The 56349-nt window shown below is 67.7% G+C and carries 57 protein-coding genes and 1 pseudogene (1 of these 58 only partly in view); 37 read left to right on the forward strand and 21 right to left on the reverse strand.

Annotation, left to right across the window (positions count from 1 at the left end; translation table 11 throughout):
- Positions 1-50: 50 nt before the first annotated feature.
- From LFM09_RS31125 to LFM09_RS31135, 3 genes and pseudogenes are all read left to right on the forward strand, one after another.
- Positions 51-701: pseudogene (locus tag LFM09_RS31125) on the forward strand (RNA ligase family protein); the annotation flags it as partial.
- A gap of 67 nt (positions 702-768) precedes the next feature.
- Positions 769-1827, forward strand: coding sequence for an AAA family ATPase (locus tag LFM09_RS31130; RefSeq protein ID WP_414100138.1), 1059 nt, complete (start codon positions 769-771; stop codon positions 1825-1827).
- 56 nt (positions 1828-1883) lie between these two features.
- Positions 1884-2237 carry a hypothetical protein gene (locus LFM09_RS31135; RefSeq protein WP_414100139.1) on the forward strand — a complete coding sequence of 118 codons (354 nt, stop codon included), beginning with the start codon at positions 1884-1886 and terminating at the stop codon, positions 2235-2237.
- Here the strand turns inward: LFM09_RS31135 and LFM09_RS31140 are convergent.
- Positions 2234-3220 carry a hypothetical protein gene (locus LFM09_RS31140; RefSeq protein ID WP_414100140.1) on the reverse strand — a complete coding sequence of 329 codons (987 nt, stop codon included), beginning with the start codon at positions 3218-3220 and terminating at the stop codon, positions 2234-2236. The genes LFM09_RS31135 and LFM09_RS31140 overlap by 4 nt on opposite strands.
- A gap of 258 nt (positions 3221-3478) precedes the next feature.
- Positions 3479-4783 carry a DUF4142 domain-containing protein gene (locus LFM09_RS31145; protein WP_414100141.1) on the reverse strand — a complete coding sequence of 435 codons (1305 nt, stop codon included), beginning with the start codon at positions 4781-4783 and terminating at the stop codon, positions 3479-3481.
- Positions 4784-4966: 183 nt separating this feature from the next.
- Between LFM09_RS31145 and LFM09_RS31150 the strand changes: the two genes are divergently transcribed.
- The 3 genes from LFM09_RS31150 (at position 4967) to LFM09_RS31160 (ending at position 8702) form a co-directional block, all read left to right on the forward strand.
- Positions 4967-5494, forward strand: a complete 528-nt coding sequence (locus LFM09_RS31150) for a sigma-70 family RNA polymerase sigma factor (protein WP_045309470.1) — start codon at positions 4967-4969, stop codon at positions 5492-5494.
- Between the two features lie 4 nt (positions 5495-5498).
- Positions 5499-5942, forward strand: coding sequence for a zf-HC2 domain-containing protein (locus LFM09_RS31155; RefSeq protein WP_414100295.1), 444 nt, complete (start codon positions 5499-5501; stop codon positions 5940-5942).
- A 222-nt stretch (positions 5943-6164) separates the two neighbouring features.
- Positions 6165-8702 carry a BREX system ATP-binding domain-containing protein gene (locus LFM09_RS31160; RefSeq protein WP_414100142.1) on the forward strand — a complete coding sequence of 846 codons (2538 nt, stop codon included), beginning with the start codon at positions 6165-6167 and terminating at the stop codon, positions 8700-8702.
- Here LFM09_RS31160 and LFM09_RS31165 read toward each other — a convergent pair.
- From LFM09_RS31165 to edd, 4 genes are all read right to left on the reverse strand, one after another.
- Positions 8662-9897, reverse strand: a complete 1236-nt coding sequence (locus tag LFM09_RS31165; protein WP_414100143.1) for an MFS transporter — start codon at positions 9895-9897, stop codon at positions 8662-8664. The genes LFM09_RS31160 and LFM09_RS31165 overlap by 41 nt on opposite strands.
- Positions 9897-11861, reverse strand: coding sequence for a PEP/pyruvate-binding domain-containing protein (locus LFM09_RS31170; RefSeq protein WP_414100144.1), 1965 nt, complete (start codon positions 11859-11861; stop codon positions 9897-9899). Before LFM09_RS31170 ends, LFM09_RS31165 begins: the two co-directional genes overlap by 1 nt.
- A 214-nt stretch (positions 11862-12075) precedes the next feature.
- A complete protein-coding gene (gene eda, locus LFM09_RS31175; RefSeq protein ID WP_414100145.1) occupies positions 12076-12699 on the reverse strand; it encodes a bifunctional 4-hydroxy-2-oxoglutarate aldolase/2-dehydro-3-deoxy-phosphogluconate aldolase in 624 nt (207 codons plus the stop codon).
- Between the two features lie 181 nt (positions 12700-12880).
- Complete coding sequence (edd, locus tag LFM09_RS31180; RefSeq protein ID WP_414100146.1) at positions 12881-14737, reverse strand: phosphogluconate dehydratase; 1857 nt, start codon at positions 14735-14737, stop codon at positions 12881-12883.
- Between the two features lie 227 nt (positions 14738-14964).
- Between edd and LFM09_RS31185 the strand changes: the two genes are divergently transcribed.
- The 6 genes from LFM09_RS31185 (at position 14965) to LFM09_RS31210 (ending at position 19711) form a co-directional block, all read left to right on the forward strand.
- Positions 14965-15255, forward strand: coding sequence for a hypothetical protein (locus LFM09_RS31185; RefSeq protein WP_414100147.1), 291 nt, complete (start codon positions 14965-14967; stop codon positions 15253-15255).
- A gap of 84 nt (positions 15256-15339) precedes the next feature.
- Positions 15340-16104, forward strand: coding sequence for a hypothetical protein (locus tag LFM09_RS31190; protein ID WP_414100148.1), 765 nt, complete (start codon positions 15340-15342; stop codon positions 16102-16104).
- A gap of 9 nt (positions 16105-16113) precedes the next feature.
- A complete protein-coding gene (locus LFM09_RS31195) occupies positions 16114-17982 on the forward strand; it encodes a fumarate reductase/succinate dehydrogenase flavoprotein subunit (RefSeq protein WP_414100149.1) in 1869 nt (622 codons plus the stop codon).
- Complete coding sequence (locus LFM09_RS31200; protein ID WP_414100150.1) at positions 17979-18728, forward strand: succinate dehydrogenase/fumarate reductase iron-sulfur subunit; 750 nt, start codon at positions 17979-17981, stop codon at positions 18726-18728. Before LFM09_RS31195 ends, LFM09_RS31200 begins: the two co-directional genes overlap by 4 nt.
- 179 nt (positions 18729-18907) lie before the next feature.
- The gene (locus tag LFM09_RS31205; protein WP_414100151.1) at positions 18908-19315 is read left to right on the forward strand and encodes a hypothetical protein; all 408 of its coding nucleotides are present in this window, start codon (positions 18908-18910) and stop codon (positions 19313-19315) included.
- Between the two features lie 18 nt (positions 19316-19333).
- Positions 19334-19711, forward strand: a complete 378-nt coding sequence (locus LFM09_RS31210; protein ID WP_414100152.1) for a hypothetical protein — start codon at positions 19334-19336, stop codon at positions 19709-19711.
- Here the strand turns inward: LFM09_RS31210 and LFM09_RS31215 are convergent, their stop codons facing one another.
- Positions 19712-20371 carry a response regulator gene (locus LFM09_RS31215; RefSeq protein WP_414100153.1) on the reverse strand — a complete coding sequence of 220 codons (660 nt, stop codon included), beginning with the start codon at positions 20369-20371 and terminating at the stop codon, positions 19712-19714.
- Between the two features lie 114 nt (positions 20372-20485).
- Here LFM09_RS31215 and LFM09_RS31220 point away from each other — a divergent pair, with 114 nt between their 5' ends.
- Genes LFM09_RS31220 through LFM09_RS31230 form a run of 3 tightly spaced genes read left to right on the forward strand, consistent with a single transcriptional unit; the run spans position 20486 to position 21601 of the window.
- The gene (locus tag LFM09_RS31220; protein WP_414100154.1) at positions 20486-20767 is read left to right on the forward strand and encodes a hypothetical protein; all 282 of its coding nucleotides are present in this window, start codon (positions 20486-20488) and stop codon (positions 20765-20767) included.
- A 13-nt stretch (positions 20768-20780) separates the two neighbouring features.
- Positions 20781-21146, forward strand: coding sequence for a hypothetical protein (locus LFM09_RS31225; RefSeq protein ID WP_414100155.1), 366 nt, complete (start codon positions 20781-20783; stop codon positions 21144-21146).
- Entirely contained in the window at positions 21131-21601 is a 471-nt protein-coding gene (locus LFM09_RS31230) for a hypothetical protein (RefSeq protein WP_414100156.1), read from the forward strand. Before LFM09_RS31225 ends, LFM09_RS31230 begins: the two co-directional genes overlap by 16 nt.
- A 51-nt stretch (positions 21602-21652) precedes the next feature.
- Here the strand turns inward: LFM09_RS31230 and LFM09_RS31235 are convergent, their stop codons facing one another.
- The 4 genes from LFM09_RS31235 to LFM09_RS31250 form a co-directional block, all read right to left on the reverse strand.
- Positions 21653-22540, reverse strand: coding sequence for an amino acid ABC transporter permease (locus LFM09_RS31235; protein ID WP_414100157.1), 888 nt, complete (start codon positions 22538-22540; stop codon positions 21653-21655).
- Positions 22537-23184, reverse strand: a complete 648-nt coding sequence (locus tag LFM09_RS31240; protein WP_414100158.1) for an amino acid ABC transporter permease — start codon at positions 23182-23184, stop codon at positions 22537-22539. Before LFM09_RS31240 ends, LFM09_RS31235 begins: the two co-directional genes overlap by 4 nt.
- A gap of 78 nt (positions 23185-23262) precedes the next feature.
- Positions 23263-24159 carry a glutamate ABC transporter substrate-binding protein gene (locus tag LFM09_RS31245; RefSeq protein WP_414100159.1) on the reverse strand — a complete coding sequence of 299 codons (897 nt, stop codon included), beginning with the start codon at positions 24157-24159 and terminating at the stop codon, positions 23263-23265.
- A 40-nt stretch (positions 24160-24199) separates the two neighbouring features.
- Positions 24200-24928 carry an amino acid ABC transporter ATP-binding protein gene (locus tag LFM09_RS31250; protein ID WP_414100296.1) on the reverse strand — a complete coding sequence of 243 codons (729 nt, stop codon included), beginning with the start codon at positions 24926-24928 and terminating at the stop codon, positions 24200-24202.
- A 159-nt stretch (positions 24929-25087) separates the two neighbouring features.
- On the opposite strand from LFM09_RS31250, the gene LFM09_RS31255 reads away from it, so the two are divergent.
- Positions 25088-25765 (forward strand): response regulator transcription factor, encoded by a 678-nt coding sequence (locus LFM09_RS31255; protein ID WP_363768898.1) that lies wholly within the window; start codon positions 25088-25090, stop codon positions 25763-25765.
- Between the two features lie 58 nt (positions 25766-25823).
- The gene (locus LFM09_RS31260; protein ID WP_414100160.1) at positions 25824-27209 is read left to right on the forward strand and encodes a sensor histidine kinase; all 1386 of its coding nucleotides are present in this window, start codon (positions 25824-25826) and stop codon (positions 27207-27209) included.
- A gap of 46 nt (positions 27210-27255) precedes the next feature.
- Here the strand turns inward: LFM09_RS31260 and LFM09_RS31265 are convergent, their stop codons facing one another.
- On the reverse strand, positions 27256-28170 hold the full coding sequence (locus tag LFM09_RS31265) for a TAXI family TRAP transporter solute-binding subunit (protein ID WP_414100161.1): 915 nt from the start codon (positions 28168-28170) through the stop codon (positions 27256-27258).
- A gap of 121 nt (positions 28171-28291) precedes the next feature.
- On the opposite strand from LFM09_RS31265, the gene miaB reads away from it, so the two are divergent.
- The 3 genes from miaB (at position 28292) to LFM09_RS31280 (ending at position 31116) form a co-directional block, all read left to right on the forward strand.
- On the forward strand, positions 28292-29773 hold the full coding sequence (gene miaB, locus LFM09_RS31270) for a tRNA (N6-isopentenyl adenosine(37)-C2)-methylthiotransferase MiaB (protein ID WP_414100162.1): 1482 nt from the start codon (positions 28292-28294) through the stop codon (positions 29771-29773).
- Positions 29770-30237 (forward strand): hypothetical protein, encoded by a 468-nt coding sequence (locus LFM09_RS31275; protein ID WP_414100163.1) that lies wholly within the window; start codon positions 29770-29772, stop codon positions 30235-30237. The genes miaB and LFM09_RS31275 overlap by 4 nt, the downstream gene beginning before the upstream one ends.
- A 66-nt stretch (positions 30238-30303) precedes the next feature.
- The gene (locus LFM09_RS31280; RefSeq protein ID WP_414100164.1) at positions 30304-31116 is read left to right on the forward strand and encodes an RICIN domain-containing protein; all 813 of its coding nucleotides are present in this window, start codon (positions 30304-30306) and stop codon (positions 31114-31116) included.
- A 54-nt stretch (positions 31117-31170) separates the two neighbouring features.
- Here the strand turns inward: LFM09_RS31280 and LFM09_RS31285 are convergent, their stop codons facing one another.
- Positions 31171-32508 (reverse strand): DUF349 domain-containing protein, encoded by a 1338-nt coding sequence (locus tag LFM09_RS31285; protein WP_414100165.1) that lies wholly within the window; start codon positions 32506-32508, stop codon positions 31171-31173.
- A 570-nt stretch (positions 32509-33078) separates the two neighbouring features.
- Here LFM09_RS31285 and LFM09_RS31290 point away from each other — a divergent pair.
- Genes LFM09_RS31290 through dapF form a run of 3 tightly spaced genes read left to right on the forward strand, consistent with a single transcriptional unit; the run spans position 33079 to position 35062 of the window.
- The gene (locus LFM09_RS31290; RefSeq protein ID WP_414100166.1) at positions 33079-33360 is read left to right on the forward strand and encodes a hypothetical protein; all 282 of its coding nucleotides are present in this window, start codon (positions 33079-33081) and stop codon (positions 33358-33360) included.
- The gene (gene miaA, locus LFM09_RS31295; protein WP_414100167.1) at positions 33357-34265 is read left to right on the forward strand and encodes a tRNA (adenosine(37)-N6)-dimethylallyltransferase MiaA; all 909 of its coding nucleotides are present in this window, start codon (positions 33357-33359) and stop codon (positions 34263-34265) included. Before LFM09_RS31290 ends, miaA begins: the two co-directional genes overlap by 4 nt.
- Positions 34253-35062, forward strand: coding sequence for a diaminopimelate epimerase (gene dapF / locus LFM09_RS31300; RefSeq protein ID WP_414100168.1), 810 nt, complete (start codon positions 34253-34255; stop codon positions 35060-35062). The genes miaA and dapF overlap by 13 nt, the downstream gene beginning before the upstream one ends.
- Positions 35063-35093: 31 nt before the next feature.
- Here dapF and LFM09_RS31305 read toward each other — a convergent pair whose 3' ends face one another.
- On the reverse strand, positions 35094-35975 hold the full coding sequence (locus LFM09_RS31305; RefSeq protein ID WP_414100169.1) for an SMP-30/gluconolactonase/LRE family protein: 882 nt from the start codon (positions 35973-35975) through the stop codon (positions 35094-35096).
- Positions 35968-37209 (reverse strand): MFS transporter, encoded by a 1242-nt coding sequence (locus tag LFM09_RS31310; RefSeq protein ID WP_414100170.1) that lies wholly within the window; start codon positions 37207-37209, stop codon positions 35968-35970. The genes LFM09_RS31305 and LFM09_RS31310 overlap by 8 nt, the downstream gene beginning before the upstream one ends.
- Positions 37210-37263: 54 nt before the next feature.
- Here LFM09_RS31310 and LFM09_RS31315 point away from each other — a divergent pair, with 54 nt between their 5' ends.
- Genes LFM09_RS31315 through LFM09_RS31325 form a run of 3 tightly spaced genes read left to right on the forward strand, consistent with a single transcriptional unit; the run spans position 37264 to position 40203 of the window.
- Positions 37264-37764, forward strand: a complete 501-nt coding sequence (locus LFM09_RS31315; protein ID WP_414100171.1) for an ArsR/SmtB family transcription factor — start codon at positions 37264-37266, stop codon at positions 37762-37764.
- Between the two features lie 25 nt (positions 37765-37789).
- Positions 37790-39250 (forward strand): GTPase HflX, encoded by a 1461-nt coding sequence (gene hflX, locus LFM09_RS31320; protein WP_414100172.1) that lies wholly within the window; start codon positions 37790-37792, stop codon positions 39248-39250.
- A complete protein-coding gene (locus LFM09_RS31325; protein ID WP_414100173.1) occupies positions 39247-40203 on the forward strand; it encodes a hypothetical protein in 957 nt (318 codons plus the stop codon). Before hflX ends, LFM09_RS31325 begins: the two co-directional genes overlap by 4 nt.
- Positions 40204-40360: 157 nt before the next feature.
- Here LFM09_RS31325 and LFM09_RS31330 read toward each other — a convergent pair whose 3' ends face one another.
- Both LFM09_RS31330 and LFM09_RS31335 read right to left on the reverse strand, forming a co-directional pair.
- Positions 40361-40834 carry a hypothetical protein gene (locus LFM09_RS31330; protein ID WP_414100174.1) on the reverse strand — a complete coding sequence of 158 codons (474 nt, stop codon included), beginning with the start codon at positions 40832-40834 and terminating at the stop codon, positions 40361-40363.
- Positions 40835-40877: 43 nt separating this feature from the next.
- Complete coding sequence (locus LFM09_RS31335; RefSeq protein WP_414100175.1) at positions 40878-41987, reverse strand: cytochrome P450; 1110 nt, start codon at positions 41985-41987, stop codon at positions 40878-40880.
- A gap of 109 nt (positions 41988-42096) precedes the next feature.
- On the opposite strand from LFM09_RS31335, the gene LFM09_RS31340 reads away from it, so the two are divergent.
- Positions 42097-42825 carry a helix-turn-helix domain-containing protein gene (locus LFM09_RS31340; protein ID WP_414100176.1) on the forward strand — a complete coding sequence of 243 codons (729 nt, stop codon included), beginning with the start codon at positions 42097-42099 and terminating at the stop codon, positions 42823-42825.
- On the opposite strand, the gene lexA is transcribed toward LFM09_RS31340, so the two are convergent.
- Positions 42809-43486 (reverse strand): transcriptional repressor LexA, encoded by a 678-nt coding sequence (lexA, locus tag LFM09_RS31345; RefSeq protein ID WP_414100297.1) that lies wholly within the window; start codon positions 43484-43486, stop codon positions 42809-42811. The two genes, LFM09_RS31340 and lexA, sit on opposite strands and share 17 nt — an antisense overlap.
- A 235-nt stretch (positions 43487-43721) precedes the next feature.
- Between lexA and LFM09_RS31350 the strand changes: the two genes are divergently transcribed.
- The 3 genes from LFM09_RS31350 to LFM09_RS31360 all read left to right on the forward strand — a co-directional run bounded on the left by LFM09_RS31350 (position 43722) and on the right by LFM09_RS31360 (position 47620).
- The gene (locus tag LFM09_RS31350; protein ID WP_414100177.1) at positions 43722-43994 is read left to right on the forward strand and encodes a hypothetical protein; all 273 of its coding nucleotides are present in this window, start codon (positions 43722-43724) and stop codon (positions 43992-43994) included.
- A gap of 271 nt (positions 43995-44265) precedes the next feature.
- Entirely contained in the window at positions 44266-44733 is a 468-nt protein-coding gene (gene nrdR / locus LFM09_RS31355; protein ID WP_053738461.1) for a transcriptional regulator NrdR, read from the forward strand.
- A gap of 64 nt (positions 44734-44797) precedes the next feature.
- A complete protein-coding gene (locus LFM09_RS31360; RefSeq protein ID WP_414100178.1) occupies positions 44798-47620 on the forward strand; it encodes a vitamin B12-dependent ribonucleotide reductase in 2823 nt (940 codons plus the stop codon).
- A 17-nt stretch (positions 47621-47637) separates the two neighbouring features.
- Here LFM09_RS31360 and LFM09_RS31365 read toward each other — a convergent pair whose 3' ends face one another.
- Entirely contained in the window at positions 47638-48111 is a 474-nt protein-coding gene (locus LFM09_RS31365; RefSeq protein WP_414100179.1) for an HNH endonuclease, read from the reverse strand.
- Positions 48112-48197: 86 nt separating this feature from the next.
- Between LFM09_RS31365 and LFM09_RS31370 the strand changes: the two genes are divergently transcribed.
- Entirely contained in the window at positions 48198-48749 is a 552-nt protein-coding gene (locus LFM09_RS31370; RefSeq protein WP_414100180.1) for a hypothetical protein, read from the forward strand.
- Here LFM09_RS31370 and LFM09_RS31375 read toward each other — a convergent pair.
- Positions 48724-49512: a LysR family transcriptional regulator gene (locus LFM09_RS31375; RefSeq protein WP_414100181.1), complete on the reverse strand. Its 789-nt coding sequence runs from the start codon at positions 49510-49512 to the stop codon at positions 48724-48726. The two genes, LFM09_RS31370 and LFM09_RS31375, sit on opposite strands and share 26 nt — an antisense overlap.
- Positions 49513-49582: 70 nt before the next feature.
- Between LFM09_RS31375 and LFM09_RS31380 the strand changes: the two genes are divergently transcribed.
- Entirely contained in the window at positions 49583-50254 is a 672-nt protein-coding gene (locus LFM09_RS31380) for an SDR family oxidoreductase (protein ID WP_414100182.1), read from the forward strand.
- A 33-nt stretch (positions 50255-50287) separates the two neighbouring features.
- On the forward strand, positions 50288-51169 hold the full coding sequence (locus tag LFM09_RS31385; RefSeq protein ID WP_414100183.1) for an ADP-ribosylglycohydrolase family protein: 882 nt from the start codon (positions 50288-50290) through the stop codon (positions 51167-51169).
- Here LFM09_RS31385 and LFM09_RS31390 read toward each other — a convergent pair.
- On the reverse strand, positions 51166-51624 hold the full coding sequence (locus tag LFM09_RS31390) for a CGNR zinc finger domain-containing protein (RefSeq protein ID WP_414100184.1): 459 nt from the start codon (positions 51622-51624) through the stop codon (positions 51166-51168). The genes LFM09_RS31385 and LFM09_RS31390 overlap by 4 nt on opposite strands.
- Positions 51625-51669: 45 nt before the next feature.
- Here LFM09_RS31390 and LFM09_RS31395 point away from each other — a divergent pair, with 45 nt between their 5' ends.
- The 4 genes in view from LFM09_RS31395 to LFM09_RS31410 are tightly spaced (at most 51 nt apart) and all read left to right on the forward strand, a layout consistent with a single transcriptional unit that may run on beyond the window.
- Positions 51670-52506 carry an alpha/beta fold hydrolase gene (locus tag LFM09_RS31395; protein WP_414100185.1) on the forward strand — a complete coding sequence of 279 codons (837 nt, stop codon included), beginning with the start codon at positions 51670-51672 and terminating at the stop codon, positions 52504-52506.
- 51 nt (positions 52507-52557) lie between these two features.
- On the forward strand, positions 52558-55041 hold the full coding sequence (locus LFM09_RS31400; RefSeq protein ID WP_414100186.1) for a PEP/pyruvate-binding domain-containing protein: 2484 nt from the start codon (positions 52558-52560) through the stop codon (positions 55039-55041).
- Positions 55041-55880 (forward strand): bifunctional 5,10-methylenetetrahydrofolate dehydrogenase/5,10-methenyltetrahydrofolate cyclohydrolase, encoded by an 840-nt coding sequence (locus LFM09_RS31405; protein WP_414100187.1) that lies wholly within the window; start codon positions 55041-55043, stop codon positions 55878-55880. The genes LFM09_RS31400 and LFM09_RS31405 overlap by 1 nt, the downstream gene beginning before the upstream one ends.
- 10 nt (positions 55881-55890) lie before the next feature.
- Positions 55891-56349 carry the 5' portion of an EcsC family protein gene (locus LFM09_RS31410; protein ID WP_414100188.1) on the forward strand. The gene runs 198 nt beyond the window's last position, so 459 of the gene's 657 nt are visible here — the first part of the coding sequence; the start codon lies at positions 55891-55893; the stop codon falls past the right edge of the window.

Here is a 56349-nt window from a genome sequence, read left to right on the forward strand (position 1 = left end):
ACGCCACAACAACCACCGACTAACCTAACAAAGCACTACTAGTCGTCGAGGAGAAACTCGACGGTGCCAACGCGGGCATCAGCTTCGACTCCACTGGAACGCTGAAGTTGCAGTCACGCGGCCATTTCCTGACGGGTGGGCCGCGGGAACGGCAGTTCGCGCCGTTGAAGGCGTGGGCGGCGACGCATCAGGCCGTGCTGTGGGAACGGCTCGGCACGCGGTACGTCCTGTACGGGGAATGGTTGTACGCCAAGCACACCGTGTTCTACGACGCGCTGCCGCACCACTTCTGCGAGTTCGACCTGCTGGACCGCGAAACCGGGGAGTTCCTGTCCACACCGGAACGCCGCGCGGTGCTCCACGGCACGCCGGTGGTGTCGGTACCGGTGCTGCACGAGGGGCCGTTGCGGACGGTGAAGGAGCTGACCGCGCTGGTCGGGCCGTCCACCTGCCGCACGCCGCGGTGGCGTGACGTGCTGGCCGAGGCCGCGCGTGCGGCCGGTCAGGACCCGGATGTCGTTGCCGCGGAAACGGATTCGGACGACCACATGGAAGGCCTCTACATCAAGGTGGAGGAGGGCGGGCGCACGGTCGAGCGGTACAAGTGGGTGCGGCCGACGTTCGTGACGGCCGTGCTGGACTCGGGCAGCCACTGGCAGGACCGCCCGATCCTGCCGAACCGGGTGGTGGCGCGTGTTTGAGTCGCTCTGCCCTTCTGGTCCACAGTGGACTTTGGATTGGAGCGCCGTTCGTGCGGCGTTCCCGTGGGTGCGTGCTTTGGAGGGTGTTCCTCAGGATCCGATTCATCACGCGGAAGGTGATGTCGCCACACACACGCGGATGGCGTGCGAGGCGTTGGTGGCGTTGCCGGAGTGGCGGGCTCGTCCGGAGGCTGACCGCGTGCGCTTGTTCGCGACGGTGCTGCTGCACGACGTCGCGAAGCCGTTTCGCACGCAGATCGAGGACGGCCGGATCACCGCGCACGGTCACTCGCGCGCCGGAGACCTGTTGGCGCGCAAGTTGTTGTGGGAGATGGGCCGGCCGATCGCGTGGCGCGAGCACGTCGCCGCGCTGGTGCGGCATCACCAGGTGCCGTTCTGGGCGCTGGAACGACCCGACCTCGACCCCATCGTGTTCCGGGTGAGCCTGCTCGCGCGCAACGACGACCTGGCGACGCTCGCCCGTGCCGACATCCTCGGCCGGATCTGCGGCGACGCCGAGTCGGTGCTGGAGAACATCGCGCTGTTCGAGGAGTACTGCCGTGAACGCTCCTGCCTCGACCGCCCGCGTCGCTTCCCGTCCGACCACGCTCGCTTCCAGTACTTCCGGACGCCGGGGCGCGACCCGAACTACGCCGCCTACGACGACACGCGCGTCGAGGTGACCGTGCTGTCCGGGCTGCCTGGTGTCGGCAAGGACCACTGGATCTCTGCTCACCGGCCGGGCTGGCCGGTCGTTTCGCTCGACTCGGTGCGCTCACGGCTCGGCATCGCACCCGACGGCGACCAGCGCGCGGTGGCGGCCGCGGCGTTCGAGGAGGCGCGGACGTTGCTTCGGGCAGGGGAGCGGTTCGTGTGGAACGCGACCAACATCTCCCGGCAGCTGCGCGACCGGTGCATCGGGCTCGCTGCGGACTACCGGGCGCGGGTGACGTTGGTCGGCCTCGAAGCACCGAAGGACGTGATCCACTCCCGCAACCGCGCCCGCCCGGAACCGGTGCCGGCCGCCGTGATCGACCGGCTCGTCGACAAGTGGGAGGCGGTCGACCTCACCGAGGCGCATGCCGTCGAACGGGTGGACACGGCACAAACCTCGACACGTACCTAGGTCCGGTGCCGATGCCTCTTACAAGGGACCCTGCCTAGCCCTGGGGAGAGCTCGCCATGACCGACGTGCCGGCCAGATCCGTCCGCATGATCTTCGAGTTCACCGCTGACGGCGTCCGGCTGATCGAGCAGCATCCCGTCAACGTGACCGTCGGCCGGTTCCGCGACCGCCAGGCCGGCGACTACGTCGAGGTTCGCAACCACGCCGGTCAGCCCGTGAGCCGGGTGCCGGTGTGGGCTGGGCTCGGCAGCACCGTCGAGACCTTCCCCCCAGATCCACCTATCGGTGCGGAGGCCCCGCGCGTCCTCACCGTCGTGGTTCCCACGCCACCCGACGCCGACCACGTCGCTGTGGTCCGGGACAGCGGGTCCGGCACCGAGGTGCTCGGCACGTTCCGCCTTTCCCGCTAGTCATGCCGGTTGCGTGACGGCAGGGCGACGATGTCCTCGATGCCGAGCCGCAACCAGCTGTTGTCGAGGAGGACGTGCAGGTCAGCACCACGGCCGACCACCCGCGCCGTCCGCGGTAGTGGTTGCCCGTCGGGTTGAACGAGCCGGTACTCGCCGAGCACGTGGAGCCGTTCTTCGCCCAGCTCACCCACGACCAGCCGGTCGTGGTCGGGCCCGTAACCGCCGAACAGCGCGATGCGGGAACCACCCACGGCGAGGGCCTTGGCTCCGCCGATGTTGTTGTGCCATCCGGTGACGGTGTCGTTCTGGATCCGCACGACGGGGAAGTCGCTGTAGTAGCAGGCCCACGTGGCGTTGTTGCCGACGTTGAGCGCGTAGCAGTCGCTGATCACGTCCCACTTGCTGTTGTCCGGGAACTGCCACTCCTGGGCGAAGTCGGCGGAGAACCTGGTCAGCCCGCTTGAGCCGATGGGCGGCGGACTGCTGGTCTCGCCCCAGCCGTAGTTGCCGTAGACGCCTTCGTCGAAGTAGCCCACCCAGACCTCACCGCTGCGGGTGGCCTGCACGTGTTCGATGCCGTCGCCGAAGGTGTGTTCGCTCAGCACCGCTCCTGCGTGGTCGTACACGATCGCGTTGCGGTCCGGGCCCTTCGACCGCCACCGGCACCGCGCGCCCACGACCAGGACCTGGCCGTCGGGCAGTGGTTGCACCGTGGGATAGGCCAACGGGAGAGCGGGGATGTGAGCGGCGATGACGCTGTCCGGCACGTGCACCGTCACTCGTGCTGCTGACTTCAGCGCCGCTGGGTCTGCGGTCGCCGACCACAACGCCACGACCTCGCCCGCCGGGCCCACCGAAGCGGACACCCGCACGTCGCCTTCTTGCGGCGGCACGAGCTCCGCGTGGTGCCAGGCCCGGACCGTCGGCAGTGCCATCACCTCGGCACGCCGCGCCGCATCCTGACGCTCCCAGTCCTCGTTCACCGGCGCATTCGATCACGCCGCTCGTGGCGCGGCCACTGCGTTTCACGCGACCGTTCACCCTGGTTATGTCAACCCAGCACCATGCTGACCTGCGCCTTAGCAATGAGTCTTTGGACGACGTCGTCAAAAGACTCATTGCTAAGGCGGGTGGGGCGGACCCCTGGCCGTGGCCGGCACCGCGGGCAGGGGTCCGCCGGGACTGATATATCGGGTGGCGAGGGCGACAGCCGATATATCGGATATTGGGTGTGGGCTGGGCTAGCGGCGGTGTTCGCCGTGGTGGCCGATGGCTCGGACGAGCCAGAGGGTGCCCGCGCCGGCTACGACGAGAACGGCGATGCCGGTCAGGAAGCCGATGCTCGTGGACGAGTCGTCGGGCTGGGGTGGCGGGCTGTTGTTGGACTTGGTCTGGGCGGCGGCCGGGACGTCGGTCATCTGCAGCGAGTTCGCCTGGACCAGGCCGGTGCCCTCCAGCAGGAGCATGTGCTTGAGGACGAGGGTCAGGCCGGTCTGGGCGGCGATGCGGGCGGGGACGCTCTTGGTCGTGGCCCGCGCCTGGGCGACCTGGATGATGAGCGAGCCGTTGGCCGCCCGGGACAGGTTCGCGTACATGCGGTCGAGCTCCTCGCCCGAGCTGGACGAGATCGCGTTCGCCCACGACTTCTGTTCCGTCGTCGGTTCGACCGGGAGGTCCACGCCGATCTGCCCGGCCGCCTCGGTCACCGCCGAGACCAACTGGGTGTGCTCGGCGGCGAGCTGCCCGGCGACCTTGCGGACCTTCGCGTCACGGGCCCGGTCGGAGCTCTCCCGGCTGACCGGTTTCTGCCAAAGCGAATGCTGGGTGAGCAGAACGAGCAATTCCCGGTCCGACGGTTCGATGTTCTGGCCGATGACGCGGACCGCGTTCACCTGAGCCTTGGCCGTCACCAATTCAAGGGCGGACGGGTCGACCAGGCCGGTGTTCTCCAGGACGGTCATCGTGCGGATCAGCATTTGCAACGTCTGGTGGGCGAGCGTGCGAATTGAGGTGTTCTGTGTTGTGGCCCGCGTTTGTGTGGCCATTACCAGAAGGCCGCCCTGTGCCTGCCGGACGATCGTCGCGTAGGCGCGGTCGTGGTTGTCGCCGGTGCGTTCGGCCATCTCGTTGATGAGTGCCTGGTGTTCACTGCTCACGTCGTTCGGCAGGACGATGCCAAGATCGATGGCGGATTTGAGGAGATCGACGTCGAGTCGTGAATGTGCTTCGAAGATGTCTCGTCCGGCGTTGCTTATCCCCGCATTCGTGGTGCGTGTCGGAGCCTCTTTGCTCACCGGTACCAGCCAAGAGTTCGCTTGGCGCAGAGATACCATGAAAGAGCGGTCCGACGGTTGTACTTCAGTGGACTGCGCATTAGCTGGAACCGCTCCGATAACGGCTCCGATAAATGCCACAGACAGGGCGGTAAACAGCGCTGCGTGCTGTCCCAGCGTGCCCAACCGGTGACGCATAGTGCCCGTTCCTCCCCGCGTTCGAGCTGCCTTCGAAGGTGATACGCGCTGGTGGAGCTGTAGTTCACCGCGCATGCGGAGTTGCTTATGTGACGTGGATCACAGCAGAACTTGCGAACCATTCGGGCTGAATTTACGTACCCGAGAGGATTTCGCGTTCGCGGGGTAGTATCCAGAAGATTCCACTCGGCCACCGAGTCGCTAGGCCTGCCGCCCGAAGCGAAGCCGTCGCCGATATCTGGGGAGGTCGCAAGCTTCATGGTTGATCAGGGCAGGGTCGCTCAAGCCCATCAGGACGAGGAATTGCTCACGCTCCTCTACGGGCAGTTCCAGCGGATGTTGTTCTCGCAGGTCCTGTGTCTGACCAACTACGACCGTCAATGGACAGAAGATGTCGTCCAGGAGACGTTGATCAGGGCTTGGCAGAACTCCGCACACCTTGTTCGTGAACCGGGCATGTTGCGCGGCTGGCTTTGTACCGTGGCTCGTCGCATTGTGATCGACGGATGGCGCAGCCGTCAGGCGCGTCCACAGGAAGTGGAATTACTTCGTCCGGACATCGCCGAATCTCCGGACGACACCGAACAAACACTTTCGGTGATGGTCATTACCGATGTAGTACGCCAATTGAGTGATGAACATCGTTCAGCTATCTACGAAACGTATGTCATGGGACGAACCGTGAAGGAGGCCGCGATCGTTCTCGGAGTCCCCGAAGGAACCGTCAAGTCCCGGCTGTACAAGGCGATGCACACGATCCGCCGGGCACTGCAGGACAGGAGCTAGCGTGATGGTGACTCGTCAACCACATCACGGGTACGTGGTGGGAGCCGTAGACGCCGAAAACCGCATGAGCCCGGAGGGGCCATGCGGTGATGTCGCGGCATATGCGCTGGGGGTCCTCGACCCCGCGCAGCACGTGATCTTCTCCCGGCACCTAGCCGGGTGCGAGAGCTGCCGGCGTGACGCGGCCGACTTCGGCATGTTCGCGCCGGTGCTCCGTCAGGTCGTCAGCCCACCCGCGGGGCACCCGCCGTGCCGCATCACTCGCAGCATCCTGCTGGTGGCGGCGGGCGTCGTGGTGGCCATCGCCGCGGTGCTCTCGGTCGTGGAGTCGTTGTCCTCGCACGTCGACGATCCGGTCGAACGAAGTTCCCTGATCCGTGCGGAGTCTGCTCACGGTTCCGCGCTCACGGAGCACGCGGAGACGTTTCCGCTGTTCCGTCACGTGTAACCCCGGAGCGGCACCGATGAGCAGGCGGGCGACGCGGAGCCATCCGCGCACCACCCCGGCCCAGATCATCGCTCGCTCCCGATCAGCTCACAGTTCCGTTAACCGTTACCTGTGGGTAAGTTTGCCCGACGACGAAGCGCAGGTCTTTACGGTCCGCACCGAAGGAACACCGAAACCTTCGAGCCGCGGTCCTCTCGGTACCGAAGGCAGGGGTAGGCAGAGGTGACATCTCCACTACTCGGCCGGGATGCGGAACTCGCAGCTCTCGGACGTTTGCTGGACGACGCACTGCAGGGCACGGGCTCCTGCGTGGTCGTCACCGGAGGCTTCGGCATCGGCAAGTCCGCGCTGCTGGAGGCGTTCATCTCCGAGGCCCGCGAACGCGGCTTCACCGTCCGCCAGGCCAAGAGCGCTCGCCTGGAGAGCCACCTGCCGGGTGCGGTGGTGCGCCAGCTCGCGCCGTGTCTCGCCAACGAACACGACCTGGAAGAGCTGTACGCGCGCGCTGCGAACTCCGCGCGCAAGGCGCCGATCCTGATGGTCATCGACGACGTGCACGTCGCCGACACGTTCTCCAAGCGCGCTCTCGCCTACCTGCGCCCGCGGATGCAGCACATGCCGGTCGTCATCGCTCTCAGTGCCTCGCAGGGTTATCTGTCCACGGACGAGGTGACGCTGCCCGAGATCGCCGGCCACGCGCACCGCGTCGACCTCGACGGCCTCGACGTCGCGGCCGTCGAACGTCTCACCGCGGACCTCCCCGACCGGGACCCGCAACGCTGCCACGACCTCACCGGCGGCAACCCGTACCTGCTACATGCCTTGCTACGTGAGGAAGGCGAGGGTTCGGCCGCGGTCGGCGAGATGATCGGCATGCGGTTGCGCGAGTACACCGGAGCGGCCGAGGTCGCCCGGTCCGCCGCTGTGCTGGACGGTGACGCGGGGCTGGAACTGCTGTCCGCGCTCACCGGGTTCGACGCGCTGCCCGCCGTCGACACGCTCGTCCGGCTCGGCGTGCTCGCCGACACCGACCCGCTCACGTTCCGGCATCCGTTCGTGCGCAACAGCATCCTGGCCGACATGCCCGTCGCGGTGCGGTCCGCCGCGCACGCCAGGGCCGCGTGGCTGCTGTTCGAGTCGGACGCGCCCGACGAGCGCGTCGCCGATCACGTGCTGAAGGCCAGGTCCGTCCGCTTACCGTGGTCCGTCGACCTGTTGCGGGAGGTCGGCGGCATCGAGCACCTGGAACGGGCGCTCGAGGAACACCTGTCCGACGAGGACCGCCTCGCGATCGAGGTCGAGCTCGGGCACGCCGAACACCTCAAGAACAACGCGGACGGCCGCGACCGGGTCCGGGACGCGCTGACCGCCTGCGAGGACCCGCATCTCGCCGCGAACGTCGCGCTGACGCTGATCCAGAACATGTGCACGAGCTCGGACGCGCACTTCGCGGTCTCACTGGCGATCATGGTCATCGCCCGGCTGCTGCCGGAGGACCGCGACCAGGTCTGGCACCTCGTCTGCACCACGTACCTGCTCGCCGCGAACCGCGACGCCAGGATGGCGAACTGCGCCGGCAAGTACTTCGACGACCTCATCGGCGACATCCCGCAGGACCCGAACCTCAAGCGCGCGCGGTCGGCGTTGCTGGCGGTCGGCAACGCCCGCAGCGGTGACTCCTCGGCCGAAGCGGTCGAGCACGCACTGGACGCGCTCGACGGTGAGTGGGTCGACGTCTTCGGCGAGCCCTACCTGTTCACGTTCCTGGTGCCGGTGCTCGCCGACAACCCGGAGCACATCAACAAGTTCTGGCTCTCGCACAGCACCGCGCCCGTCTCGCACGACCCGCACCTGCGCCGCGGCATGCTCAGCATGATCGCCCGCGCGGCCGCGTTCCACAACAGCGGTGATCTTGCGCGTGCCTACACGTTCCTCACTCCTCCGGTGTCCACGGGCAACACGGACTGCCCCGCGGTCCTGCTGGCCACGGCGAAGCTCGCCGAGGTGTGCATCGAGATGGGGCAGTTCGACGAGGCCGCCCCGCTCGTCACGGCGGACGGCGATCTGTTGCAGCACATCAACGTCCGCTACGCCCGCGGCCGGCTGAAGCTCGCGTCGTGCCACCCGGAGGGCGCGCTGGAGGACCTGCTGGAGGTCGGCCGGCGGCTGGCTGAGCGGGAGATGCCGAACCCGGCGCTGGTGGCGTGGCGGCATCACGCCGTGCGCGCGTATTTGGCGCTGGGCAACCGTGACGACGCCGCTCGGCTCGCGCACGAGGAGCTCGACCTGGCCAAGCGATGGGGATCGACCCGCGTGGTCGGGACCGCGTTGATGAGCGTCGGCATCAGCACCGATGACGTCGATGTCCTCCTTGAGGCGGAAGAACTTCTCGCCTCGTCACCGCACCGGCTGCTGCACGCCCAGTCGCTGTACTGGCTCGGGCATCACCTGCGCCGCAAGGGCCGTGCCGACGCGGCGGCCCCGCACCTGCGGAAGGCGTTCGAACTGGCGCGGCACCTCAGCGCGCACCCGTTGGCCAAGCTCGCGGGCGACGAGGTCCGCGACGAGGACGACCAGGTGCAGGGCCTGACCAAGCAGGAGAACCGGGTCGCGCGGATGGCGGCGCAGGGCCTGACGAACCGGCAGATCGCCGAGACCCTGCACCTGACCCGCCGCACGGTGGAGCTGCACCTGTCGAGCGCCTACCGCAAGCTGAGCATCACGGGACGAGCTGAGCTCGTCGCCGCCTTGTGGTCCTGACGACGATCAGCAAGCCCGCCAGCAACGCCATCAGGATCACGGTGACGACGGCCGACAGCACCAGGAACTCGTTGAGCTGCCCGCCCGCGAGGTAGGCACCGAGTGCGACGGCGACGACCGCGCACACCGCACGGTCCATGATGGACTCCATCGAGAGAAGCGTTGCGCGGTAACGAGAATCCGGGATCGCGTCGTTCAGCAGCTTCTTCTGGATGGGGAAGCTCATGCCCGCCGTCACGGAGAACAGGCACAGCAACGCGATCGTGAGGATCCCGCCGGACGGCACGATGAACCCGATCGCCAGCGCCATCACGATCGTCAGCAGGAACACCGACTTCGCGGGCCCGATCTTCTTCGAAAGCCAGTGCGGACGGGCTGCGGCGACGGCCTCGAAGATCGTCATCGCGGCGAGCACCGAGCCGTACCAGTTGACCGAGACGTTCTTCGACTCCAGGACCGGCTGGAAGAGGTTCACCTGCAGGATCCGGACGAGCGTGAACATCGCGATGCCCTGGACCATCAGCAGGAGCAGCCAGCGTGACGTCTTGAGCGAACTGAACGCACCGCCGACGCCCGCGAGCAGCTTGGACGTCTTGCCCTCCGGCCGGGTCCAGCCCGGGATGGGCGGCAGTTTCAGGGCCAGCACCACCGCGATCGCGGCGTTGATCGCGGTCAGCCAGTACGGCGACGGCATGTTCCACTGCATCAGCAGACCGATCACCGGCCAGTACACGATCTTGCCGACCAGGCTGTACGAACGGCCGACGCCCTCGACCTTGAGGTAGAGGTGCCCGGCGTTGTGCGCGTTGAGGTACTCGTAGAGGTACGCGCTCTGGGCACCCGAGATCAACGACCTGGCCAGCGCGATCAGCAGGAAGTGGATCAAGAACCCGGTGTAGTTGCCGGCGAGCACCGGCACCAGGTTCGCCACGACGAGAACGCTCGCGCCGAGCCACAGCGACGTGCGGTAGTCGAAGCGGTCCGCGACCATGCCGGTCGGGATCTCCATGAGGCAGAACGCGATGTAGTAGATCGACTGGATGCCGAAGATCTCGGCGTCGCTCAGCCCGAGCTGCTTCTGGTACTCGTAGAAGATCGGGATCCACAGCAGCAGCCCGAAGAAGAACTGGAAGCCGTACGTCAGGCGGACGGCACGCGCCACTTCCGGAGTCGCCGGTACGCGAAGACCCAGCATCAGATCGAGTACGGCCGCAGCTGCAGGACGTAGAGGATCTCGTCGGTGGCGAGCCACTCGATGTCGACCGGCGAGTCGAACGTGTAGTCCGGCGAGAAGTGCGACTGCAGCAACCGTCCGACGATCGCGAGCCTCTGCAGCTGCGCGTGGGCCTTGGGGCTGAGGTCTTCCTTCGCGTCACCGAGGGAGACCGTGCGGCCGCCACCCTCCACAGTGGAGTAGAGGTACTGCATCGGCTGCTTCGAACCCTCGACGACGTCGGTGACGTTCGGCGAGACGTTGATGTAGACGTTGCGGAAGTCGTTGCGGTTCATGGGGTTCGTGGTGACCATGACGCCACCGAAGTCCGCCTGCACCTGCTCCTGGATCACGACGCCCATGAAGCAGTCGTCGAGCGAGATGCCGGCCTGCTGCCGCAGTCGCACGCTGCGTGCGGACACGAGCGAGGCCCACACGTCCTTGACGGACTCGACGATCTTCTCGGCGCTGGTGACGTGGTTGTACGACTCGTAGATGCCCGCGGCGGAGAACCCGGCCAGGTCCTCGGCGTTCGACGAGCTGCGCACCACGAAAGTCCGCACACCCGCGAGGTTCTCGACGAGCGCACTGTCCAGTTCGGACAGCAGGTAGTCCGGCACGCGGGTCTTGCGGATCAGCTGCTGCAGCTCGACGCACAACGGCTCGATCTCGCGGGCGTTGAGCTCCAGCGCCATCTTCAGCTTGCCGATGGCCTGCTGGATCTTCGGCGACGACTCCAGGAAACCCTGGTGCATCGAGAACGGCAACGCGATCCCGCGCGGCACCCGCACCCGTTCGGCGAGCAGCTGCTGGGCGGCGGCGAGCTGGTCGTCGCCGTCGTTGTCGAGCAGCTTCGCCAGGTAGGGCATGAGGTTGTCGCGCGGCGGGCGCGGCACCGAGAAGAACCCGAGCAGCCGGCGCGGCGACTCGTTCGCGAGCACGTGGTGCAGCTCGCCGAGGTTCGCGGCCTTGGTGCCGTAGCGGTGGCTGTCGTTGTAGCGGATCTTGCCGAGGTTGAGGATCGGGTTGTAGGTGTCCTCTGGCTCTTCGAGGGTGATGCGCTGCGCGTACCAGGCGGGGCGCTGGCCGAGGTCCTGCGGCTCGTCGATCAGCCGCAACCCGACCTCGGCGGCCTTCGGCGACACTTCGTACTCGACCCACTGGCCGTCGAGGTGCTCGCGGTCGATCAGGTCGAACGCGCCGAGCTGGATGGCGTTCGGGATGGACCAGCCGGTCGCCAGGACGTTGGTGTGCGACAGGGGAGTGGTGTGGCTGGCGTTGATGATGCCGGCGAGCCGCGGAATGTCGTCCGGAACGCGGTGCATCACCACGATGTCGAACCACTCCAGCGTGTTCTCGCGGTACTCCTGCTCACTGCGGAATGCGCGCAACCGGCCCTTCGTGGTGCCCGGATTCAACGCCACGAACTCCGCGGTGGAGAACAATTCGTGCGCCAGGATCCGTGGAAGCCTTTCCACCGGAAGCTCCGCCACCTCTTGTTCCTGGAGGTGGTTGGCGGGCTTGAAGAACAACGGCGTCGCGGGGTCGACGTTCCTGCGCACCTCGCCGTAGAAGAACTCGATCATGTCCGCCGACATGGTGTCGACCTCGACCGTCTCCAGCGAGAACATGCGCTTGTCCTCGCGCTTGTGCAGCGACAGGATGCCGAGGAAGAACCGCCGGTCAGAGGCGTGGTAGAAGCTCTGGTTGAACTCGTCGATCCGTGCGCGCATCTCGTCGCCGTCGATGCCGAGGATCTCCTGGCCGATGTAGATGGCGTGGAACTCGTGGCGCGCGTTGTTCAGGAAGTGGATCGTCCCGTTGTGCCGGTCGACGACCACCTTGACGAAGGAATAACCACCCAGACTGCCGGACAGCTGGTTGAATGCTGACATGGTCAGCTGTTCTCCGACCAACCCCGCCACGTCGGCTTCCTGGACAGCCACACCCGCTCCTCTCGTGCGCCATTGCAACGAGTCAGTGTGACACTCGGGAGTTGGGCGTTATTCCTCTGGAAATCTCAATTGGCAGGGATTTGGTTCACCTTTCCTCAAACCTCCGTTAATACGAGACCGGCGTCACCTCCCGTTGGGTGAACAATCCAACGTGGTGGGACGCCGGTCTCGTGGTGTGGGCGGATCTCCCGGTTCGTGATCTCGGTTACCCGAGCGCGGTGGCCTCACGGGCGAGCGTCTCGATGCGGTCCCAGTCGCCGGCCTTGAGCGCGTCCTTCGGGGCCAGCCACGAGCCGCCGACGCAGCCGACGTTCGGCAGCGCGAGGTAGTTCGGCGCGGTCCGCGGGGTGATGCCGCCGGTCGGGCAGAACCTCACGTGCGGGATCGGCCCGCCGATCGACTTCAGGTAGTCGATGCCGCCCGCTGCCTCGGCCGGGAAGAACTTCAGCGCGGTGAGCCCGCGCTCAACCAGTCGCATCACCTCGGACACCGTCGCCGCGCCCGGCAGGTACGGCAGCCCGGTCGCGTCGGCGGCGTCGAGCACCCGGTCGGTGGTGCCGGGCGTGACGAGGAACGCCGCTCCGGCCTTCGCCGCCTGCTCGGCGTGCTCCGGCGCCGTGACGGTGCCCGCGCCGATCACGATCTCCGGCACCTCGCGGGCGACGTTCTCGATCGCGGCGAGCGCGGCCGGCGTGCGCAGCGTGAGCTCGATGACGCGGACGCCACCGCGCAGCAGTGCCTGGGCGAGCGGCACCGCGTGGTCGGCGTCGTCGACCACGACGACGGGGATGACGGGCGACAGCGCGAGCAGGTCGGCTCCGGTGGTCACGAGCGCTCTCCTTGATCGAAAACCGATATATCGCATACCGTCCGGATGCAAAAAACGTTTGCGGACGTCCGCAAAAGACTCGTTGCAACGGCCGTCGAGCAGGCCTCGCTGCGGGCCTTGCAACAGGTCTTTTGACGACGTCGTCAAAAGACTCATTGCTACGGCGCAGGTCGGCGGGGTGCTACTGGTGCGTGACCGGGGCGAAGTGGTCGGCGGTGATGGGGCCGAACACCGTCGCGCCGCGGTCGGCAGGTCCGACGGTACGGCGCAGGGCGGCGAACAGCTCGCGGCCGGTGCCGACCCACTCGCGGCCGGTCGGCGGGAAGTCGACGAGCGGGCGGGTGGCGAGCTCGTCGGCGGAGACGTGGACCTCGAGGGTGCCGGCGGTGGCGTCGAGGCGGATGACGTCGCCGTCGCGGACCCGGCCGAGCGGGCCGCCGACCGCGGCCTCCGGGGTCAGCTGGATGGCGGCCGGGATCTTGCCCGAGGCGCCGGACATGCGGCCGTCCGTCACCAGGGCGACCTTGTGGCCGCGGTCCATCAGCACGCCGAGCGGCGGGGTCAGCTTGTGCAGCTCGGGCATGCCGTTGGCCTGGGGGCCCTGCTGGCGGACGACGACGACCACGTCGCGGTCGAGCTCGCCGGCCTTGAAGGCCTCCTGGAACGCCTCCTGCGTGGTGAACACGCGGGCCGGGGCCTCGACGACGTGGTTCTCCGAGGCGACCGCCGAGACCTTGATGACCGAGCGGCCGAGGTTGCCCGACAGCATTCGCAGGCCGCCGTCCGCGGCGAACGGGTCGGAGGCGGGGCGCAGGACGTCGAGGTCCAGCGAACGGCCGGGGCCGTCGACCCAGACCAGCTCGCCGTCGGCCAGCATCGGCTCCTGGCGGTAGCGGTCCAGGCCGTGGCCGACCACGGTGTTGACGTCGCCGTGCAGCAGACCGGCGTCCAAAAGCGTTCCGACGACGAACTGGACACCGCCGGCCGCCTGGAAGTGGTTGATGTCGGCGCTGCCGTTCGGGTAGACCCGCGCCAGCAGCGGCACGATCGCCGACAGGTCGTTCAGGTCGTCCCAGCTCAGCTCGATGCCCGCGGCGGCGGCGATGGCGACCAGGTGCATCGTGTGGTTCGTGGAGCCGCCGGTGGCCAACAGAGCAACCACACCGTTGACGACGGCCTTCTCGTCGACGATGTGCGCGATCGGCGTGTAGCCCTCGCCCTTGGCCATCTCGACGGCACGGCGGCCGGCGTACTCGGTCAAAGCGCGACGCAACGACGTCCCCGGCGGCACGAAAGAGGCGCCTGGGAGGTGCAGGCCCATGACCTCGACGACCATCTGGTTCGAGTTCGCGGTGCCGTAGAACGTGCAGGTGCCGGGGGAGTGGTACGAGGCGGCCTCGGCCTCCAGCAGGTCCTCACGCGAGGCCTTGCCCTCCGCGTAGAGCTGCCGGACGCGGGCCTTCTCCTTGTTCGACAGGCCGGACGCCATCGGGCCCGCGGGCACCAGGATCGACGGCAGGTGGCCGAACGACAGCGCGCCGATCAAGAGCCCGGGCACGATCTTGTCGCAGACGCCCAAAAGGACCGCCGCGTCGAACATCTCGTGCGACAGGGCGACGCCGGTGGACATCGCGATGACGTCGCGGCTGAACAGCGACAGCTCCATGCCCTCGCGGCCCTGGGTGATGCCGTCGCACATCGCGGGCACGCCGCCCGCGAACTGGGACACACCACCGACAGCGCGGACCGAGTCCTTGATCCAGGCCGGGTACTCCTGGAACGGCTGGTGGGCCGAGAGCATGTCGTTGTAGGACGAGACGATCGCGACGTTGGACTTGCGCAGCGCTCGCAACGCGGCCTTGTCGCCACCGGTGATCCCGGCGAAGCCGTGCGCCAGGTTGCTGCACGCGAAGCCGGACCGGGACGTGCCGTCCTGCGCGGCCGCGGCCACACGTTCGAGGTACACACGACGGGTGTCGGCGCTTCGGGCGGCGATCCTGCGTGTCACCTCTGTCAGAACGGGATGCAGTTCGGTCATGGGGGTCTCCGGGTCATCACGGGCCGTGGTGGGGCCCTTACGAGACGACAACGGTGGCGTCCCACGGACGGGCGTGACGCCACACACAGTAAGTCATGGCTGGTCGTCGACACAAAAACGATTCAGTAACTGGGAGGGAACCAGTTTTGAATCTTGGCGTGTGGTGCTTGTCACATGGCTTGAGATTGGGCAGAGTGCGGGGCACGACCTTGGAACGGAGGTGTCCCATGACGTCCACGGAGATCGTCGAACTGCGCCGGGTCATCGGTCAGATGCGGCATGCCGTCAGCGCGCTGCGCGCCAGGTATGGCGACGTGGCAGCGGTTCAGCGCCTTGCCAACGACGTTGAACGCATGGACATCGACGCCACCGAACTCGTCGACCTCAGCACCCCGAGGCAGCGCGAAGCTCCTCAAGTGGAACGCGAGGTCGTGGTCGTGCCCGACACGCCCTACGACGAGTCGTTGTGGAAGGACGCAGACGACGAAGGACTCGGTGGCTACCGCAACCGGACCTGAGCCGAACTGATCACACGGCCCCCGCCGACGCGGGGGCCGTTCGGCGTTTCTCCACAACGACGTGGACCCCCAGAAAGGTGAGTAATGGCGAGGGCAGAGATCGCCGCCAGGACTCTGCGCACGGACCGATGGTGGCTGCCACCGCTGACGACGTTCGTCGGCCTGCTGCTCATCTCGATCTACGCGGCGTTCCGCACGTTCCAGGGGGACTACTACTGGGTCGACCAGTACCACTACCTCACACCGATGTACTCGCCGTGTCTCACGGAGGAGTGCGTCCCAGCCGCATCGCACTTCGGTCAGTGGTTCCCGGCGCTGCCAGGCTTCCTGACCCCGCCGGTGATCATCATCCCGTTCCTGCTGGGCTTCCGGATCACCTGCTACTACTACCGCAAGGCCTACTACCGGGCCGCCTGGGCGTCACCGCCCGCGTGCGCCGTGGCCGAGCCGCACAGCAAGTACACCGGTGAGACGCGTTTCCCGTTGATCGCGCAGAACCTGCACCGCTACTTCTTCTACGCGGCCTCGCTCCTGCTGCTGATCAACATCTACGACGCGGTCCTCGCGTTCGGCACCGGCGTCGGCCTGGGCAACATCATCCTGCTGGTCAACGTCGCGCTGCTCGGCGCGTACACGCTGTCCTGCCACTCGTGCCGCCACATCGCGGGCGGGCGGCTCAAGCACTTCTCCAAGCACCCGGTCCGGTACTGGATGTGGACGCAGATCTCGAAGCTGAACAACCGGCACATGCTGCTGGCCTGGGCTTCGCTGATCTTCGTCTGCCTCACCGACCTGTACGTCGCGCTGGTCGCCTCGGGAACGATCTCCGACCTCCGCTTCATCAACTAAGGAGTGGTTTTGCCCGAGCTGGAAAGGCATTCGTTCGACGTTCTCGTGATCGGCGCGGGTGGTGCCGGTCTGCGTGCCGCGATCGAGGCCCGTGAGCACGGCCTGCGCACCGCCGTTCTCTGCAAGTCGTTGTTCGGCAAGGCACACACCGTCATGGCCGAGGGCGGGATCGCCGCCGCCATGGGCAACGCGAACGAGAGCGACAACTGGCAGGTCCACTTCCGCGACACGATGCGCGGCGGCAAGTTCCTCAACAACTGGCGCATGGCCGAGCTGCACGCACAGGAAGCGCCGCAACGGGTCTGGGAGCTGGAGACCTACGGCGCGCTGTTCGACCGCACCAAGGACGGCCGGATCTCGCAGCGCAACTTCGGCGGCCACGAGTACCCGCGCCTCGCGCACGTCGGCGACCGCACCGGACTCGAACTGATCCGCACGCTGCAGCAGAAGATCGTCTCGTTGCAGCAGGAGGACTTCAAGGAGTTCGGCGACTACGAGGAACGCCTGCGGGTGTTCCAGGAGTTCACCGTCACCGACCTCGTCAAGGACGGCGACAGGATCGCCGGCGCGTTCGGCTACTGGCGCGAGTCCGGCCGGTTCGTGCTGTTCGAGGCACCCGCGGTGATCCTCGCGACCGGCGGCATCGGCAAGTCGTTCAAGGTCACCTCGAACTCCTGGGAGTACACCGGCGACGGCCACGCGCTCGCGATGCGCGCGGGAGCCTCGCTGATCAACATGGAGTTCATCCAGTTCCACCCCACCGGGATGGTCTGGCCGCCGTCCGTCAAGGGCATCCTCGTCACCGAATCCGTCCGCGGTGACGGTGGCGTGCTGCGCAACTCCGACGGCAAGCGGTTCATGTTCGACTACATCCCCGAGGTGTTCAAGGACAAGTACGCCGACAACGAGGAAGAAGCCGACCGCTGGTACACCGACCAGGCCAACAACCGGCGCCCACCGGAGCTGCTGCCGCGTGACGAGGTCGCGCGCGCGATCAACTCCGAGGTGAAGGCGGGGCGTGGTTCACCGCACGGCGGCGTTTTCCTCGACGTGTCAACGCGTCTGCCCGCGGAGGAGATCCGCAAGCGGCTGCCGTCGATGCACCACCAGTTCAAGGAACTGGCGGACGTCGACATCACCGCGCAGCCGATGGAGGTCGGCCCGACCTGCCACTACGTGATGGGTGGCGTCGAAGTCGATCCCGACACCGGATCCTCTTCCGTGGCAGGGCTTTACGCCGCCGGTGAGGTCTCCGGCGGCATGCACGGCTCGAACCGTCTGGGCGGCAACTCGTTGTCGGACCTGCTCGTGTTCGGGCGCAGGGCCGGTGCGGGTGCTGCGGAGTACGTGCGGGCACTCGGCGACCGGCCGGTGGTCTCGGAGGAGATCGTCACCGAAGCACGGGCGACCGCGCTCCGGCCGTTCCAGACCGAAGGCGGCGAGAACCCGTACACGCTGCACATGGAGCTGCAGCAGTCGATGAACGACCTGGTCGGCATCATCCGGCGTGCGGGGGAGATGGAAGAAGCGTTGCAGCGCCTGGAGAAGCTCAAGGAGCGGGCCCAGTCGCTGACGGTCGAGGGGCACCAGCAGTTCAACCCGGGCTGGCACCTCGCGCTCGACCTGCGCAACATGTTGCTGGTGTCGGAATGCGTGGCGAAGGCGGCACTGCTGCGCACGGAGTCCCGCGGTGGGCACACCCGTGACGACCACCCCGCGATGGACGCCGAGTGGCGCCGGAAGCTGTTGGTGTGCAACGTCGACGGTGATGGCGTGAGCGTCGAGGAGAAACCGCAGATCCCGATCCGCAACGACCTGCTGGACCTGTTCGAACGCACCGAGCTGGAGAAGTACCTCACCGCCGAGGAGTTGTCATGAGCTACCAGGGGAAGTTCCGGGTGTGGCGCGGTGACGACTCCGGCGGCGCGCTGGAGGACTTCACCGTCGAGGTCAACGAGGGTGAGGTCGTGCTCGACATCATCCACCGGCTGCAGGCCACGCAGGCACCGGACCTCGCGGTGCGGTGGAACTGCAAGGCGGGCAAGTGCGGCTCGTGCTCCGCGGAGATCAACGGCCGCCCGCGCCTGCTGTGCATGACCCGGATGTCGATCTTCGAGGAGTCGGAGACGATCACGGTCACGCCGATGCGGACGTTCCCGATCATCCGGGACCTCGTGACGGACGTGTCCTTCAACTACACCAAGGCGCGAGAGGTCCCGTCGTTCGCGCCGCCGAAGGACCTGGCGCCGGGCGAGTACCGGATGCAGCAGGTCGACGTCGAGCGCTCGCAGGAGTTCCGCAAGTGCATCGAGTGCTTCCTGTGCCAGAACACCTGCCACGTGGTGCGTGACCACGAGGAGAACAAGGAGGCCTTCTCGGGCCCCCGTTTCCTCATGCGCGTCGCGGAACTGGAGATGCACCCGCTCGACACGGCCGACCGCGTCGACCAGGCGCAGGAGGAGCACGGGCTCGGGCTCTGCAACATCACCAAGTGCTGCAGCGAGGTGTGCCCCGAGCACATCCACATCACCGACAACGCGCTCATCCCGATGAAGGAGCGCGTGGCCGACCGCAAGTACGACCCGATCGTCTGGCTCGGCAACAAGCTGTTCAAGCGTTCGTAGCACGCGCCCGTCTCGTGGGCCGGGGATCGTACAACCGGCCCACGGGACGACGGGGCCGTTTTCCTGTGTTTGCCACCTTCGGGGGCTTCCTCCAGTTCTCCCGCACCGACGTGGAATTCCGGTGCTGTACTGATGCCGGATCGCAGCTGAGCGATCCGCGCACAATGGGGGAACTGAAAATGCGAAAGTTGTTCGCCGCCGGTGCGGTGGCTTTGTTGTCGTGCCTGTCCGTTTCGTCGGCCGCATCCGCCGAGGAGTCGTGGTGCACGATTCCCCAGACCCAGGGGAACGGCACGATCAACGTGTTCATCGTGCCGCAGACCGGTGACGGGTGTTCGGTGCTCAGGATGGTCGTGCAGTTCGCGCCGGTGCCATGGGGGGAGCCCAGTCAGACCGGTTTCTTCCGGGCGTTCGGCCCGAACGGCCACCTGGGCGACAGTGTGACCAAGTACTGGACGTATCAGGAGTCGTATCGCGTCGAGGTGAACCAGAAGACGTTCGACGGCGCGTTGTGGTGCGGGGAGTTCTGGATTCAAACGGGGGACACGTTCACCCGTGCCACCGAGCCGGTTTGTGCCGAGTTCTGACATTTCCTGGGGGAAACGATGAAGATTCGTGAATTGATGCTTTCGGTCGCGCTCGCGGCCCTTGTGGTGCCGGTGGCCGCCACGAACGCCGTGGCGGGCGGCACGAGCGGGATGTGCGGGGCGGTCCCGACGCAGAGCGAGTGCCAGATCGCGCACCTGAGCTTCCCCGGCGGCAGGCTCTCCGTCGACGTGGACATCGACCGGAAGTGGCCGTACGCCAACTACCGCACCACCTGGGACGTGTGGGACAGCCAGGGGCCGACCACGTGCAAGCGCGAGATCTGGTCGGACGACCCTCCCGGTTCCTGGACCTGCGAGGGCATCCACGCAGGCCCCATCTCGCTGACCGTCGACAAGCAGACGCCTGATTTCGCCCACCTCGGCCTGCGCTGGTAGTCAGCCGGCCAGCTGCGGCACGACCAGCCGGGACTCGTAGGCCATCACCACGGCCTGCGCCCGGCTGGTCAGCCGCAGCTTCGTCATCACGCGGTTGAGGTGCGTCTTCACCGTGCCCTCGGTGACGGACAGCCTGCTCGCGATGGCGGCGTTCGTGAGGCCGGTGCCGACGAGCCGCAGCACCTCGCGTTCACGGCCGGTGAGCCTGTCCAGGCCGACCGAACCCCACGGTGACACGGCGGTGTCACCGCGCAGGTACGCCTCGACGAACCGGCGCATGACCGTGGGACCGAACTGCATCTCACCGGACGCCACGGCGCTGATCGCGGCCAGCAGCCGGGCGGGTTCCGACTTCTTCAGCACGAACCCGGCGGCGCCCAGGCGCAGCGCCTCGTGGACGTACTCGTCCAGGTCGACCGTGGTCAGCACCAGCACCCGCGCGGACGTCGCGACGCGTTTGAGCGCCGTGAGCCCCGGCAGGCGGATGTCGAGCAGGATCACGTCCGGCCGGCACGACTCGGCCAGCCGCACAGCGGTGTCAGCGTCGGCGGCCTCGCCGACGACGGTCAGATCCGGTGAACCGTTCAGCAATGCGACCAGGCCGGCTCTGAACAACGGCTGGTCGTCGACTACGAGCACGCGCGTCACAATGCCCCTCATCCATGTGACGTCACCGCGGTAGATCCCCCCAACCGGGAGCGTACCGCGAAAGTTGACGAGAGATCCACTGTTCGTGAGACGACCCGGTTCCGCTTCCGTCGATACGTTCCGCGCATGCGAACCGCATCGGCCGACCTGCTCGCAGTCCGCACGATCACCGCCGACGGCTCGGACGTCTACCTGCGGGTCACGTCCAGTCCCGTCGACCTGGAGATCCGGTGGTACCGCGACGGTGACCTCCGGGTGGCCGGCACGCCCGTCCGGTTCCCGGCGGGTGATCGTTCGCGCCGGCTCCTGGGGACGAACTTCCGCGCGGGCACCACGTTCTGTCTGGGCGTGGTGGGGGACTGCGAGGACGGCTGGTGCGGCGTCGTCGACTGGAACGTCTACTCCTGAGGGGAAATTCTCGATGAAACGTGTTCTCGCCGGCCTGCTCGCGGTCGGCTTCGCGATGCTGTCGGCGGCGCCCGCGCAAGCGGCGTCGACCACGATCACGGTGCCGTTCAAGCACAACCAGATCACCTGGTTCACCACCGCCCGCACGATCACCGTCGCCGGGTCGAACATCGACGCCCAGGTCGCGCTCGCCGGTGTCATGCAGCTCGCCTGGTACAAGTGCGGCGACCGCAACACGCGTGGCGCGTTCATCCGGATGGAGGAGTACCGCAAGCACGTGGGCACGAACTTCAAGGCGGGTACCAAGTTCTGCCTCGCGTCGAACAGCCCCTACACCTCGGGCACCGTCGGAGGAACGTTGTGGTGGAGCGGCCACTGATCGCGGCGCTCCTGCTCATGGCTGTCGCGTCGGGCTGTGCGTCGCCGCCACCGGCTCCGCCGCAGCTGCTGGACCAGCAGCAGTACGCGAAAGCGTTGCAGGACGGCTACTCCCGCTTCGACTGGCCTGGGGGCCACCAGCCGGATCTCGCGGTGCTGGCGGAGAAGTCGGGCCCAGGGCCGGACAGGCTGCCGTCGGGCAGTGAGCGGGTCGTTCTGGAGATCACCAACTCGTGCGCCTGGTACCTCGACTGGGAGGACGCGCGCAAGCGTGGCGACCAGACGGCGGCTACCGCGGCGTTGAAGGTGATGGACGAGGTGCTGCCGAAGTTCTCGCCGGAGGACCCGGACGGGCAGCGCTACGCCCGTGAGACGGCCGCCAAAGCCGAGGCGGGTGACGGCGCGCAGGCGGCGGACTACGTGGCGACCAACTGCGATTCCGTGGTCTGGCAATAGAAAACGGGGCGTGTCCGAAGTGGACGCGCCCCGTTTCGTCTTCCGCTGTGATCAGGCGCCGCCCACGGCCTGCGAGGCGCCCGCCGCGCCGAGCTGGACCTGCGCGGCGTCGTCGTTGTCCAGCTTGATTACCTTCTTGTTGCGGCGGTTGCGCTTCTCCAGGTAGTTCGCGAACCACGTGAGGAGCAGGCACAGTCCGATGTAGATGGACGCGACCACGATCATCGTCGGGATCAGCGGACGGCCGAACTGCAGCTGGCCACCGATCTGGCGGCCCCAGTACAGCAGCTCCTCGAAGGTGATGAGGAAGCCGAGCGCGGTGTCCTTCAGCAGCACGACGAGCTGGCTGATGATGGTCGGCAACATCGCGCGCAACGCCTGTGGCAGCAGCACGAGCACCATCACCTGCGTCTTGCGCATGCCCAGCGCGTACGCGGCCTCGCTCTGCCCCTTGGGCAACGAGTTGATGCCCGCGCGGAAGATCTCCGCGAGCACCGAGCCGTTGTACAGCATCAGGCTGAGCACCACGGCGGTGAACGCGGTGAGCTTGATGCCCGTCGTCGGCAGGCCGTAGTAGAAGAAGAACATCATGATGACGAGCGGGATCGCGCGGAACAGCTCCACGATCACCGCCGCCGGCGCGCTGATCCACTTGTGGTCCGACAGCCGTGCCGCCGCGAACACCGCGCCGAACACGAGCGCCAGCACCGCACCGACCGCGAACGCGCTGAGCGTGCGGCCGAGCGCCTCGAACAGGGAGATCTGGATCTGCTTGTACTCGAACCAGCTCCACTTGCGGCCCTCGAACTGGCCGGTGTCGAAGAAGCGCCACACGACGTAGCCGGCGAGAGCGGCGATCGCGGCGATGCCGACGACCGCGTAGGCGCGGTAGCGGATCTTGGCCCGTGGACCGGGAACGTCGAAGAGGACGGTGCTCATCGGGACACGCTCCAGCGCTTTTCCAGAACCCGCTGCAGGTACGTCAGCGGCATTACCAGCAGGACGAAGATGCCGGCGACCCACAGCATGCCGGTCAGGGTGTCCTCACCGAGCTCGGACAGCGCGTCGCGGATGGCGCCCGCCTCCCGGACGGAGAAGCCCGCCGCGACGGTGGTGTTCTTCAGCAACGCGATGAACGTGCTGACCATGGGCGGGACGACGGAGCGCAGCGCCTGCGGGAGCACGATGCTGCCGAGCATCTGGGTGAACGTCAGACCCAGTGCGCGCGACGCCTCTGCCTGGCCGATCGGCACCGTGTTGATGCCGGAGCGGACGACCTCGCAGACGAACGCCGACGTGTAGAGCGTCAGCGCCACGACCGCGGCGGTGAAGAACTCGAACTTGATGATCTCCAGGTAGGGGTACGCGAACACGAAGAACACGAACACCAGCGTGAGCGGCGTGTTGCGCACGACCGTCACGTACAGCGTGCCGACCCCGCGGAACACGGGAACCGGGCTGACGCGCAGCATCGCGAGGAAGACGCCCAGCAGCAGCGACGCGATACCGGAGACCGCGAACAGCTTGAGCGTGTTCGCGAAGTGGTGCACGAACAGGTCGAGGTTTCGGGTGAGGACGCCCATCGAATTCCTTGCCGTCGTCCGTCGTCAATGGAACGGCCGGTGGACCCGCCGTGCGAGTCCACCGGCCACAAAGGAACGTCAGTACTTCTCGAGGGTCGGGTGCTTGCCTTCCGAACCCGACTTGCCCAGCGTGTTCTTGTAGATCTGGTCCCACTTGCCGTCGGACAGCGACTTCTCCAGGATCTCGTTGATCTTGGTGCGGAGCGCCTTGTCGTCCTTGGCGAGACCGATGCCGTACTTCTCCGTGGAGAAGGTCTTGCCGACGACCTTGAGCTTGTCCGGCTCGTCGGCCGCGTAGCCCTTGAGGATCGCGTCGTCGGTGCTGACCGCGTCGACCTCACCGTCGAGCAGCTTCGTCACGCACAGCGAGTAGCTCTGGAGCTCGACGACGTTCGAGTCGGGCTCGACGAGCTTCTTGTCGCGCAGGGCCTTGGCCGGCGTGGAGCCGGTCACCGAGCAGACCTTCTTGCTCTTGATGGAGTCCGGACCGGTGATGTCGGAGTTGTCCTTCTTCACCAGCAGGTCCTGGCCCGCGACGTAGTACGGGCCGGCGAACGACACCTTGTCCTTGCGGGCGTCGGTGATCGAGTACGTACCGACGTAGTAGTCGATGTCGCCGTTGATGATCGCCTGCTCGCGGGCCGCGGACTGGATCGTCTTGAAGGTGATCTTCTCGGGGTCGTAGCCGAGCTGCGCCGCGATCAGCTTCGCCATGTCGATGTCGAAGCCGGTGTACTTGTTGGACGTCGGGTCCTTGAAGCCCAGACCCGGCTGGTCCTCCTTGACACCGACGACCGGGTTGCCGCGGGCCTTGATCTTCTCGAACGTCGGCGAACCGTCGACCTTGACGTCCTTGGCCACCTCGAAGACGCCGGCCGGCGCGCCAGAGTCGCCCGTGCCGGTGCCTTCCTTGCCACAAGCGGTCAGGGCGAGACCACCCGCCAGCAGCACCGCCGCAAGGGTGCGAACCCTCATCGTCCTTCTCCTGCCATTCGTTCGAAAAGTGGGCTGACTTCTAGTGAGTCAGGATCTTGCCAAGGAAGTCCTTCGCGCGGTTGGACTTCGGGGCCGAGAAGAACTCTTCCGGGGTCGAATCCTCGACGACCTCGCCGTCGGACATGAAGATCACCCGGTCCGCGGCCTTGCGGGCGAAGCCCATCTCGTGCGTGACGACGAGCATCGTCATGCCGTCCTTCGCGAGGCCCGTCATGACGTCCAGGACCTCCTGGACCATCTCCGGGTCGAGCGCGGAGGTGGGCTCGTCGAACAGCATCACCTTGGGCTTCATCGCGAGCGCGCGGGCAATCGCCGCACGCTGCTGCTGCCCACCCGAGAGCTGAGCCGGGAACTTGTCGGCCTGGTTGGCGATCCCGACGCGCTCCAGCAGCTCCATCGCGGTCTTGCGCGCTTCGGCCGCGGGGGTCTTGCGCACCTTCGTCGGAGCGAGCATCACGTTCTCGACGATGGTTTTGTGCGCGAAAAGGTTGAAGGACTGGAACACCATGCCGACATCGGCGCGCAGGCGGGCCAGTTCCTTTCCTTCGGCGGGAAGGGGCTGCCCGTCGACCTCGATGAGTCCGGAATCAATCGGCTCGAGGCGGTTGATGGTCCGGCACAGGGTCGACTTGCCGGAACCCGACGGCCCCAGCACGACCACGACCTGCCCCTTCGGCACCTCCAGCTGCACGTTCTTGAGCACGTGCAACGGGCCGAAGAACTTGTCCACACCCGCCACACGAATCATCGGCGGGGTAGAGGCGGCAGTCATCCAGTCCTCCATTTGGGGTCGTCTGCGTTGGCGGAAACCTAGGTGTCCGCCACCACACCAGTCCAGGACATTGAGCAAGACTTAGGGTCTCAACTCTGTCACAGGCAGACATCGGTTGCCCGGGAGGTAGCGAAAGTGCGCGTGCTGCTCGTCGAGGACGACGACAGGGTCGCCGAGGCCTTGGTCCCAGCCCTGACCAGACGGGGTTTCCACGTGGACCGGCAGGCCACCGGCCGCGGCACGCTCGACCGCCTCACAGGCGTCGACGTGGTGCTGCTGGACCTCGGCCTGCCCGACATGGACGGCGTGACGCTGTGCCGCGCCATCCGTGCGGCCTCGGACGTCGCGATCATCGTCGTGTCGGCGCGAGGGGAGATCGACGACCGGATCCTCGGCCTGCACGCCGGGGCCGACGACTACCTGGTGAAGCCCTATGACGTGGGCGAACTCGTGGCGCGGGTGCACGCCGTGCGCCGTCGCCGCGGTGCCGATCCGGTCGGGGTCGGCGCGGTGTCGACGGAGGTGTTCGAGACCGGCGACGTGCGGGTGGACCTGGGGCGTCACGAGGTCACCGTGGCGGGTGAGGCCGTTGCCCTCTCGCGCAAGGAGTTCCAGGTGCTCGCGCTGGTCATGGCCGCTGGTGGCGCGGTGTGCACGCGGGAGCGGATCCTCGCGGAGGTGTGGGGGAGGACGTGGTCCGGCGCGAACCGGACGCTGGACGTGCACGTCGCCACGCTGCGTACGAAGCTCGGCCGGCCGGCGTTGCTGGAGACCGTGCGGGGTGTCGGTTATCGGTTGGGACAGGTGTCGTGAATCTGTCCGATCGGGGGATTTTTCTTCGGCGTGTCGCGCTCGTTCGGGGTGACTGTTCGTGAGGTCTCGACTGCTGGGTGTGGTGCTCGCCCTCATCGTGCTGGTGCTCGTCGGTCTCGGCGTGCCGCTGGGGCGGGGTGTGGCAGCCGCGGAGCAGCAGGAGATGTTCCTCGACCGCCTCACCGACACCAGCCGGTTCGCGTCCCTGGCGCAGCGGCCGTTGATCGACGACAAACCGCACCTGCTGCGGCCCGAGCTGGAGCGGTACACCGAGCTCTACGACATCGGCGTGGCCGTGGTGGCCCGCGACGCGCCGACGGTGCCGTTGGTCGCCTCCCGCAACGACCTCGCGCTGGGTGACTCGGCGGTCCAGGACCTGGTCAACAAGGCGCTGGCCGGACGGCTGCCGGTCGCGCCGCCGTTGTTCATGCCGTGGAGTGAAGCCAGGTTGGTGCTCGCCGAGCCCGTGCTGGTCGACGGCGAGGTGCGGGGCGCGGTGATCACGTTCTCGCCGACGTCGAAGACCCGGTTCGAGGTGCTCGCGTGGTGGGGGTTGCTGCTGGCGGCGTCGCTGCTGGTGCTGGCCCTGGCGGTGCTGCTGGCGTTGCCGGTGGTGCGGTGGACTTTGCGGCCGGTGCAGGCTCTGGACGACGCGACCGGGAAGCTGCTGGCCGCCGTGGTGTCCGGCCGGCCGGTGCCGCCGGTGGGGGCGGAGAGCGGGCCTCCGGAACTGCGTCAGCTGTCGCGGTCGTTCGACCAGATGGCCGCGAACGTGAGCGACGTCCTGGCCGCGCAACGGGCCTTCGTCGCCGATGCCTCACATCAGCTGCGGAACCCGTTGACGGCCTTGAAACTCCGGCTGTCCAACCTGGAGGGTCACGTCGACGCCGAGGCCGAGGTGCACCAGGTGGAGGCGTTGAGCGAGACCGATCGGCTGAACCGGATCCTCGACGAGCTGCTCGCCATGGCTCGTGCCGAGTCCAGCTCCGTCGACCCGGTGCCCGTCGACGTCGACAAGTCCGTGGCCGCGCGGTTGTCTGCTTGGCAGGCGGCTGCTTCGGCGAAGGAAGTGCATTTGGTGCTCGACGGGGAGCGTGTCGGAATGGCGCTCGCGCCGCCGCGGGGCGTCGAGACGATTCTGGACGCGCTGCTCGACAACGCCCTGAAGTTCACCCCTGAGGGCACGTTGATCGTTGTCGACGTTCGCAAGGACAACGGTGTCGTGCGGCTGTCCGTCGCGGACCACGGGCCGGGGTTGCAGCCCGACGAGCTCGAACGGGCGACCGACCGGTTCTGGCGCAGTCCGGCTCACCAGAACGTGCCGGGGTCCGGGCTCGGGCTGTCGATCGTGCGGCTGGTCGTCGAGCGCGTCGACGGCAACGTGCGCCTGGAATCGCCGGAGGACGGCGGCCTCAAGGTCGTGATCGAACTTCCAGCCGTCTGATGTCCAGTATCCGATACATCAGTGCTGATATCTAATATATTGGATATCAGACTTTGGACTCGCGGTAGTAGCGCATCGCGCCGTTGTGCAGCGGTACCGGTGACGTCTCGATCGCCGACCGCTGCTCGATCGTCCGCGCCGCCGAGTGCGCCTTCGCCAGGTCCGGCTGTCCTTCGAACATCTGCCGCACCAGCGCCTCGGCGACGTCGTCCGGCATCGACTCGGTGACGAGCAGGAAGTTGCGCACGACGAGGGTGGTCACCGGGGCTGTCTGCAGGTTGTAGGTGGAGGCGGGCAGCGTCGCCGACCCGTACACGGGATATTTCTCGCGGAAGGGTGGCAACTCGTCGCGCAGGTCGAGCATCCTCACGCCGAGATCCCTGGTCAGCTGCGTGATGCCCGCGGTCGGCAACCCGCCCGACCAGAAGAACGCTTCGATCCGTCCCTCCCTCATCGCCAGGGCGGACTCGTCGAGGCTGAGGTTGACCGTCTGCGGCGTGACGTTCTCAGCCTGCAGCAGGAGCTTCGCGATGATCTCGACGCCCGACTCCCGCGCGCCGATCGACACGCGCATCCCCGACAGCTGGGAGAGCTTCGTCACCGGCAGATCCGCGCGGACGATGATCTGCAGGTAATCGTCGTGCATCCGGGCCAGCGCGCGCAGCTTGGAGGCGCCCGCCACCCCTTCGACGGCGTCGGCCTGCGAGAAGCCGACCTGGGCCTGGTTGTTGACCAGCCGGGTGACGTTGTCCTTGGACCCGGCCGTCGCCACGACCTGGGGCCGCGCGATGCCGAGGCGCCCGCTCCAGACGTCCGCGAGGGCGTTGCCGAGCCGGTAGTAGACGCCGGGCTCGCTGCCGGTCGCCATCGTGATCTTGACGTCTTCGAGCGTGCTGCCACACCCCGTCAGGACCGTTGCGGCGGTCAACAGGCTCACGGCGACATGCACTCGTCCCAGCACCTCCGCATCGTGCCACGGAGGCGTTCCGCGCTTGCACCCGACGAAAGGTCCACTTCTCGCGCGCTCCTGGTCGTGCCTGGTCAAGGCACGACCGGGTTCGGCCAGGGTTTATCGTGTCCGGGTGAGCACCGCGCAGGTTCCCAAGACGTTCCAGGTCCGCACGTTCGGCTGCCAGATGAACGTGCACGACTCAGAGCGGCTCGCCGGCCTGCTGGAAGACGCCGGCTACGAGCGGGCCGCCGAGGACACGCAGGCCGACGTCGTCGTCTTCAACACCTGCGCGGTCCGGGAGAACGCCGACAACAAGCTGTACGGCACGCTCGGCCACCTCGCCCCGCAGAAGGCCGCGAAACCGGGCATGCAGATCGCCGTCGGCGGCTGCCTCGCGCAGAAGGACCGCAGCGAGATCGTCCGCCGCGCCCCGTGGGTCGACGTCGTGTTCGGCACGCACAACATCGGTTCGCTGCCGGTGCTGCTCGAACGCGCGCGCCACAACGAGGAGGCGCAGGTCGAGATCCTCGACGCGCTGGAGACGTTCCCGTCCTCGTTGCCCGCCGCCCGCGACTCCGCCTACTCGGGCTGGGTGTCGATCTCGGTGGGCTGCAACAACACCTGCACGTTCTGCATCGTCCCGTCGTTGCGGGGCAAGGAGAAGGACCGCCGCCCCGGCGACGTGCTCGCCGAGGTCCAGACGCTGGTGGACGAGGGCGTGCTGGAAGTGACGCTGCTGGGCCAGAACGTGAACTCCTACGGCGTCGAGTTCGGCGACCGGTTCGCGTTCGGCAAGCTGCTGCGTGCCTGCGGTGAGATCGACGGACTTGAGCGCGTGCGCTTCACCTCGCCGCACCCCAAGGACTTCACCGACGACGTCATCGCCGCGATGGCCGAGACACCGAACGTGTGCCACCAGCTGCACATGCCGCTGCAGTCCGGTTCGGACCGCATGCTCAAGGCGATGCGCCGCTCGTACCGGACCGAGAAGTACCTGGGCATCATCGACAAGGTCCGCGCCGCCATGCCGGACGCCGCGATCACCACCGACATCATCGTCGGCTTCCCCGGTGAGACCGAGGAGGACTTCCAGGGCACGCTCGACGTGGTGCGCCAGGCCAGGTTCTCGTCGGCGTTCACGTTCCAGTACTCCAAGCGCCCAGGCACCCCCGCCGCGGACCTGCCGGACCAGCTGCCCAAGGCCGTTGTGCAGGAACGGTTCGACCGCCTCGTCGCGCTGCAGAACGAGATGACCCACTCGTTGAACATCGAGCAGGTCGGCCGCACCGTCGAGGTCCTCGTCGCCACCGGTGAGGGCAAGCGCGACGCCGAGACGCACCGCATGAGCGGCCGCGCGCGCGACGGACGTCTCGTGCACTTCACACCTGGCGCCACCGCTCCGCGTCCCGGCGACGTCGTCGAAACCGTCGTCACCTACGCCGCCCCGCACTACCTCGTCGCCGACGGCGAACCGCTGACGTGGCGCCGCACCAAGGCCGGCGACCGTTCCGAGGCGGGCATCAAGCCCAAGACCGCGGGCGTCGGGCTGGGCCTGCCGTCGTTCGGCGCTCCCGCTCCGCTGCCCGCCGTGTCCGGGTGTGCGGCGCAGTGAGCGAAGAGGAATACCTGCGCAAGGAGATCGACGCGGTGGAACAGCAGGCGGCCAAGCGCATCGACCCCGGGACCGGCGCGTTCACGATCTCGATCGCGGTGCTGGCGTTGCTCGTGTCGCTGATCCTGCCGTGGGTCGGTGACGACACGGGCCTGGACGTCGTGCTCGGTGAGTCGACGAGCTTCGTGCCGCGGTTGTTCTCGTTCTTCGCGCTGGGCATCGGTGTGCTCGGGTCCGGCATCACGCTCGCGGTGCGGCGCTGGGGCCTCGCGTGGGTGTGCGCGCTGGGCCTGTTCGCCGGGTCGGTGACGGGCGTGCTGTCGATCTGGACGCAGCAGACGACCACGAGCAACAAGGCGATCGGACCGGGTCCCGGCGCCGGGTTGATCATCGCGGTGATCGCGGTGATCTTCCTGCTGGTGAAGTGGGTCCGGATCGCGGCTTCCCGTCCGCCCCAGCTGTAATGAACCCGCGCACGTTCTCGATTCCTTTCCCGTCAAACGGTGAACGTGAGTCGAGGTGCGCTGGGGATGACGGACGCGGGGGAGAGCACCAACGCCACACACGGCGACAACAACGGCATCTCGGCGCAGGCGCACTCCGTCGGCCGTGATCTGAACATCTACGGGTCGCCGAAACGCTCACCGTGGTTGCTCCTCGCCGCAGTGGTGGTCGTGATCGTCGTGGTGTCGGTGCTCGTCGTGGTCGCGAACCTGAGCAACGGCACGAAATCCGCGGACGAGGACACATCAAGCCCGCCGCTGGCCTCGACACCGCCGTCCGCGGCCGGTTCGTCCGCCGCTCCCACCTCGGCCGCGCAACCACCCGTCGCGGCCACCGGCAAGCCGACGCAGAAGGCGCCACCACCGCAACCCCAGCCGCAACCCCCGGCTCAGCAGCCGACGACCGTGAAGCCGGCCGCCGACGGACCGGGCTACCTGATGCCCGCCAACACCGAGAAGGTGGCGGACCTCTACGACGGGTCCAAGGAAGCCGTCATGTGGGCCAAGGAGCCGCCAGGTGCCGAGGGCGCCAAGTTCCAGCCGAACTGGGTGCGGGAGTTCGTGGACGCCGGTGTGTTCCGCATCCGGAACACCCACGCCGACCTCTGCCTCGAAACGGCGACAGAGGCCGCCGCACGGCTGGAGCAGGTGTTCGGCCGCGGTTGTTCGTGGAGCCGCGAGCACCAGCTGTGGCGCGAGCAGAACGGCAACCAGTACGCGAACGTTCGATCAGGGGAGTGTCTGGTCGCGGGCGAGAGCGACACCTACCCCAACGGCACCTGGCTCGTCGTGTGGACGTGTGAGAACAAGGCAGACCAACAGTGGCGTGTGGTCCGCTGAACACGTCTGAGGCCCCCTCTCCCGCGCGGGAGAGGGGGCCTCAGACCGTTAGGACTAGCGGGTCGCCAGCGCCTGCTCAGCGGCCGCGAGCCACTCGCGCCACTGGGCCGCCTGGGCCTCGGCCTGCTCGGTGCGGCGCTTGTCGCCCGCGGCACGGGCCTTCGCGGCCTGCGCCTCGAACTGCTCCACGCGCTCGCGGAACTGCGCGACCCTGGCCTCGGCCTCGGGGTCCGAGCGACGCCACTGGGCGTCGACCGCACCGCGGACCTTCTCCTCGATCGTGCGCAGCTTGCCCTCGAGCTCGCGGATGCGCTCGCGCGGCACCTTGCCGATCGCGTCCCAGCGCTCCTGGATCTTGTAGAGCTGCTGGCGCGCGGTCTCCAGGTCGCCCGACGGGTCGATCGCCTCGGCCTCGGCGAGCAGCTCCTCCTTCAGCTTCGCGTTCGCCGAGAACTCGGCGTCGCGCTCGCTGAAGGCCTCGGAGCGCTTCTGGAAGAACGCGTCCTGCGCGGCCCGGAACCGCTGCCACAGCGCGTCGTCGGCCTCCTTGGGCGCACGCCCGGCGGCCTTCCACTCGACCATGAGCTCCTTGTAGCGACCGGCCGTGGGGCCCCAGTCGTCGGAGTCGATCAGCTTCTCGGCCTCTTCGACGAGGGCCTGCTTGGAGGCCTTCGCGACCGAGCGCTGGCGGTCGAGGTCGGCGAAGTGCGAGCCGCGGCGGCGGTTGAACGCGTCACGGGCCTTCGAGAACCGGCGCCACAGCTGCTCGTCGGTCTTGCGGTCGACGCCGCGGATGGTCTTCCACTCGTCGAGGATCTGGCGCAGCCGGTCGCCGGCGACCTTCCACTGGGTGGACTCGTTCGCGATCGACTCGGCCTCGTCGACCAGGGCCTGCTTGCGGGCGACGGACTGGGCGCGGGCGGCCTCCTTGGCCTCCTTCGCCTTCTCCATGCCCGCCTCGGCCTGCACCAGCACGTGCTCCACGCGGGCGGCCAGCGCCTTGAGGTCACCGACGACGGCGGCCTCGGCGAGCTGCTCCTTCACGTGCTTCGCGCTGGTCAGGGCGTGCTTGGGGTCGCCGGCGCCGGACTGCAGCCGCGTCACCAGCAGCTCGACCTCGGTGCGCAGGTCGTCGAAGCGACGCGCGAAGTGCGCGAGGCCCTCGACCGGCTCGCCCGCCTGCCACGACCCGACGGCGCGCTCGCCGTCGTCGGTCTTCACGTACACGGTGCCGTCGGCGTCAACGCGCCCCCAGCGGTCAGGGTGGTCCGACGCCACGGGGACGGCCGGAGGCGTCGCCTGCGGTGCGGTCTCCTTCGGCGTTTCCTCGACTCCACCCTCGACCGCAGCGGGCTCCACCACGGCCTCCGGTGTGCTGTCCTGCTCCGACATCGCCGGTTCCTCCCATCTGACGCCCGTGCCAGCCACGGGCGCCCCGCCTGCCGGCGGGGCCGATGCAATACGGGCGCTGGAGGGTCTCCCGTCCCCAGTTCCCCGCGCGCATTCAAACAGGTCAGAGCTCGACTCGGTACTGGGAGTCCACGATAGGTAGCCTCGTTCGTTGTGATCACCCGTGCAGCAGTGGTGCCGCACCCGCCACTTCTGGTGCCAGAACTGGTCGCGGGAGCCGCCGCCGAGACCGCGCCCGTGCGCGCCGCATCCCTTGCCGCAGCAGGAAAACTGCCCGGTCCGTGGGTTGCCGTCGCGGTGGACGACAGCGGGCCCGCGACCTACGTGCCACCGTTGTCGGGAACTTTTCTCGGTTATGGGGTCGATGTGCCTGTGTCACTCGGCGGTGACTTGCCTCCAGACCCCCGAATTCCGTTGCCAGTGCTAATCACCGCGTGGCTTCGTGAACACTGTGCGATCGAGGTGTCACGCGTCGAACTCATAGCGCCTGACCTGCCCCCTTCCGAATGTGTCTCGTTTGGACAACAAATCGCCGGAGAGGACGCCGGGCTCTTGATCCTGGGCGACGGCTCGACCCGGCACGGCTTGCGCTCACCCGGTTCGAACGACGAGCGTTCGGGACCGTTCGACGCACACGTTCATGAATTGCTGGCCTCCGCGGATGTGGACGGCCTGCTCGCACTCGACCTCGAACTCGCCCGCGAGCTCGGCGCGCAGGGTCGCGCGGCGTGGCAGGTGCTCGCCGGCGTGCCCGGCCCGTGGCGCTGCGCCAGTGCCGAGTTCTTCGCACCGTTCGGCGTGGGCTACCACGTCGCTGTCTGGGAGCGCCAGTGATCACGCCCATCGCAGTCGTCGGACCCACCGCGACCGGCAAGTCCGACCTGGCCGTCGCTCTGGCGGAACGGTTCGGGGGAGAGGTCGTCAACGCCGACGCCATGCAGCTCTACCGCGGCATGGACATCGGCACCGCGAAGATGACGCTGGCCGAGCGGCGCGGCGTACCGCATCACCTGCTCGACGTTCTCTCCGTCACCGAGACCGCGTCGGTGGCGGCTTATCAACGCGAAACCCGCGCCGTGATCGAACGCCTGCTCGCCGACGGCCGCCCGCCGATCCTCGTGGGCGGTTCGGGGTTGTACGTGCAGGCGGTGCTCGACGACCTGAAGTTCCCCGGTACCGACGACGCGGTGCGCGAGCGCTTCGAGGCGGAGCTGGCCGCCGTGGGTCCGGAGGCGTTGCACCAACGGCTGCAAACGCTCGATCCGGCTGCCGCGATCGCGATCCTGCCTTCGAACGGGCGCCGCATCGTGCGCGCGCTGGAGGTCATCGAGCTGACCGGGGAACCGTTCTCCGCGAACCTCCCCAAGCCCGGTCCCGCTCGCTACGACACCGTCCAGATCGGCGTCGACCGCGAGGTGTCCGAACTGGACTCGCGCGTCGACCAGCGCGTGGACGTGATGTTCCGCTCCGGTTTGGAGGACGAGGTGCGCGCTCTGGTCCGGATCGGCCTGCGCGAGGGCAGGACCGCGTCGCGCGCGCTGGGCTACCAGCAGGTGCTGTCCGCAATGGACGGAGCGTGCACGATCGACTTCGCCGCGGAGGAGACCAAACGCGCGACCCGGCGGTTCGTGCGTCGTCAACGATCCTGGTTCCGGCGTGACCAGCGCATCACCTGGCTGGACGGTGCACGGCCGGATCTTTTGGAAGCCGCCGGTAACCTGGTGCCGTGGAGTTCGTGAAGGGGCACGGCACGGAGAACGACTTCGTCATCCTGCCCGACCTCGATGACCAGCTGGATCTGACGGTGGCGCGCGTCCAGGCGCTGTGCGACCGGCAGCGCGGCCTCGGCGCGGACGGCGTGCTGCGCGTCGTTCGGTCTGACGGCAAGTGGTTCATGGACTACCGCAACGCCGACGGCTCCATCGCCGAGATGTGCGGCAACGGCCTGCGCGTCTTCGCCCGCTACCTGGTCGACGCCGGCCACCAGCCGCAGGGCACGTTCGTCGTCGGCACGCGCGCCGGCGACAAGACCGTCACCACGCACCCGGACGGCTCTGTCACGAACGACATGGGCCCCGCACGGGTGACCGGCACGTCCATCGCCGCGGTCGACGGCCACGGCATCGGCGGCTTCGCGGTCGACGTCGGCAACCCGCACCTGGCGTGCGTCACCGACGCCCCGGTCGACGGCTTCGACCTCACGGTGCCGCCCGGCTTCGACCCGGTGATCTTCCCGCACGGCGTGAACATCGAGCTGATCAACGTCCTCGACGCTGACTCGCCCCGCGGTGGCGCGTTGAAGATGCGCGTCTATGAGCGCGGCGTCGGCGAGACTCGCTCGTGTGGCACCGGCACCGTCGCGTCCGTCGCGTCGTGGCTCGCGGGCCAGGGCCGGACCACCGGCTCCGCGACCGTCGACGTGCTCGGCGGTCAGGTCTTCGTCACCATCGAGCCGACGACGTCGACGCTCACCGGACCTGCCGTGCTCGTCGCGCGCGGCGAGCTCGACAAGTCCTGGTGGGACGCCCTGGCTTAGTTCGGTGAACTGATATGTCGCATCCGATATATCAGTTCAGGTCGTACACCTCGACCTTCCCGAGCCGCTCGGGCTTGACCACGTCCGGGTGCGAGTCCGGCGCCGTCAGGCACACGAGCTTGTCGTCGACGACCGCGACGGCGAAGCACGTCTGCGTCGTCTCCACCCGGTGCGTGATCTTGCCGCCCTCGGTCACCCGGAACACCGCCGGCTGCAAGGCCGGCGCCACCCACACGCCGTCCCCGTCCCCGGCGATCCCGTCCGGCGCGATGCCGAACTCCTTCACCTCGGCCCACACCCTGCGGTTTTGCAACGATCCGTTTCGGTCGACCGAAAACGAAGTCAGTTTGAATGCAACGGTCTCGGCGACGACCAGGATGTTGCCGCTCTCCGACTCGCCCGTCGGGTCGGGCAGCAGCGCCATGCCGTTGGGGAACTTGAGGTCCTCGGCGGCGACGCTGACGGAGCCGTCGGGCTGCACGAGCGCGAGGGCGGCGCCCGGCGGTTCGAAGTCGGGCTCCAGCAGCCGGGGGATGCCGACCTCCGAGATGAGGCCGTGCAGGTCGAAGCCGAAGTTGCCGACGTACGCGCGGCCCTCGCCGTCGACGAGCATGTCGTTCGCGTGGAAGGTCGCGATATCCGATATATCAGCGTGCAGGACGAGGTCGTCGCCTTCGAGGCGGCGCACGGTGTGGTCGAGCATCGACACGACGAGCATGCGTCCGTCGGGCAGCCACCCGAGCCCGGACGGCTGGCCGTCGAAGGCGACGACGACCTCGTCGTCGCCGGTCGCGAGGTCGAGCGCGTGCACCTCGCCCGCGTAGAAGTCGGAGTAGTAGAGCCGGCCGTCGGGGCCGCGTCGCGGTCCCTCGCCGAAGTGGAGACCGTCCCGCAGCACCCGAGTGTCAGCCATGGGCGTCGACGCTAGCTTCGGTCGGTAGGTCACGCATCGTCCGCAACGGTGAGAGCAGCACCCACACCATCCCGGCGACGGCCCCGATGAGTGATACCCACAGCGTCGGCACGATGCCGATCCACGAGCCGAGCACGCCGCCCAGCAAGGCGCCCAGCGGGGTCGAGCCCCACACCACCCAGCGGATCGAGGCGTTCATCCGGCCCAGCAGGTGGTCCGGGCAGATCGCCTGCCGGTAGCTCACCTGGCCGACGTTGTAGACGACGATGCCGAACACGTTCACGGCGAGGCCGACCATCGGCAGCACCAGGCCCCAGCCGTCCGAGATGAACGGCAGGAACAGGGTGAACGGCCAGGTCAGCACGGGGATGAGCCAGATCATCCTGGCCTGCCCGACCCACAGGCCGATCTTGTACGCGAACGCCGCGCCGAGCACGCCGCCGACGCCGCCCGCGCTGAGCACGAGGCCGGCCGTTCCCTCACTCAGTCCGACGGTCTGCAGCAGGAACAGCACCATCACGGCGGTCTGGATGCCGTGGAAGAAGTTCGACGTGCCGGTGCAGGCCACGATCATGCGCAACGTGGTGTTGCTGAAGACGAACCGCAGCCCTTCCATGATCTCGCGGCGCAGGTGCGGGTCCGCGTGACGTTCCGGCGCCGGCTCGACGGTCTTGATCCGCACCAGGAAGAACGCCGAGCTCAGGTAGCCGACTCCGGTGGCGAGCACGCCGTTGGCCGCGCCGAGGAACTGCGCCGCGTAACCGCCGATCGCAGGCCCGGACACCTCCGCGACCGACAGGCTGGCCTGCAGCTTCGAGTTGCCCTCGACGAGCTGGCCGCGCCCGACCAGCGACGGCAGGTACGACTGGTACGCGACGTCGAAGAACACCGTGCACACGCCCACCGCGAGACTCACCACGATCAGCTGCGGCAGGTCGAGCACGCCCAGCCACCACGCGACGGGCACGCTGATCATCAGCGCGGCGCGGGCGATGTCCATCGCGATCATCAGCGGTTTGCGGCGCATCCGGTCGACCCACACGCCCGCGGGCAGGCCGATCACCAGGAACGCCATCGTGCTCGCCGCGGCGAGCAACCCCATCTCGAACGGTGTCGCGTTCAGCACACCGGCCGCGAGCAGCGGTACCACCGTCATGCCGACGTTCGCGCCGAACTGGCTGATCGTGTCGCCGACCCACAGCCGGCGGAAGTCTGGATGCCCCCAAAGCGCCATGCCGAGGAGTCTGCGCCGAGTGATTGGAAACTGTCAATCACTTACACTGCACCCGTGGCACTCTCCAGTGGGCGTCGTCCAGCGACGAGCGACGAAGCCGCAGCTCTCAGCTCGGATCTGAGGCTGCGGATGATCCGCATGACGTTCGAACGCCCGCTCACCAACAAGGAGCTGGCGCAGCGGCTGGGCAAGGACCCGGCCACGACGCTGCACCACGTGCGCAAACTGGTCGCCGCCGGATTTCTCGAGGCGCTGCCGGCCCGCGCGGGCAACCGCGGTGCGAAAGAGATCCCCTATCGGTCGACAAGGCTGTCCTGGCAGCTCGACAACAGCGAAAATGTGGTCGCCGTCGGTGAGGCGATGCTGCACGCTTTCCTCGGCGAGGTTGCCGACACCGGGCTCGAGAACGTGGATCAGAGCCGCCTGGTCGTGACCGTCGACCCGGAGGAACTAAAGCAGCGGCTCGCTTCGTTGATGGAAGAGCTGGCCGCGCAACCGGTCAGGCCGGAAGTTCCCCGTGTGGCGATCTACCTCGCGGTGTATCCGGGGGACTGACGGTCCATGGGACGATGAAGGGCAAATGACGGAAAACATCCAGAGCACAGAGTTCGACCCCGAGTTCGACGACCAGTCGTGGGAAGACGACTTCTCGACGGGTGACTACGAGCTCGCTGAGCGTGCCGCACTGCGCCGTGTCGCCGGGTTGTCCACCGAGCTCGAGGACATCACCGAGGTCGAGTACCGGCAGCTGCGCCTGGAGCGGGTCGTGCTCGTCGGGGTGTGGACCGAGGGCACCGCGGCGGACTCCGACGCGTCGATGGCCGAGCTCGCCCGCCTCGCCGAAACCGCTGGTTCCGAGGTGCTCGAGGGCGTGGTGCAGCGGCGTGACAAGCCGGACGCCGCGACGTACATCGGCTCCGGCAAGGTCTCCGAGCTGCGCGACGTGGTGCAGGCGACCGGCGCGGACACGGTGATCTGCGACGGTGAGCTGTCTCCAGGCCAGCTGCGTCAGCTGGAGGAGAAGCTCAAGGTCAAGGTCATCGACCGGACCGCGCTCATCCTGGACATCTTCGCGCAGCACGCGCGGTCCAAGGAGGGCAAGGCCCAGGTCGAGCTGGCCCAGCTGCAGTACCTGATGCCGCGCCTGCGCGGCTGGGGTGAGACGTTGTCGCGGCAGGCCGGTGGTCGTGCCGGTGGCGGCAACGGCGGTGTGGGTCTGCGCGGTCCTGGTGAAACCAAGATCGAGACCGACCGCCGCCGGATCCGCGCGCGCATCGCCAAGCTGCGCCGTGAGATCGCCGCGATCGGCGTCATCCGCGAGACCAAGCGGGGCCGTCGCACGGCGAACGAGATCCCGAGCGTCGCCATCGCGGGCTACACGAACGCGGGCAAGTCCTCGCTGCTCAACGCGCTGACGGGCGCCGGTGTCCTGGTGGAGGACGCGCTGTTCGCCACCCTCGACCCGACGACGCGCCGCGCGGAGACGCCGGAGGGCCTGCCGTACACGCTGACGGACACGGTCGGCTTCGTCCGGCACCTGCCGCACCAGCTGGTCGAGGCGTTCCGCTCGACGCTGGAGGAGGTCGGCCAGGCCGATCTGCTCGTGCACGTGGTCGACGGCTCCGACGGCATGCCGGAGAAGCAGGTCAGCGCCGTGCGCGAGGTCATCGCCGAGATCAACGAGGAAACCGGCACGCCGATGCCGCGGGAGCTCCTCGTCGTGAACAAGATCGACGCCGTGGGCGACCTGGGCCTGGCCCGGCTGCGGCACCTGTTCCCGGACGCGTCGTTCGTGTCGGCGCACTCCGGCCTCGGCATCGAGGAGCTGCGAGTCCGCATCTCCGAGCTGATGCCCCGTCCCGAGGTCGTGGTCGAGGCCCTCGTGCCGTACGCGCGCGGCGAGGTCGTCGCCCGCGTGCACCGCGACGGCGAGGTGCTGTCCGAGAAGCACACGGAGTCGGGCACGCTGCTCAGCGCCCGCGTGCGCCCGGATCTCGCCGGCGTCCTCGAAGAGTTCGCGACGAACGGAACGCCTGCTTGATCCCGCCTCCACCGGTGGACGTGTGCCCGGTAGCCATGCAGGAGCTCTCCGGGCTCACGTCCGACGGCAAACAGCTCTACGCCGTCAGCGACAGTGACAACGGCACGCTGCGCATCCAGGTCCTCGGCCGCGACTGCGTCGTGAAACGCACGATCACCGCGCCCGTGGACCCCTTCGACGTCGAAGACCTGGCCATGACGCCGGACGGCACCCTGTGGGCCTCCGACACCGGTGACAACAACAAGTCCCGCTCCACCGTCGCCCTGCACAAGGTGTCGCCTTCGGGTGCGGTGGAGCGGTTCCGCGTGACGTACCCCGACGGCAAACACGACGCCGAGGCGCTGCTCATCGACAAGTCCGGCACGCCGTACATCGTCACCAAGGAACCCCTCGGCTCCGCACTGATATATCGCCCCACCGCACCACTCCGAACCGATATATCAGTCCCGTTGGAGCAGGTAGCGCGTGTCTCGCTGTCCACCACGGACACCCCAGGCGGCCCCCTGGACGGCAACCTCGACTCCCGCCTGGTGACCGGCGCCGCCTCCATGGCCGACGGCTCCGTCGTGGCCCTGCGCACCTACACCGACGCCTACCTGTACCCGGTCCCCGACGGTGACCTCGTCAAGGCCCTGTCCGGCGACCCGGTCCGCGTCCCACTGCCGAACGAACCCCAGGGCGAAGCCATCGCCTTCGACCCGGACGGCACCCTGCTCTCCGCCTCCGAAGGTGCCGGCACCCCGATCCGCTCAGTGGCCGGAGCCGCCGCCCTGGCCCAGCCGCCCGCGCCGACGACCACACCTCCACCACCCGCCGCGGACCAACCGCAGGCGTCCCCGTCGTCGGACTCGCCGTCCTCGTCGTGGCAGAACTGGCCGCTGGCCCTGACGCTCGGCGGCCTCGTGCTGGCCATCGCCCTGGTCATCGGCCTACGCCTCCGCCGCCGCGCCTGACGATCGGTCCTCGCCAGCCCGGGCCGCGGCGAACCCTTCCTCGATCTTGCGCGCCGCAGCTCTCGTGGTGCCGCGTTGGCTCACGTAGGAATAGATGATGAGACTCGTGCTACCGGCTACGTTGGCAACAGTCAGCGTGACGTAGAGCCACGCCCGTTCATGCCCCCAATGCTCCCGGCGATGTCGTGTGGAGTGCTTGCACCAGCCCGATCGCCGCGCTTGCGACGTACACGACGACTGCCATGAGCAGCAGGACTTTGGCCTGCTGGTGAGATCGTCCGCTCTGCTGGATGTACGACTGCCAGGCGATCAGCGGCAGACCGGTGCGGCGCGCGATCTCCTTCTCCAGGCCGAGCTGGTAACCCATCAGGTTCCGCGCCATCTTCTTCAGGTAGAGGCCGTGGAGGATCACGATGGAGACGACCAAGGGGTACCACATCAACAGGTAGCCCTTGCCGCCTCCGATCGCGACAGTGGCGGCGAGCGCCATCACCGTGCTGCCTGCCGTGAAGATGCGGTCGCCGGAGGTGGTCACGGTCGCGATCCGGTCGGAGACATCCCTGCACTCGTCCACCAGCCACTCGACGATCTGTGTTTCGGTGAACGGCGGCGACAGAGGCTCCTGTGTCACGACAGCAGGTTCCCGTACTTCCAGGTCTTCCTGTACCGCTGTTCTAGTCCCAGGCGACGGGCATGCGTTCCAGGCCGCCGATGACCAGGCTCGCGCGGTGCGGCAGTTCGTCCTCCGGGACGGCCAGGCGCAGCTTCGGGAAGCGCGTGAAGAGGCCGGGGAAGGCGATCTTCAGCTCGATCCGGGCGAGGTGCTGGCCGATGCACTGGTGGATGCCGTGGCCGAACGCGAGGTGCCCCGGCGCGCCGCGAACCAGGTCGACCACGTCGGGGTCGGCGTAGCGGGCCGGGTCGTGGTTCGCGGAGCGCAGCTCGACGAACACGGTGTCACCCTTGCGCACGAGGACACCGTCGATCTCGGCGTCCTCCAACGCGGTCCGGACTGTCGCCGGCGTCAGACTGATGTATCGGAGCAGTTCCTCGACGGCGGCGTCGGGGTTCGCGAGCATCGCGTCCACCCGCGCCTGGTCGCGGAGCAGTTCCAGCGTGCCGAGCGACAGCATGTTCGTCGTCGTGTCGAGGCCGCCACCGAGCAGCGCCATGCCCATCGCGGCCATTTCGTCGTCGGTCAGATCGTGGTCGGAGTTGACGAGGTCGCTCAGCAGGTCGTCGGTCGGGCTCGAGCGCTTCGCCGCGACCATCTCCAACATGAAGTTCTGGAGCCGGCCGAACGCGGCGTACATCGCCTCGGCCTCGCCGGCCTCCGCGCCGCTGGCACCGGTCAGCAGCATGGCGTCCTGCTGGAACTCCACCCGGCGCTCGTACGGGACGCCCAGCAGTTCGCAGATCATCAGGCCCGGCACCGGCACCGCGAAGTGCTCCACGAGATCCGCGGGCGAGCCCTGTGCCGCCAGTTCGTCGAGATGGTCGGTGGTGATCGCTTCGAGCCGTTCGGTGAGCAGCCGCATGCGCCGGACGGTGAACTGACCGGTCAGCCTGCTGCGGTAGCGGGTGTGGTCCGGCGGGTCGTGGTCGGTGAACGCGCCGGGCGGCGACGGCGGCGCGTCGCCGGGGCTGCCCGGGCCGAACGGGTTGTGCATCAAGTCCGGGCGGATGCTGAAGCGGTGGTCCGCCAGTACCGCGCGGACGGTCGCGTGGTCGTGTGCTCGCCAGCCGGCGTGCCCGTCCGGGTACGTCATCGGGCTGAGTGGCATTGCCTCCCCCTTGCAACGAGGTCTTTCCCCTACCTGCAAGCTAAAAACGTTTGCGGACGAAGTCAAAAGACTCATTGCAATGGCTTGCAGTGGAAGGCACTATGGGGTTGTGCCTGGTAAGCGGCTAGATGAAGAAGAACGGCAGCTCATCGCCCAGTTCCTGTGGGACGGGCTGGGGTACTCCGAAATCGGGAGGCGGTTGCAAAGGCCCGCCTCGACGATCCAGCGGGAAGTGGTCCGCAACGGAGGTCACAACAACTACCGGCCGGGGGCCGCGCACCGGGCGGCGAGTGAGCGGGCGATGCGTCGGATGCCTGACGTGGACGATCTCGACGTCGATGAAGAGGCGTACTCGTTCGACCGGAGTCCGGGGCAGGTGAAGGAGTTTCATCTGCGGTTGGTCGGGGTGTTCCGGCAGACCGGGTTGACGCGCACGGCGGCGCGGATCCTCGCCGAGATCTTCATGACCGACAAGGGCAGCCTGTCGGCGACCGAGCTGGTGCTGCGGTTGTCGGTCAGTCCGGGCACGATCTCGCGGTCGACGACCTACCTGGAGGAGCTCGACCTGTTGCGCAGCGAGCGCGACGGCAAGCGGATGCGCTACTTCCTGGACGACGACCTCTGGTACCGGGCGTGGCTGTCCAGTGCCGAGCGCAACTCCGTGTGGGCGCACACCGCACTGGAGGGGTCCGAGATCTTCGGTCTCGACACTCCAGTGGGTGCGCGCCTCAAGGACATGGGGCAGTTCTTCGCGTTCGTCGTCGTGGACATGGAGGCCACGCGACAGAAGTGGCTCGACTTCTTCGAGAAGAAGAAGAGAGCTAGGGGAGACGCCTGAGCACGGTGACGACCTTGCCGAGAATGGTGGCCTCGTCGCCGTTGATCGGCTGGTAGGCCGGGTTGTGCGGCATCAGCCACACGTGGCCGTCCTTGCGCTTGAACGTCTTGACGGTCGCCTCGCCGTCGATCATGGCGGCGACGATCTCGCCCTGGTCGGCGGTCGGCTGCTTGCGGATCACGACCCAGTCGCCGTCCGTGATGGCGGCGTCGATCATCGAGTCACCGACTACGCGCAGCAGGAACAGTTCGCCCTCACCGACGATCTCGCGCGGCAGCGGGAACACGTCCTCGATCGACTCCTCGGCCAGGATCGGGCCACCGGCCGCGATCCGGCCGACCATCGGCACGTACGCGGGCGTCGGCTTGGACATCGGGTCGAGGCCCGGGTCGATCTCGGGCGGCAGCATGCCCACCGCGCGGGGGCGGTTCGCGTCGCGGCGCAGGAAGCCCTTCCGCTCCAGCGCGCGCAGCTGGTACGCGACTGACGAGGTCGACGTCAGGCCCACGGCCTCACCGATCTCGCGCACGCTCGGCGGGTAGCCGAAGCGGTCGACCCAGTCGCGAATCACGTCGAGCACCTTGCGCTGGCGCAAAGTCAGGCCGGCGTTTCCCGCGATCTCGCTCACCTCTGTCGCTACAAGAGCGGGGTCCGGGTCGATCGTCTTGCCTGCCACGGTCGCTGTCCTCCTCGCCGCCCCCAGTTCGAATGGGATTCCGGCACTCCGTCGATCTTCGTGGTCGACGGTAGTCGTGTTTGCTGCACAGATCAAACACCTGTTCGAGGTATTTGGGCGCGTGTTGTGGCGTTCGGCGAGTCGGTCTGGTAGAAATTCGCACGGACGTTCGATCGAACCCCTGTTCGATCATGGTGCTTGACCTGCGACGGAGGGCGTCATGGCGGTTGTCGTCGAGAAGCGGTTGCGCGTTGTTGAAGACGCGGACGTCGCAGCGGGACGTCCACTCCGTTCGGGGCCCCGTGTCATGCCGCGGCGCCCGGCGACGAAGCCGCGCCCGGTCGCGGTGCTCCAGTCGCGCGAGTCGAGCTCGTGCGAGGTTCGACCCAAGTGCGAGTCCACTCTGGAGCTCATCGCGGTCGGGGTGCTGAGCGCTCTCACGGTCATCGCGCTCGGCGTGCTCTACCTCCAGCAGGCGGGTGTCACCCCGTAGTCCACCCCCACATCTTGTGTTTGCGGCGCCCGGCGTGACGTGTTCGCTCCGTCATGTGCGGGCGTCGTTGCGTAATCGCCGCTGATCGCTTGCGGTTCCCCCGACAGGGTGACACGCGACGCGCCGTGTCGAGTTGCGTCGGCGTCCGCCGCGATCTAGGTTCTACCCCTACATCTAGTGGTTACACCGTTGTAAGTAGTCCACAGGTTGTGGGTAACCCGACCAGTGCGACTGCTGCGATGGGTGCTGCGCTGGGAAGGGGTGAGGTGGCGTGCGGTGTCCGTTTTGCCGCCATTCGGACTCACGGGTGGTCGACTCCCGTGAGGTCGACGAGGGTCAGGTGATCCGTCGTCGACGCTCCTGCAACAGCTGCAGCCGCAGGTTCACCACGGTCGAGGAGGCGGTTCTCGCCGTGGTCAAGCGCTCCGGAGTGACGGAGCCTTTCAGCCGCGACAAGGTGGTCGTCGGTGTGCGCAGGGCGTGCCAGGGCCGCCCGGTCGACGAGGACGCGTTCCAGCAGCTCGCCCAGCGAGTGGAAGAGTCGATCCGGTCGACGGGATGCGCGGAAATCCCCAGTCACGAGGTGGGCCTCGCCATTCTCGGCCCCCTGCGTGAGCTCGACGAGGTCGCTTATCTGCGCTTCGCGAGCGTCTACAGATCCTTCTCGTCCGTCGAGGACTTCGAGAAGGAAATTCTTGATCTTCGCACTGCCCGGGCCGAAGCGGCTCAAGAGCAGTGATCCGCGCGCACTAAAGCGCGCGCCAACAACATCTTTCTAAGCACCAGCACGAGGGAGATCCACCGTGACCGAGACCGTCGGCGGCTCAGCCAAGAAGACAGCCGCACGGGCGGCTGCCAAGCCTGCCGCGCTGAAGGTCCAGCGCGTCTACACCACCGAAGGCCGCCACCCCTATGACGAGGTCACGTGGGAGCGCCGCGACGTCGTCATGACGAACTGGCGTGACGGCTCGGTGAACTTCGAGCAGCGCGGTGTCGAGTTCCCCGAGTCGTGGTCGGTGAACGCCACCAACATCGTCACCAGCAAGTACTTCCGCGGTGCCGTCGGCAGCGAGAAGCGCGAGCAGTCGTTGCGCCAGCTGATCGACCGCGTCGTGAAGACCTACGTCGGTGCGGGCAAGGAGCACGGCTACTTCGCGGACGAGCAGGACGCGGAGATCTTCGAGCACGAGCTCACCTACATGCTTCTGCACCAGGTGTTCAGCTTCAACTCGCCGGTGTGGTTCAACGTGGGCACCAGCTCGCCGCAGCAGGTCAGCGCGTGCTTCATCCTCGCGGTCGACGACACCATGGAGTCGATCCTGAACTGGTACCGCGAGGAGGGCCTGATCTTCAAGGGCGGCTCCGGTGCCGGCCTGAACCTCTCGCGCATCCGTTCCTCCAAGGAGCTGCTGTCCTCCGGCGGCACCGCGTCCGGCCCCGTGTCGTTCATGCGCGGCGCCGACGCGTCCGCGGGCACCATCAAGTCCGGTGGCGCCACCCGCCGCGCGGCCAAGATGGTCGTTCTCGACGTCGACCACCCGGACGTCGAGGAGTTCATCGAGACCAAGGCGAAGGAAGAGAACAAGATCCGCGCGCTGCGCGACGCCGGGTTCGACATGGACCTCGGCGGCGCGGACATCGTGTCGGTGCAGTACCAGAACGCGAACAACTCGATCCGCGTGTCGGACGAGTTCATGCACGCCTACGAGAACGGCACGGACTTCGGCCTGCGCGCCCGTCAGACCGGCGAGGTCATCGAGCGCGTCGACGCCAAGTCGCTGTTCGGCAAGCTCGCACAGGCGGCATGGGCCTGCGCCGACCCCGGCATCCAGTACGACGACACGATCAACGACTGGCACACCTGCCCCGAGTCGGGCCGCATCACCGCGTCCAACCCGTGCTCCGAGTACATGCACCTCGACAACTCGAGCTGCAACCTCGCGTCGCTGAACCTGATGAAGTTCCTCGGTGACGACGGCAAGTTCGACGCCGTCACGTTCGCCAAGGCCGTCGAGCTGATCATCACCGCGATGGACATCTCGATCTGCTTCGCGGACTTCCCGACCGAGCCGATCGCGGACACCACCCGCAAGTTCCGCCAGCTCGGCATCGGCTACGCCAACCTCGGCGCGCTGCTGATGGCGACCGGCCACGCGTACGACTCCGAGGGCGGCCGCGCGCTCGCGGCGACCATCACGTCGTTGATGACCGGTGTGTCCTACCGCCGTTCCGCGGAGCTCGCGGGCATCGTCGGCGCGTACGACGGCTACAAGCGCAACGCCACGGCGCACCAGCGGGTCATGCGCAAGCACGCCGCCGCCAACGACCTGATCCGCACCTACGGCGGGAACGACGCCGCGACGCACAAGGTGTCGACCGAGGCGTGGCAGCAGGCGCTGGAGATCGGCGCGAAGAACGGCTGGCGCAACGCCCAGGCGTCCGTGCTGGCCCCGACCGGCACCATCGGCCTGATGATGGACTGCGACACCACCGGTATCGAGCCGGACCTGGCCCTGGTCAAGTTCAAGAAGCTCGTCGGCGGCGGCTCGATGCAGATCGTCAACCAGACGGTGCCGCGCGCGCTGAAGGCGTTGGGCTACCAGGACGAGCAGATCGAGGCGATCGTCGAGTTCATCGGCGAGCACGGTCACGTCGTCGACGCGCCGGGCCTGCGCCGCGAGCACTACGAGGTCTTCGACTGCGCGATGGGCGAGCGTTCGATCGCGCCCATGGGCCACGTGCGGATGATGGCGGCCACGCAGCCGTTCCTGTCCGGCGCGATCTCCAAGACGGTCAACATGCCGGAGAACGCGACGGTCGAGGACGTCGAGGAGATCTACTACCAGGGCTGGAAGCTCGGCCTGAAGGCCCTCGCGATCTACCGCGACAACTGCAAGGTCGGCCAGCCGCTGTCCGCGGGCAAGGGCGCGAACAAGGGCGCCGAGGCCAAGACCGAGACGGTCGTCGAGTACCGCCCGGTCCGCAAGCGCCTGCCGAAGAAGCGCCCGTCGCAGACCGTGTCGTTCACGGTCGGTGGTGCCGAGGGCTACCTGCACGCCGGTTCGTACCCGGACAACGGCCTCGGCGAGATCTTCGTCAAGCTGGGCAAGCAGGGTTCGACGCTGGCCGGCGTGATGGACGCGTTCTCGATGTCCATCTCGGTGGGTCTGCAGTACGGCATCCCGCTGGAGTTCTACGTCTCGAAGTTCCAGAACCTGCGCTTCGAGCCGGCGGGCATGACCGACGACCCGGACGTCCGGATCGCGACCTCGGTGCTGGACTACCTGTTCCGCCGCCTGGCGCTCGACTACCTGCCGTACGAGAAGCGCGCGCAGCTCGGCATCTTCACCGCCGACGAGCGTTCCGCGCAGGTGGCGGGCGAGTACGGCGCGCCTTCGTCCGATGTGGACCTCGAGGGTCTGCGCGGTTCGGTCGAGGCGGCGCCGGCTCAGGTCGAGGCCGCGGTCGAGGCTCCGAAGCAGGTCGGCAGCTCGACGGAGCTGCTGGAGCTGCACCTGGGCAAGGCCGCTGACGCGCCGCTGTGCATGACCTGTGGCACGAAGATGCGTCCGGCCGGGTCCTGCTACCTGTGCGAGGGCTGCGGCAGCACGTCCGGCTGCAGCTGATCAACCTCGGCGGACCGTCACGGCAGCACGATGCCGTGACGGTCCGCCAGTCTCTTCTCGATCTCCGCGATCATGCAGGCGATGGTCGAGGGATTGAGGCCTTCACCGAAGCGTTCGACGGTCTTCGCGAACTCGTCAGCGGCCAGTTCCCGACATTCGGTGGTGAGGTCTCCGGCGTCCGTGAAGCACGCGAGCGGCTTCCGCCCGAACATCACCTCGAACTCCTCCCAGCCGCGGATCGTCCAGTACGTGTCGCAGGACTCGGCGCGTGTTGCCCGCAGCCATCTCCACATGTACTGCGGGTCCTGATGATTCGGTGCTTCGCGACGGCAGCGGCCGCACAGCAGCACGAGGTTGTCCGCCGAGTCGGTGCCGCCGAGTGACTCCGGCACGATGCGGCACTGCTCCAGCAGCGACTTGTAGCCGCAGCGCCAGCACCGGTCGTGGGCTTCGCTCCAGTACTCGGCGATCTGCTCGTTGCCGACGCCCATGTGCCCTCCCCAGTTTTGAGTTGACCTTCCTGTCGGTGACGAAGGCGATTGCGTTTCACCGTCGTGCGACTGATAGAACAACCGGAATGCGCTCGTTCGACGACTTACGCGGTTACCTGCTCGGCCAGCTGAACGCCGCCGTCCGCCGCCCCGGCATGTACGGCGGCGAGCCGGTGATTCTCACCCTGCTCGACGCGCTGGCGTTCGCCGACGACCGCACCGACCGCTGGCAGACCGAGCTCGACGCCCTGGTGTCACGCGGAGCCGCGACCTCGACGATGGTGGACGGCGCGGTGCAGAGCGTGCTCGGCTACCGCAGCGAGGACGTCATGGCGTCGGTGTACGCGGATCTCGCGCACCGCCAGGGCTGGCTCAGCCTGGACGCGGACAGCTGGATTCCCGGTGTGCTCGCAGAACGGGACTGCGTGCTCGACGACGTCATCGAAGAGTACGGCGAGCCGCCGTTGTGGCTGGGCGGCACCAACCCGAAGTACTCGAAGACGCTCGGCTACCCGGACCGGTCGGGGTCGCTCGTGTTCTTCCACTTCATGCCCGAGCTGCGGCTGATGGCGACACGACGCGGTGATGGCGGCTTCCGCGAGAGCTTCGTCTTCACACCTGCTGGGCAATCTCGATGAACTCGGCGATGAGCGGCGTGTGCCGGTGCGCGGCCCACGCCAGCGCGACCTCGTTCGGCGCGATGTCCTCGATCGGCACGTGCACGAGGTCCTCGCGCGAATAGAAGGTCGCGGTCGACAACGGCAGCACAGCCACCCCGCCGTGCATCGCGACGTGCTCCAGCTTCTCCTCGACAGACCGGAACCCCGGCGGGTCGGTGTGCTGCACACGCCGCTCGCCGGCCAGTTCGCTCTCCAGCACACTTTCCTTGCCCGCCAGCCGATGCGTCGCCGACAGCACGGCCACGCGCGGCTCGTTGAACAGAGGCACATGCCGGAGCCCCTCCAACGGAACCGGCAGCCGCACGTAGCTCACGTCCACCCGCCCGTCGTGGATCACCTCGACCTGGTCCTCCCAAGTCGTGCGCAACACGTCGACCTGCAGGCCGGCATGCCGCGCCGCCAGCTGACGTACCGCGGGCGTGACGATCAGGCCTGGCATGAACCCGACCGTGAACGTGTCCGCCACGCCGACGCGTCGCAGCAATGCCGAGGCCTGCGTGAGCAACGGCCGCGCGTCCTCCAGCAGTTGCACGCCCGCCGGAGTCAGCGCGGTTCCCTTCGACGAACGGTCGAACAGCTGCACCTTCAGCTCGGTCTCCAGCGCGCGGATCTGCCGGGACAGCACGGGTTGCGCGATGTGCAGCGCCTCGGCGGCACGGCCGAAGTTCAGCTGCTCGGCGACCGCGACGAAGTATCGAAGCTTCCGCAGGTCCAGGTCCATACCCCCAGGGTATGGCAGGCGACCGAGCAGGTCTTGGACCACGCGCCTGCCTCGGGCGCACGCTGGAGCCATGAAATCCACACTGGACGGACAGCGGGTCGCGATCCTCGGCGGCTCGTCGGGAATCGGCCTCGCGACGGCTCAAGCAGCGCAACAGGCAGGCGCTGAGGTCACGGTCGTCTCGCGCAAACCGCCAACCGGCTTCGCCACACACGCGGCTGACCTGACCGATCCCGCGTCCATCACCGAGGCGTTCAACGTGATCGGCGAGATCGACCACCTCGTCTACACGGCGGGGGAGCCGCTCGAACTGATGACTCTCCACGACTTCGATCGGGACCGCGCGAGAAGTTTCTTCGGCCTCAGGTACTTCAGCGTGCTCGACGCGGTGAAAGCCGCGAACGTCACCACCTCGATCACGCTCACCACCGGCATCGCGAAGGACCGGCCGGGACCCGGCTGGGCGGTCGCGGCGAGCATCTGCGGCGCGGTCGAGGCGCTGACCAAGGCACTCGCGGTCGAGCTGGCGCCGTTGCGGGTCAACGCGGTCAGTCCCGGCGTGGTGCGGAGCCCGTTGTGGGGTCCGGATGCCGAGCAGCTGTACACCGACGTTGGCAAGACGCTGCCGTTGCAACGGGTCGGCGAGGTGGAGGAGATCGCTCACGCGTTCCTTTACCTCATGACGCAGCCGTGGGCGACGGGCACGATCCTCACGGTCGACGGAGGAACGACGATCGCCTGAAATACGTTGCGAGGCAAGGTAAAATCGCAGGTGATGCGCATAGTTCTGCATGCACGTGCGCGCCTGGACCTCGCATACGACTCGCTGAACGGGCTCTCCGTCGGCGACGCTCTGGGCGCACAGTTCTTCATGGTCGGCCGCTCGCTGCCCGACCTCGTGGCCGGCAAGCCGCCACGAGGGCCGTGGGAGTGGACCGACGACACCGAAATGGCCTGCAACCTCGTCGCCGAGCTCCGCGATCACGGCGACATCGACCAGGACCGGCTGGCGGCGACGTTCGCAGATCGCTGCGAGCCCTATCGCGGGTACGGCGCAGGGGCTTTCACCATCCTGCGCAAGATTCGCCAAGGCACGCCGTGGAAAGAGGCGGCCGGCAGCGCGTTCGACGGTCAGGGCTCCTGCGGCAACGGCGCCGCGATGCGGATAGCCCCGCTCGGCGCCTACTACGCCGACGACCCGAAAACCCTCACCGCCCAAGCGGTCAAGGCCAGCGAGGTCACCCACCAGCACCCGGAGGGCATCGCGGGAGGAGTGGCCGTGGCACACGCCGCGGCCATCGCGGCGAAGGCGAGGCTGACCGGCACCCCACCGCGGGACCTGCTCGGAAGCGTCCTCGACCACCTCGAAGACTCGTTCGTGCGCAAGGGAGTCGAGAAAGCGCGCAAGATCGAGACCGCCGAGGAGGCCGCCTACGTCCTCGGCAACGGCTCACGCGTGACGGCGCAGGACACCGTGCCGTTCACGCTCTGGGTCGCCGCGCACCACCTCGACGACTACCGCGAAGCCGTCACGACGTGCGTCACAGCGGGCGGCGACATCGACACAACGGCTGCGATCACAGGCGGAATCGTCGCGAGGCCACCGCAGGACTGGGTGGCAGAACGCGAAGCCCTCCCGGACTGGGTGAGCCGCTAGTCCTTGTGCCGCTGGTAGTACCGCGCCACCCGCACCCGGTTCCCGCACGTCGCGGGATCACACCACCGGCGTCGCGGGTGCGCGGGCACGAACAGCAGCCGGCACCCCGGCGCCTCGCACGTCTTGACCTTCCGCACGGCCGGCGACGCCAGCAGTTCCGCCGCCGCGCCCGCCAGCGCCGCGAGCGCCCGCGCCACCTCGTCGCCCTCCAGCGAACGCGACACCACCACGGCACCAGACCACGTCAGCACCTCGAACGACGGCGCGCCGCGCAATGCCGCGTTCAACGGTGCCAGGTCCGGCTCCAGGCCGTCCCGTGCCGCCAGCACCGCTGCCTCGACGTGGCCGCGCAGCTCACCAAACGCCTCGGACCAGGGCAAACCCTGCGAGGACAGCCACTCCTCCAAGTGGTCGCCCTCGGACGTCAGCGTGTTGACGAAGTCGATCGCAAGCACAACCTAACTGTACAACACCCGAAGTACCCATTAGTCTAATGCGTCATGACCACAAAGACCAATGTGACCAAGCACCGGTTCGTCGACGTCGACGGCAGCAAGGTCTTCTACCGGGAGGCGGGCGATCCAAATGCGTCCAAACTCCTGCTCCTGCACGGCTTCCCGTCCGCGTCGCACCAGTACGCACGGCTGATCGAGGAGCTGAAGGACGACTTCCACATCGTCGCGCCGGACCATCCCGGCTCCGGCCACAGCGACGCCCCCGAGCGCCCCTACACGTTCGACTTCCTCGCCGACACCATCGAGAAGTTCCTGGAAACCCTGAACTTCACGGGGTTCTCCATGTACGTCTTCGACTTCGGCGCCCCGGTCGGCTTCCGCGTCGCGACCCGCCACCCCGAGTGGATCAAGGGGTTGATCGTCCAGAACGGCAACGCCTACGAGGACGGCCTCTCGGAGCTGGCCAAAGGCTTCGTCGCGAACCGCGACCCGCAGGCGGCGCGCGACCTGCTGGCGTTGGAGTACACGAAGTTCGGCTACCTCGAAGGTGTGCGCGACCCCGAGGCGATCTCGCTCGACACGTGGACGCTCGACCAGCACTACCTCGATCTGCGCCCGCAGCCTCAGGTCGACCTCTTCCTCGACTACCACAACAACGTCGCGAAGTACCCGGAGTGGCAGGCCTACCTGCGCGAACACCAGCCGCCGACGCTGATCACGTGGGGGCGTGGCGACCCGTTCTTCATCGAGCCCGGCGCGAAGGCGTACCTGCGCGACCTGCCGAACGCGCAACTGCACCTGCTCGACACCGGCCACTTCGCGCTGGAGGAGGACCTGACCGAGATCGCGGCGCTGATCAGGGGCTTTACCTCCAAGGTGTGATTTATTCATCACGTGTTGAGTTTTTGGCCGGACGCTCGTAACCTCACGGTCGTGGACGACTACTGCGTGGATTTCGGGGCCATCGACGGCACGATGCTCGCGACCGTGGGCGGCAAGGCGGCGAACCTGGGTGAGCTGACCAGGGCTGGCCTGCCGGTGCCGCAGGGCTTCTGCGTCACCACGGGCGCTTACCGCGCCGTCGCGGAGGCGGACGAGCTCGCCGCGACCACCCCGGAGAACGCGCGTAGGACGTTGCTGGAAACCGCTGTGCCGCAAGACATCCGGGACGCGATCGTCGCTGAGTACCGCAAGCTCGGCGACCGCGTGCCGGTAGCCGTGCGGTCGAGTGCGACGGCGGAGGACCTGCCGTTCGCGAGCTTCGCCGGCCAGCAGGACACGTTCCTCAACGTCGTCGGCGAGGACGCGGTGGTCGACGCGGTGCGCCGCTGCTGGGCATCGCTGTGGACCGACCGCGCGGTCAGCTACCGCGAGACGAACCGCATCGACCACACCACCACGTACCTCGCCGTTGTCGTGCAACGGATGGTGCAGTCGGAGGTGTCCGGCGTGATGTTCACCGCGAACCCGGTCACCGGCACGCGCGACCAGATCGTCATCGACGCGAGCCCCGGCCTCGGCGAGGCGGTGGTCTCGGGTGCGGTCAACCCGGACCAGTTCGTCGTCGACGGGCCGGAGATCGTCGAGAAGCGGTTGGGCGACAAGAAGCTCCTCATCCGCTCGCTGGCCGGCGGCGGCACCGAGCACGTCGAGGTCGGCGAGAACGACGAACCGTGCCTGACCGACGGGCAGATCCACGCGCTCGCCGTTCTCGGTCGCAAGGTGCAGCGGCACTACGGCGCGCCGCAGGACACCGAGTGGGCGATCGATGCCGATGGCGAGCTCCACCTCACCCAGTCGCGGCCGATCACGACGCTGTTCCCGTTGCCGGACGACAACCCCGCCGACCACGTCTACTTCTGCTTCAGTCTCGCCCAGGGACTGGAACGGCCGATCACACCGATGGGGCGCGCGGCGTTCCGAGAGGTCGCCAAGTCGGCTTTCGAGATCATCATCGGCGACCCGGCGAGTCAGTCCTATGTGGAGTGCGGCGAGCGGATCTTCTTCGACGTCACGAAGGTGCTGCAGAGCAAGGTCGGTCGGGAGTTCATCACGAAGCTGCTCGGGGTGATGGAGGCGCGTTCGTCGGAGGTCCTGCGCGGCCTGTTCGACGACCCGCGCTACGCCGTCAGGAACTCCTCGCCGACGCCGGCCGTCAAGCGCGTGCTGCGGCTCGCCCGCCGGTTCCGCGTTCCGGTCACCGCGTGGAAGGCGTTGGCCAACCCGGAGAAGGCCGCGCGCGAGGCGTTGCGTCTGGAACAGGAGATCCTCGACAAGGCGGCGGGCCTGTCCGTCGAGCAGGCGCTGCGGCAGTGCGTCGTCCCGATCATGCCGCGCCTCGCGCCGACCGCGTTGATCGGCTTCGCGATGCTCGGCCTCGTCGGCAAGATGGTGAAGACGAAGCCGGGGGAGCTGCAGACCGTTCTGCGCGGCCTGCCGAACAACATCACCACCGAGATGGACCTGGCGATGTGGGACCTCGCCCAGGAGATCCGGCGCGATCCCGTTGCGCTCCAGCAGTTCCAGAACGGCGAACGCCCTGCGGCGCTGGACCGCTTCCTGGCGAGGTGGGGTCACCGGGCGGTCGCGGAGATCGACCTCGGCCTGCCCCGGTGGTCCGACGACTCGACGTACGTCACCGGTGTCGTGCGGAACTTCCTGCGCCTGGAGGACGACAACGCGGCACCGAACGCGGTCTTCGAGCGGGGCGCCGCGGAGGCCGAGGCGATGATCGAGACGCTGGCGAAACGCGCCTGGGGCCGCGGCTGGTTCGTGCGCTTCGCGTTGCGCCGCACCAGGTTGCTGGCCGGCCTGCGGGAGTACCCGAAGTACCTGATCATCACGCTGTTCGGCGCGCTGCGGAAGCGGATCGCGGACCTCGGCGCCGGGCTGGTGGAGCAGGGCAGGCTCGCCCAGGTCGACGACGTGTACTTCCTCAACTTCACCGAACTGCGCTCCGCGGAAGGAGATCTGCGCCCGGTCGTGGCGCAGCGGCGCGAGGTCTACGACCGTGAGATGCGGCGCCGGCGCATCCCGCGCGTGCTGCTGTCGGACGGCACGGACGCCGAGGCCGTGCACCAGGGCGCGCCGGCGGAAGGCGGCCTCGTCGGCACACCTGCGTCGGCCGGCACGATCACCGGCATCGCGCGGGTCGTGATGGACCCGGTGGGCGCGCACCTCGAACCCGGCGAGATCCTCGTCGCACCGTCGACGGATCCGGGCTGGACGCCGTTGTTCCTGACGGCGGGCGGGCTCGTGATGGAGATGGGCGGCGCGAACTCGCACGGTGCGGTCGTGGCGCGGGAGTACGGGATCCCGGCGGTGGTCGGCGTGCGCGAGGCTGTGACGAGGATCAAGACCGGCGAGCGGATCACGGTCGACGGCAGCACGGGTGCGGTCACTACACTCGAGAACTGATGACGAATCTGATGCCCGGAACCGAGCTCGCGCGCGCCATCGTCCAGCGAGCGTCCGAAAAGGCAGCCGACTACACCGCACGGACCGGCCGTAAACCGTGTCTGGCCACGGTGATCGTCGGCGACGACCCTGCCTCGGTCACGTACGTGCGGATGAAGCAGAACCGGAGCCACAAGGCGGGACTCGAATCCCGCCACGTGGCACTGCCCTCCGAAACGACCACCGAGGAGCTCGTCGCGAAGATCCGCGAGCTGTCGGACGACCCCGAGGTGCACGGCATCCTGTTGCAGCACCCGGTGCCGGGTCACATCGACGAGCGTGCGGCGTTCGAGGCGATCGCGCCGCACAAGGACGTCGACGGCGTGACGATGCACTCGTTCGCCGGAATGTCCTTCGGGCACAACGAGTTCGTCTCCTGCACGCCCGGCGGGATCATTCGCCTGCTGGACGCGTACGGCGTGGAGATCGCCGGCAAGCACGCGGTCGTGATCGGCCGCAGCCCGATCCTCGGCAAGCCGGCCGCGATGCTGTTGCTGGCCAGGGACGCCACCGTCACGATCTGCCACTCGAAGACGGCCGATCTGCCGGAAATCGTGCGCACGGCGGACATCGTGGTCGCCGCGGTGGGCAAGGCGCGGTTCGTCCAGGGCGAGTGGATCAAGCCGGGTGCCGTGGTGATCGACGCCGGCTACAACGAGGGCAACGTTGGCGACGTCGACTTCGACAAGGCGCAGCACGCGGGTCTGATCACGCCGGTTCCCGGTGGCGTCGGGCCGACGACGATCGCGGTTCTGCTGGAACAGACCGTTGCCGCCGCATGGCGTGAGCTGGACGCGTAATCTCGGGTTTGTGGCTGAGTCCAAGGGTGAGCTGAACAAGGTCCAGCAGGGCATCGCCGACTACCTGCTGCGTGCCGGTGTGGACGGGTTCGGCCCGTTCAAGAGCGCACGCGAGGCCGCGTCCGACGCGCTGGTCAAGAAGGGCAGCGAGACCGACGCGGTCAAGCACCTCATCCGCACGCACGTGGCGCTCGCCGGTGCGCAAGGATTCGTCACGAACCTGGGCGGCCTGATCACGTTGCCGATCTCGCTGCCGTCGAACATCGCGGCCGCGTACGTGATCCAGACGCACCTCATCGCGTCGATCGCGTCGCTGCGGGGCCACGACGTGGACAGCGAAGAGGTGCAGACGGCCATCCTGCTGTGCCTGCTCGGCAATGCCGGAACCGAGCTGTTCAAAAAGGTCGGCATCAAGCAGTTCACGAAGAAGGCCGCGTCCGCACTCATCACAAAATACGGTACAAAGAAG

The sequence above is a fragment of the Lentzea alba genome (genome assembly GCF_047445655.1).
Taxonomy (GTDB): Bacteria; Actinomycetota; Actinomycetes; order Mycobacteriales; family Pseudonocardiaceae; genus Lentzea; species Lentzea alba_A.

Coding starts and splice junctions, on each gene's coding strand:
- LFM09_RS31280 (WP_414100164.1), top strand. CDS start 30,304: ATGACGGACGCGGGGGAGAGCACCAACGCCACACACGGCGACAACAAC.
- LFM09_RS31365 (WP_414100179.1), bottom strand. CDS start 48,111: ATGGGCGTCGGCAACGAGCAGATCGCCGAGTACTGGAGCGAAGCCCAC.
- LFM09_RS31380 (WP_414100182.1), top strand. CDS start 49,583: ATGAAATCCACACTGGACGGACAGCGGGTCGCGATCCTCGGCGGCTCG.
- LFM09_RS31375 (WP_414100181.1), bottom strand. CDS start 49,512: ATGGACCTGGACCTGCGGAAGCTTCGATACTTCGTCGCGGTCGCCGAG.
- LFM09_RS31185 (WP_414100147.1), top strand. CDS start 14,965: ATGACGTCCACGGAGATCGTCGAACTGCGCCGGGTCATCGGTCAGATG.
- LFM09_RS31235 (WP_414100157.1), bottom strand. CDS start 22,540: ATGAGCACCGTCCTCTTCGACGTTCCCGGTCCACGGGCCAAGATCCGC.
- LFM09_RS31215 (WP_414100153.1), bottom strand. CDS start 20,371: ATGAGGGGCATTGTGACGCGCGTGCTCGTAGTCGACGACCAGCCGTTG.
- LFM09_RS31405 (WP_414100187.1), top strand. CDS start 55,041: ATGACGAATCTGATGCCCGGAACCGAGCTCGCGCGCGCCATCGTCCAG.
- LFM09_RS31250 (WP_414100296.1), bottom strand. CDS start 24,928: ATGATTCGTGTGGCGGGTGTGGACAAGTTCTTCGGCCCGTTGCACGTG.
- hflX (WP_414100172.1), top strand. CDS start 37,790: ATGACGGAAAACATCCAGAGCACAGAGTTCGACCCCGAGTTCGACGAC.
- LFM09_RS31395 (WP_414100185.1), top strand. CDS start 51,670: ATGACCACAAAGACCAATGTGACCAAGCACCGGTTCGTCGACGTCGAC.
- LFM09_RS31205 (WP_414100151.1), top strand. CDS start 18,908: ATGCGAAAGTTGTTCGCCGCCGGTGCGGTGGCTTTGTTGTCGTGCCTG.
- LFM09_RS31145 (WP_414100141.1), bottom strand. CDS start 4,783: ATGCGCGGTGAACTACAGCTCCACCAGCGCGTATCACCTTCGAAGGCA.
- LFM09_RS31190 (WP_414100148.1), top strand. CDS start 15,340: ATGGCGAGGGCAGAGATCGCCGCCAGGACTCTGCGCACGGACCGATGG.
- LFM09_RS31385 (WP_414100183.1), top strand. CDS start 50,288: ATGCGCATAGTTCTGCATGCACGTGCGCGCCTGGACCTCGCATACGAC.
- LFM09_RS31335 (WP_414100175.1), bottom strand. CDS start 41,987: ATGCCACTCAGCCCGATGACGTACCCGGACGGGCACGCCGGCTGGCGA.
- LFM09_RS31285 (WP_414100165.1), bottom strand. CDS start 32,508: ATGTCGGAGCAGGACAGCACACCGGAGGCCGTGGTGGAGCCCGCTGCG.
- LFM09_RS31220 (WP_414100154.1), top strand. CDS start 20,486: ATGCGAACCGCATCGGCCGACCTGCTCGCAGTCCGCACGATCACCGCC.
- LFM09_RS31350 (WP_414100177.1), top strand. CDS start 43,722: ATGGCGGTTGTCGTCGAGAAGCGGTTGCGCGTTGTTGAAGACGCGGAC.
- edd (WP_414100146.1), bottom strand. CDS start 14,737: ATGACCGAACTGCATCCCGTTCTGACAGAGGTGACACGCAGGATCGCC.
- LFM09_RS31305 (WP_414100169.1), bottom strand. CDS start 35,975: ATGGCTGACACTCGGGTGCTGCGGGACGGTCTCCACTTCGGCGAGGGA.
- LFM09_RS31210 (WP_414100152.1), top strand. CDS start 19,334: ATGAAGATTCGTGAATTGATGCTTTCGGTCGCGCTCGCGGCCCTTGTG.
- LFM09_RS31155 (WP_414100295.1), top strand. CDS start 5,499: ATGGTGACTCGTCAACCACATCACGGGTACGTGGTGGGAGCCGTAGAC.
- LFM09_RS31370 (WP_414100180.1), top strand. CDS start 48,198: ATGCGCTCGTTCGACGACTTACGCGGTTACCTGCTCGGCCAGCTGAAC.
- LFM09_RS31200 (WP_414100150.1), top strand. CDS start 17,979: ATGAGCTACCAGGGGAAGTTCCGGGTGTGGCGCGGTGACGACTCCGGC.
- LFM09_RS31310 (WP_414100170.1), bottom strand. CDS start 37,209: ATGGCGCTTTGGGGGCATCCAGACTTCCGCCGGCTGTGGGTCGGCGAC.
- LFM09_RS31135 (WP_414100139.1), top strand. CDS start 1,884: ATGACCGACGTGCCGGCCAGATCCGTCCGCATGATCTTCGAGTTCACC.
- LFM09_RS31225 (WP_414100155.1), top strand. CDS start 20,781: ATGAAACGTGTTCTCGCCGGCCTGCTCGCGGTCGGCTTCGCGATGCTG.
- LFM09_RS31165 (WP_414100143.1), bottom strand. CDS start 9,897: ATGCTGGGTCTTCGCGTACCGGCGACTCCGGAAGTGGCGCGTGCCGTC.
- LFM09_RS31240 (WP_414100158.1), bottom strand. CDS start 23,184: ATGGGCGTCCTCACCCGAAACCTCGACCTGTTCGTGCACCACTTCGCG.
- LFM09_RS31245 (WP_414100159.1), bottom strand. CDS start 24,159: ATGAGGGTTCGCACCCTTGCGGCGGTGCTGCTGGCGGGTGGTCTCGCC.
- LFM09_RS31150 (WP_045309470.1), top strand. CDS start 4,967: ATGGTTGATCAGGGCAGGGTCGCTCAAGCCCATCAGGACGAGGAATTG.